Source organism: Tardiphaga sp. (assembly GCF_028290785.1).
GTDB lineage: Bacteria > Pseudomonadota > Alphaproteobacteria > Rhizobiales > Xanthobacteraceae > Tardiphaga.
In genome coordinates, this window is record NZ_JAQGJD010000209.1 from 1 (window position 1) to 55,050 (window position 55,050).

The 55,050-nt window shown below is 64.4% G+C and carries 57 protein-coding genes and 2 tRNA genes; 34 read left to right on the forward strand and 25 right to left on the reverse strand.

Annotated features, from left to right (window positions below):
- The 5 genes from JWR89_RS12200 to JWR89_RS12220 all read right to left on the reverse strand — a co-directional run bounded on the left by JWR89_RS12200 (position 1) and on the right by JWR89_RS12220 (position 2,627).
- Positions 1 to 489 carry an ATP F0F1 synthase subunit B gene (locus JWR89_RS12200; RefSeq protein ID WP_299716258.1) on the reverse strand — a complete coding sequence of 163 codons (489 nt, stop codon included), beginning with the start codon at positions 487 to 489 and terminating at the stop codon, positions 1 to 3.
- A 3-nt stretch (positions 490 to 492) separates the two neighbouring features.
- A complete protein-coding gene (locus JWR89_RS12205; protein WP_299716261.1) occupies positions 493 to 1,062 on the reverse strand; it encodes a F0F1 ATP synthase subunit B' in 570 nt (189 codons plus the stop codon).
- Positions 1,063 to 1,126: 64 nt separating this feature from the next.
- Entirely contained in the window at positions 1,127 to 1,354 is a 228-nt protein-coding gene (locus JWR89_RS12210; protein ID WP_143571636.1) for a F0F1 ATP synthase subunit C, read from the reverse strand.
- A gap of 63 nt (positions 1,355 to 1,417) precedes the next feature.
- Entirely contained in the window at positions 1,418 to 2,167 is a 750-nt protein-coding gene (locus tag JWR89_RS12215) for a F0F1 ATP synthase subunit A (RefSeq protein WP_299716265.1), read from the reverse strand.
- A gap of 88 nt (positions 2,168 to 2,255) precedes the next feature.
- Positions 2,256 to 2,627 (reverse strand): AtpZ/AtpI family protein, encoded by a 372-nt coding sequence (locus tag JWR89_RS12220; protein WP_299716268.1) that lies wholly within the window; start codon positions 2,625 to 2,627, stop codon positions 2,256 to 2,258.
- A gap of 275 nt (positions 2,628 to 2,902) precedes the next feature.
- Here JWR89_RS12220 and JWR89_RS12225 point away from each other — a divergent pair, with 275 nt between their 5' ends.
- Positions 2,903 to 3,526 carry a 2-hydroxychromene-2-carboxylate isomerase gene (locus tag JWR89_RS12225; RefSeq protein ID WP_299716421.1) on the forward strand — a complete coding sequence of 208 codons (624 nt, stop codon included), beginning with the start codon at positions 2,903 to 2,905 and terminating at the stop codon, positions 3,524 to 3,526.
- Between the two features lie 32 nt (positions 3,527 to 3,558).
- Entirely contained in the window at positions 3,559 to 4,047 is a 489-nt protein-coding gene (locus JWR89_RS12230) for a hypothetical protein (RefSeq protein ID WP_299716271.1), read from the forward strand.
- A 14-nt stretch (positions 4,048 to 4,061) separates the two neighbouring features.
- Here the strand turns inward: JWR89_RS12230 and JWR89_RS12235 are convergent, their stop codons facing one another.
- The gene (locus JWR89_RS12235) at positions 4,062 to 4,223 is read right to left on the reverse strand and encodes a hypothetical protein (protein ID WP_299716274.1); all 162 of its coding nucleotides are present in this window, start codon (positions 4,221 to 4,223) and stop codon (positions 4,062 to 4,064) included.
- A gap of 73 nt (positions 4,224 to 4,296) precedes the next feature.
- Here JWR89_RS12235 and JWR89_RS12240 point away from each other — a divergent pair, with 73 nt between their 5' ends.
- Positions 4,297 to 4,767 carry a secondary thiamine-phosphate synthase enzyme YjbQ gene (locus JWR89_RS12240; protein ID WP_299716276.1) on the forward strand — a complete coding sequence of 157 codons (471 nt, stop codon included), beginning with the start codon at positions 4,297 to 4,299 and terminating at the stop codon, positions 4,765 to 4,767.
- 273 nt (positions 4,768 to 5,040) lie between these two features.
- Here JWR89_RS12240 and JWR89_RS12245 read toward each other — a convergent pair whose 3' ends face one another.
- Positions 5,041 to 6,729 (reverse strand): MFS transporter, encoded by a 1,689-nt coding sequence (locus JWR89_RS12245; RefSeq protein ID WP_299716279.1) that lies wholly within the window; start codon positions 6,727 to 6,729, stop codon positions 5,041 to 5,043.
- A 378-nt stretch (positions 6,730 to 7,107) separates the two neighbouring features.
- On the opposite strand from JWR89_RS12245, the gene JWR89_RS12250 reads away from it, so the two are divergent.
- On the forward strand, positions 7,108 to 7,785 hold the full coding sequence (locus JWR89_RS12250; protein ID WP_299716282.1) for a response regulator transcription factor: 678 nt from the start codon (positions 7,108 to 7,110) through the stop codon (positions 7,783 to 7,785).
- A 142-nt stretch (positions 7,786 to 7,927) separates the two neighbouring features.
- Here JWR89_RS12250 and JWR89_RS12255 read toward each other — a convergent pair whose 3' ends face one another.
- From JWR89_RS12255 to JWR89_RS12280, 6 genes are all read right to left on the reverse strand, one after another.
- The gene (locus JWR89_RS12255) at positions 7,928 to 11,446 is read right to left on the reverse strand and encodes a hybrid sensor histidine kinase/response regulator (RefSeq protein ID WP_299716284.1); all 3,519 of its coding nucleotides are present in this window, start codon (positions 11,444 to 11,446) and stop codon (positions 7,928 to 7,930) included.
- A gap of 144 nt (positions 11,447 to 11,590) precedes the next feature.
- Complete coding sequence (hemA, locus tag JWR89_RS12260) at positions 11,591 to 12,820, reverse strand: 5-aminolevulinate synthase (RefSeq protein ID WP_299716286.1); 1,230 nt, start codon at positions 12,818 to 12,820, stop codon at positions 11,591 to 11,593.
- Between the two features lie 190 nt (positions 12,821 to 13,010).
- Positions 13,011 to 14,075 (reverse strand): MBL fold metallo-hydrolase, encoded by a 1,065-nt coding sequence (locus tag JWR89_RS12265; RefSeq protein WP_299716288.1) that lies wholly within the window; start codon positions 14,073 to 14,075, stop codon positions 13,011 to 13,013.
- Between the two features lie 89 nt (positions 14,076 to 14,164).
- Positions 14,165 to 15,217: a biotin synthase BioB gene (gene bioB, locus JWR89_RS12270; RefSeq protein ID WP_299716290.1), complete on the reverse strand. Its 1,053-nt coding sequence runs from the start codon at positions 15,215 to 15,217 to the stop codon at positions 14,165 to 14,167.
- A gap of 125 nt (positions 15,218 to 15,342) precedes the next feature.
- Entirely contained in the window at positions 15,343 to 17,487 is a 2,145-nt protein-coding gene (locus tag JWR89_RS12275) for a methyl-accepting chemotaxis protein (protein ID WP_299716293.1), read from the reverse strand.
- Between the two features lie 186 nt (positions 17,488 to 17,673).
- Positions 17,674 to 18,387: an outer membrane protein gene (locus JWR89_RS12280; RefSeq protein WP_299716296.1), complete on the reverse strand. Its 714-nt coding sequence runs from the start codon at positions 18,385 to 18,387 to the stop codon at positions 17,674 to 17,676.
- A gap of 386 nt (positions 18,388 to 18,773) precedes the next feature.
- Here JWR89_RS12280 and JWR89_RS12285 point away from each other — a divergent pair, with 386 nt between their 5' ends.
- The 3 genes from JWR89_RS12285 to JWR89_RS12295 all read left to right on the forward strand — a co-directional run bounded on the left by JWR89_RS12285 (position 18,774) and on the right by JWR89_RS12295 (position 21,707).
- On the forward strand, positions 18,774 to 19,118 hold the full coding sequence (locus JWR89_RS12285; protein WP_299716300.1) for a hypothetical protein: 345 nt from the start codon (positions 18,774 to 18,776) through the stop codon (positions 19,116 to 19,118).
- A 147-nt stretch (positions 19,119 to 19,265) separates the two neighbouring features.
- Positions 19,266 to 20,330, forward strand: a complete 1,065-nt coding sequence (locus JWR89_RS12290) for a phosphotransferase (RefSeq protein ID WP_299716303.1) — start codon at positions 19,266 to 19,268, stop codon at positions 20,328 to 20,330.
- Between the two features lie 66 nt (positions 20,331 to 20,396).
- Entirely contained in the window at positions 20,397 to 21,707 is a 1,311-nt protein-coding gene (locus JWR89_RS12295; RefSeq protein WP_299716424.1) for an aspartate aminotransferase family protein, read from the forward strand.
- 130 nt (positions 21,708 to 21,837) lie between these two features.
- Here the strand turns inward: JWR89_RS12295 and JWR89_RS12300 are convergent, their stop codons facing one another.
- Positions 21,838 to 23,352 carry a CoA-acylating methylmalonate-semialdehyde dehydrogenase gene (locus tag JWR89_RS12300; RefSeq protein WP_299716306.1) on the reverse strand — a complete coding sequence of 505 codons (1,515 nt, stop codon included), beginning with the start codon at positions 23,350 to 23,352 and terminating at the stop codon, positions 21,838 to 21,840.
- 102 nt (positions 23,353 to 23,454) lie between these two features.
- On the opposite strand from JWR89_RS12300, the gene JWR89_RS12305 reads away from it, so the two are divergent.
- A complete protein-coding gene (locus tag JWR89_RS12305; RefSeq protein WP_299716309.1) occupies positions 23,455 to 24,402 on the forward strand; it encodes a LysR family transcriptional regulator in 948 nt (315 codons plus the stop codon).
- A 43-nt stretch (positions 24,403 to 24,445) separates the two neighbouring features.
- Here JWR89_RS12305 and JWR89_RS12310 read toward each other — a convergent pair.
- A tRNA-Thr gene (locus tag JWR89_RS12310) sits at positions 24,446 to 24,520 on the reverse strand.
- A 303-nt stretch (positions 24,521 to 24,823) separates the two neighbouring features.
- Between JWR89_RS12310 and JWR89_RS12315 the strand changes: the two genes are divergently transcribed.
- From JWR89_RS12315 to JWR89_RS12340, 6 genes are all read left to right on the forward strand, one after another.
- Positions 24,824 to 25,027 carry a hypothetical protein gene (locus tag JWR89_RS12315; protein ID WP_299716312.1) on the forward strand — a complete coding sequence of 68 codons (204 nt, stop codon included), beginning with the start codon at positions 24,824 to 24,826 and terminating at the stop codon, positions 25,025 to 25,027.
- A 34-nt stretch (positions 25,028 to 25,061) separates the two neighbouring features.
- Positions 25,062 to 26,759: an FAD-dependent oxidoreductase gene (locus JWR89_RS12320; RefSeq protein ID WP_299716315.1), complete on the forward strand. Its 1,698-nt coding sequence runs from the start codon at positions 25,062 to 25,064 to the stop codon at positions 26,757 to 26,759.
- Between the two features lie 44 nt (positions 26,760 to 26,803).
- A complete protein-coding gene (locus JWR89_RS12325; protein ID WP_299716318.1) occupies positions 26,804 to 27,112 on the forward strand; it encodes an EthD family reductase in 309 nt (102 codons plus the stop codon).
- Between the two features lie 29 nt (positions 27,113 to 27,141).
- Complete coding sequence (locus JWR89_RS12330) at positions 27,142 to 27,450, forward strand: UBP-type zinc finger domain-containing protein (protein ID WP_299716321.1); 309 nt, start codon at positions 27,142 to 27,144, stop codon at positions 27,448 to 27,450.
- 261 nt (positions 27,451 to 27,711) lie between these two features.
- The gene (locus JWR89_RS12335) at positions 27,712 to 28,218 is read left to right on the forward strand and encodes a hypothetical protein (protein ID WP_299716324.1); all 507 of its coding nucleotides are present in this window, start codon (positions 27,712 to 27,714) and stop codon (positions 28,216 to 28,218) included.
- A gap of 81 nt (positions 28,219 to 28,299) precedes the next feature.
- A complete protein-coding gene (locus tag JWR89_RS12340) occupies positions 28,300 to 29,124 on the forward strand; it encodes an alpha/beta hydrolase (RefSeq protein WP_299716327.1) in 825 nt (274 codons plus the stop codon).
- A gap of 76 nt (positions 29,125 to 29,200) precedes the next feature.
- Here the strand turns inward: JWR89_RS12340 and JWR89_RS12345 are convergent, their stop codons facing one another.
- A complete protein-coding gene (locus JWR89_RS12345) occupies positions 29,201 to 29,863 on the reverse strand; it encodes a TetR/AcrR family transcriptional regulator (protein WP_299716427.1) in 663 nt (220 codons plus the stop codon).
- Between the two features lie 100 nt (positions 29,864 to 29,963).
- Between JWR89_RS12345 and JWR89_RS12350 the strand changes: the two genes are divergently transcribed.
- From JWR89_RS12350 to JWR89_RS12395, 10 genes are all read left to right on the forward strand, one after another.
- A complete protein-coding gene (locus tag JWR89_RS12350; protein WP_299716330.1) occupies positions 29,964 to 30,914 on the forward strand; it encodes an SDR family oxidoreductase in 951 nt (316 codons plus the stop codon).
- 8 nt (positions 30,915 to 30,922) lie between these two features.
- On the forward strand, positions 30,923 to 31,582 hold the full coding sequence (locus JWR89_RS12355) for an epimerase (RefSeq protein WP_299716332.1): 660 nt from the start codon (positions 30,923 to 30,925) through the stop codon (positions 31,580 to 31,582).
- An 86-nt stretch (positions 31,583 to 31,668) separates the two neighbouring features.
- Positions 31,669 to 32,289 (forward strand): TetR/AcrR family transcriptional regulator, encoded by a 621-nt coding sequence (locus tag JWR89_RS12360; RefSeq protein WP_299716430.1) that lies wholly within the window; start codon positions 31,669 to 31,671, stop codon positions 32,287 to 32,289.
- 53 nt (positions 32,290 to 32,342) lie between these two features.
- Positions 32,343 to 33,578: an MFS transporter gene (locus tag JWR89_RS12365; RefSeq protein WP_299716334.1), complete on the forward strand. Its 1,236-nt coding sequence runs from the start codon at positions 32,343 to 32,345 to the stop codon at positions 33,576 to 33,578.
- 49 nt (positions 33,579 to 33,627) lie between these two features.
- Positions 33,628 to 34,509 (forward strand): alpha/beta fold hydrolase, encoded by an 882-nt coding sequence (locus JWR89_RS12370; protein WP_299716336.1) that lies wholly within the window; start codon positions 33,628 to 33,630, stop codon positions 34,507 to 34,509.
- A gap of 134 nt (positions 34,510 to 34,643) precedes the next feature.
- Positions 34,644 to 35,933, forward strand: coding sequence for a UDP-N-acetylglucosamine 1-carboxyvinyltransferase (gene murA, locus JWR89_RS12375; protein WP_299716338.1), 1,290 nt, complete (start codon positions 34,644 to 34,646; stop codon positions 35,931 to 35,933).
- 33 nt (positions 35,934 to 35,966) lie between these two features.
- On the forward strand, positions 35,967 to 36,413 hold the full coding sequence (locus JWR89_RS12380) for a DUF2948 family protein (RefSeq protein ID WP_299716341.1): 447 nt from the start codon (positions 35,967 to 35,969) through the stop codon (positions 36,411 to 36,413).
- 203 nt (positions 36,414 to 36,616) lie between these two features.
- Complete coding sequence (gene hisD / locus JWR89_RS12385) at positions 36,617 to 37,912, forward strand: histidinol dehydrogenase (protein ID WP_299716344.1); 1,296 nt, start codon at positions 36,617 to 36,619, stop codon at positions 37,910 to 37,912.
- Positions 37,909 to 38,403 (forward strand): UPF0262 family protein, encoded by a 495-nt coding sequence (locus JWR89_RS12390; protein ID WP_299716347.1) that lies wholly within the window; start codon positions 37,909 to 37,911, stop codon positions 38,401 to 38,403. Before hisD ends, JWR89_RS12390 begins: the two co-directional genes overlap by 4 nt.
- A gap of 123 nt (positions 38,404 to 38,526) precedes the next feature.
- Positions 38,527 to 38,994 carry a low molecular weight phosphatase family protein gene (locus tag JWR89_RS12395; RefSeq protein WP_299716350.1) on the forward strand — a complete coding sequence of 156 codons (468 nt, stop codon included), beginning with the start codon at positions 38,527 to 38,529 and terminating at the stop codon, positions 38,992 to 38,994.
- Positions 38,995 to 39,301: 307 nt separating this feature from the next.
- On the opposite strand, the gene JWR89_RS12400 is transcribed toward JWR89_RS12395, so the two are convergent.
- Both JWR89_RS12400 and JWR89_RS12405 read right to left on the reverse strand, forming a co-directional pair.
- A complete protein-coding gene (locus JWR89_RS12400) occupies positions 39,302 to 39,787 on the reverse strand; it encodes a lysozyme inhibitor LprI family protein (RefSeq protein WP_299716353.1) in 486 nt (161 codons plus the stop codon).
- Positions 39,784 to 39,942: a hypothetical protein gene (locus JWR89_RS12405; RefSeq protein ID WP_299716356.1), complete on the reverse strand. Its 159-nt coding sequence runs from the start codon at positions 39,940 to 39,942 to the stop codon at positions 39,784 to 39,786. The genes JWR89_RS12400 and JWR89_RS12405 overlap by 4 nt, the downstream gene beginning before the upstream one ends.
- Positions 39,943 to 40,872: 930 nt before the next feature.
- Between JWR89_RS12405 and JWR89_RS12410 the strand changes: the two genes are divergently transcribed.
- The 4 genes from JWR89_RS12410 to JWR89_RS12425 all read left to right on the forward strand — a co-directional run bounded on the left by JWR89_RS12410 (position 40,873) and on the right by JWR89_RS12425 (position 43,407).
- Entirely contained in the window at positions 40,873 to 41,496 is a 624-nt protein-coding gene (locus JWR89_RS12410; protein WP_299716359.1) for a Maf-like protein, read from the forward strand.
- The gene (gene yacG, locus JWR89_RS12415) at positions 41,486 to 41,680 is read left to right on the forward strand and encodes a DNA gyrase inhibitor YacG (RefSeq protein WP_299716361.1); all 195 of its coding nucleotides are present in this window, start codon (positions 41,486 to 41,488) and stop codon (positions 41,678 to 41,680) included. The genes JWR89_RS12410 and yacG overlap by 11 nt, the downstream gene beginning before the upstream one ends.
- 150 nt (positions 41,681 to 41,830) lie before the next feature.
- Positions 41,831 to 41,906 (forward strand) — tRNA-Phe (locus JWR89_RS12420).
- A gap of 316 nt (positions 41,907 to 42,222) precedes the next feature.
- Positions 42,223 to 43,407, forward strand: coding sequence for a S8 family serine peptidase (locus JWR89_RS12425; protein ID WP_299716364.1), 1,185 nt, complete (start codon positions 42,223 to 42,225; stop codon positions 43,405 to 43,407).
- Between the two features lie 58 nt (positions 43,408 to 43,465).
- Here the strand turns inward: JWR89_RS12425 and JWR89_RS12430 are convergent, their stop codons facing one another.
- The 6 genes from JWR89_RS12430 to hutI form a co-directional block, all read right to left on the reverse strand.
- Positions 43,466 to 43,699 (reverse strand): hypothetical protein, encoded by a 234-nt coding sequence (locus JWR89_RS12430; protein WP_299716367.1) that lies wholly within the window; start codon positions 43,697 to 43,699, stop codon positions 43,466 to 43,468.
- Between the two features lies 1 nt (position 43,700).
- The gene (locus JWR89_RS12435; RefSeq protein ID WP_299716370.1) at positions 43,701 to 44,315 is read right to left on the reverse strand and encodes an acyl-homoserine-lactone synthase; all 615 of its coding nucleotides are present in this window, start codon (positions 44,313 to 44,315) and stop codon (positions 43,701 to 43,703) included.
- 82 nt (positions 44,316 to 44,397) lie between these two features.
- On the reverse strand, positions 44,398 to 45,132 hold the full coding sequence (locus JWR89_RS12440; RefSeq protein WP_299716373.1) for a LuxR family transcriptional regulator: 735 nt from the start codon (positions 45,130 to 45,132) through the stop codon (positions 44,398 to 44,400).
- Positions 45,133 to 45,310: 178 nt separating this feature from the next.
- Positions 45,311 to 45,898: a HutD family protein gene (locus tag JWR89_RS12445; protein ID WP_299716377.1), complete on the reverse strand. Its 588-nt coding sequence runs from the start codon at positions 45,896 to 45,898 to the stop codon at positions 45,311 to 45,313.
- A gap of 7 nt (positions 45,899 to 45,905) precedes the next feature.
- Positions 45,906 to 47,570 (reverse strand): urocanate hydratase, encoded by a 1,665-nt coding sequence (gene hutU / locus JWR89_RS12450; RefSeq protein WP_299716380.1) that lies wholly within the window; start codon positions 47,568 to 47,570, stop codon positions 45,906 to 45,908.
- Positions 47,571 to 47,581: 11 nt separating this feature from the next.
- Complete coding sequence (hutI, locus tag JWR89_RS12455) at positions 47,582 to 48,811, reverse strand: imidazolonepropionase (protein WP_299716383.1); 1,230 nt, start codon at positions 48,809 to 48,811, stop codon at positions 47,582 to 47,584.
- A gap of 86 nt (positions 48,812 to 48,897) precedes the next feature.
- On the opposite strand from hutI, the gene JWR89_RS12460 reads away from it, so the two are divergent.
- The 5 genes from JWR89_RS12460 to JWR89_RS12480 all read left to right on the forward strand — a co-directional run bounded on the left by JWR89_RS12460 (position 48,898) and on the right by JWR89_RS12480 (position 53,772).
- On the forward strand, positions 48,898 to 50,286 hold the full coding sequence (locus JWR89_RS12460) for a formimidoylglutamate deiminase (protein WP_299716386.1): 1,389 nt from the start codon (positions 48,898 to 48,900) through the stop codon (positions 50,284 to 50,286).
- Entirely contained in the window at positions 50,286 to 51,038 is a 753-nt protein-coding gene (gene hutC / locus JWR89_RS12465; RefSeq protein ID WP_299716389.1) for a histidine utilization repressor, read from the forward strand. Before JWR89_RS12460 ends, hutC begins: the two co-directional genes overlap by 1 nt.
- A gap of 105 nt (positions 51,039 to 51,143) precedes the next feature.
- A complete protein-coding gene (locus JWR89_RS12470) occupies positions 51,144 to 52,088 on the forward strand; it encodes an ABC transporter substrate-binding protein (RefSeq protein ID WP_299716392.1) in 945 nt (314 codons plus the stop codon).
- 128 nt (positions 52,089 to 52,216) lie between these two features.
- Positions 52,217 to 52,990 carry an ABC transporter permease gene (locus JWR89_RS12475; RefSeq protein ID WP_299716395.1) on the forward strand — a complete coding sequence of 258 codons (774 nt, stop codon included), beginning with the start codon at positions 52,217 to 52,219 and terminating at the stop codon, positions 52,988 to 52,990.
- The gene (locus JWR89_RS12480) at positions 52,987 to 53,772 is read left to right on the forward strand and encodes an ABC transporter ATP-binding protein (RefSeq protein ID WP_299716398.1); all 786 of its coding nucleotides are present in this window, start codon (positions 52,987 to 52,989) and stop codon (positions 53,770 to 53,772) included. The genes JWR89_RS12475 and JWR89_RS12480 overlap by 4 nt, the downstream gene beginning before the upstream one ends.
- Before the next feature lie 70 nt (positions 53,773 to 53,842).
- On the opposite strand, the gene JWR89_RS12485 is transcribed toward JWR89_RS12480, so the two are convergent.
- The gene (locus tag JWR89_RS12485; protein ID WP_299716401.1) at positions 53,843 to 54,289 is read right to left on the reverse strand and encodes a PaaI family thioesterase; all 447 of its coding nucleotides are present in this window, start codon (positions 54,287 to 54,289) and stop codon (positions 53,843 to 53,845) included.
- Positions 54,290 to 54,386: 97 nt separating this feature from the next.
- Between JWR89_RS12485 and JWR89_RS12490 the strand changes: the two genes are divergently transcribed.
- Positions 54,387 to 55,016 carry a CoA pyrophosphatase gene (locus JWR89_RS12490; protein WP_299716404.1) on the forward strand — a complete coding sequence of 210 codons (630 nt, stop codon included), beginning with the start codon at positions 54,387 to 54,389 and terminating at the stop codon, positions 55,014 to 55,016.
- The last annotated feature ends 34 nt before the right edge of the window (positions 55,017 to 55,050 follow it).

Consider the following 55,050-nt stretch of genomic DNA (forward strand, 5'->3'; position numbering starts at 1 on the left):
TCAGTTCAGCTTGGCGCGGACCTCGCCGATGCCCTGGTTGATCAGGTCGTCGGCTACCGAGCCCTTGACCGACTGCGACAGGATCGTGGTCGCCGCGGTGACGGCAGCGTCGGCTGCGGCGGCGCGGACGTCGGCGACGGCCTGGGCTTCGGCCAGCGCGATCTTGCTTTCCGCTGTCTTGGTGCGGCGGGCGACGAAATCTTCCATCTTGGTCTTGGCTTCGGCGGCGATGCGCTCGGCCTCTTCCTTGGCGGAGGTGATGATGTCGGCGGCTTCACGTTCGGCCGAGGCATGACGCGCCTTGTAGTCTGCGAGCAAAGCCGCGGCTTCGTCGCGCAGGCGGCGGGCGTCGTCGAGTTCCTGCTTGATGCGCTCGCTGCGGTGGTCGAGCGCCTTCAGAATGGTGCGGTGAATGCCGAAATAGGCAAACACGCCCATCAGAATCACGAAGGCAACGGCGACCCAGAATTCAGCCTGAAGTCCGAACATCCGTTATCCTTTCAGCGAAGCGTCGAGCGCGGCATTGACGACGGCCGGAGCCGGGTTGGTGCCCGTCAACCGTTCGACGATCGCCGCGGCGGTGTCGGCGGCGATACCGCGGACATTACCCATCGCGGCAGCGCGGGTGGAAGCGATGGTCGCTTCGGCGGCGGTGAGCCGCGTGGCGAGGTTCTCTTCCAGCTGCGCCTTGGCCTGTTCCTGCTGCGCATTGAGCTTTTCGCGAACCTCTGCCGCCATCGCCTGCGCCTTGGCGCGAGCATTGGCGAGTTCGGTTTCGTAGGCCTTCAGCGCCGCATCGGAATCGGCCTTCAGCTTCGCGGCTTCGTTGAGGTCGGTATCGATGACCTGCTGCCGCGACGCCAGAACGCCGCCGACGCGGGGCAGCGCCAGACGCGAGACGATCAGATAGAGCAGCCCGAACGCGATCGCGAACGACACCAGCTGCGAAGCAAAGGTGTTGCTCTCGAACGGCGGGAACGACGCCTTGTGCCCACCGTCAGCCGCGGTATGCGCGGCTGCGCCGTGTTCCGCAGCTTTGGATTTGCCCTGACCTTCAGCCACAGCAGTCTCCTTATCGATCGGAAGCGCGCTCCGGGTGGAGCGGCAACCGGATCAGTTGTCAGGCTTAGACGGCGAACAGCAGCAGCAGCGCGATCAGCAGCGAGAAGATGCCGAGCGCTTCAGTCACGGCGAAACCGAAGATCAGGTTCGCGAACTGGCCCTGGGAAGCCGAGGGATTGCGCAGCGCGCCGGCGAGGAACTGGCTGAAGATCATGCCGACGCCGATGCCGGCGCCGCCCATGCCGAGACAAGCAATGCCCGCGCCGATGTACTTAGCTGCGATGGGATCCATGGTAAAACTCCTTCTTGGATAGGGATAGGTAAGAGAGGTGAGGGGTGATCGTCCCCGGGACGCTTAGTGTCCCGGATGAAGCGCGTCGTTGAGATAGATGCAGGTCAGGATCGTGAACACGTAGGCCTGCAGGAAAGCGACCAGCAATTCCAGCGCTGTCAGCGCCGTGGTCATGGCCAGCGGCAGCACGGCGCCGAAAATGCCGATGGCGCCGAGCGCGCTCAGCGAGGTCACGAAGCCCGCGAAAACCTTCAGCGTGATGTGGCCGGCCAGCATGTTGGCGAACAGACGCACCGAATGCGACACCGGGCGCGACAGGAACGAGATCACTTCGATCACCGTCACCAGCGGCAGGATGTAGATCGGAATGCCGTGCGGCACGAACAGCTTGAAGAAGCTGAGGCCGTTCTTGTAGAGCCCGTAGAGGAACACCGTGAGAAACACCATTAGTGCCAGCGCAACTGCGACGATCAGATGGCTGGTGACCGTGAAGGTGTAAGGAATAATGCCGATCAGGTTCGCGGTCAGGATGAACATGAAAAGCGAAAACACGAACGGGAAGAACTTCATTCCCTCTTCGCCGATGCTGCTGCGCACGGTGCCCGACACGAATTCGTAGGACAGTTCCGCGACCGACTGGAAGCGGCTCGGGATCAGCGCGCGACCGGCGCTGCCGCCGATCATCAGCACCGACACCAGCGCGACCGCGCCGAACATGTAGGCGGACGAATTGGTGAAGGCGATTTCCTGGTTGCCGATGTGGCCCAGGCTGAAGATCTTGTGGATCTCAAATTGATGGATCGGATCGGCCATCCACGTCGGTCTTTCATCTCTGCCGGAACGTCCGGCATTTCTGCCGGACAACCCGGCAATTTAAACGCTGCGCAGGTGCGCGCGAAATCTATGGCGTTCGTCCGACGCCGGCCGAGCGCATCACGTTGATCACGCCGGCGACAAAGCCGAGCAGCATGAGCACGATCAGCCCCCAGGGCGATGTCGACAGCAAACGATCGAAGCCCCAGCCCAGAATCGTTCCGACGACAACGCCCGCAACCAGTTCCGAAGAAAGCCGGAGACCCACCGCCATGGCCGAAGCCCTGGACTGCGCGTTTCCGCTTCCAGTTTCGGATTGGTCAGTCTGGAATTTGCGATCATCCTGAATCTTGGACAATCGCTGGTTCAGACTTCCGAGCCTTGCGGAAAGCGCAGCTTCATCGGGCGGCGGTTTTCCACTTCCGCTCTTGTCATCATCGCCCCGTGTGCCGTCGGTCATGCTCTCGACACCCGAAATAACGCTGCAATTGCTGGAAATAACGCCCCGTCACCCTTAAAAGCCGGGCGGACCATACTTAGCGCATGTTGCCAAGTCAAGATTAGCTGATCGCCTGTTAGCACGTTGATTCACTTGATTTTATTGGCAAAAATCGAATTGCGCTGCGCGCGATCGCCGCAGCGCAATAGCGGGTTTTGAATGGATCCGGCTTGCATGGCGCCGGACGCTCTGTTGAGGTGCCGCGCCTGCCTGAACTGTCCGCTGCCGGAGTCCGTATGTCGCAACAGATCGACTATTATTTTTCGCTGCCTTCGCCATGGGCCTATATCGGCCATAAGCCCTTCCGGGATCTCGTAAGTGCTTACGATCTCAAAGTGAATCACAAGCCGGTATTCCTCGGCGAGCTGTTCGCGGAAACCGGCGGATTGCCGCTCGGCAGGCGCCACCCGGTGCGGCAGCGCTACCGGATGCTGGAATTGCAGCGCTGGCGCGACAAACGTGGCCTCGATTTCCACCTGCAGCCGAAGCATTGGCCGTTCGATGCGAGGCTGCCCGACGGCGTCGTCGTGGCCGCCATCGAGGCCGGCTTCGATCCCGATGCCTTGCTGCGCCGGGTTTTTCCGGCGGTCTGGGAAGACCAGGCCGACCTCGCGGATCCCGCCGTGCTGACGAAGCTCGCCGACGACGCGGGCCTGCCCGGCACGCAACTGCTGGCGCGCGCCGCGTCCGCAGAGATCGGCGTCATCTACGAGCAGAACCGTCAGGACGCGCTGGCTGCGGATGTGTTCGGCTCGCCGGCCTACGTGTTTCAAGGTGAGGTCTTCTGGGGCCAGGACCGGATCGAATTGCTCGCTGACGCGTTGAAATCGAAGCGTACGCCCTACACATCTCAGGTCTAGCGAGGCGGATTTCGAGCCAGCGGAGCATCTCGATGAAAATGGCCATCGCGCTCATTGTCGTTGCGTTCGCCAGCATCTCGGGCGCGACCGGTGCCTCGGCGCAGGCGCCCGACACCGACAAAGGCCGCTACACCCTGTCGCCGATTGCCGACGGGGTGATCCGGCTCGATACGCGCAGCGGGGCCGTATCGATCTGCACCGACAGGGGGTCTGGTTGGGCCTGCTACGTCATTCCGGACGAACGTGCGGCGCTTGATTCGGAAATCGGCCGGCTGCAGGCCGACAACGAGTCGCTCAAGGCGCAACTGGCGCAACGCGAACCGACCGTGGCCGGCAAGACCGGCGATGCGTTGCCTAAGCAGGATTCGCTGAAGCCCAAAGTCGAAGGCGAGCGCAAAATCGAAATCCCGCTTCCCAGTGACCGCGATGTCGATCGGATGATGGCCTTTGTCGAAAACGCCTGGCGCAAGTTGATAGACCTTGCCAACCGCTTGCAGCGCGACGTCAGCGGGAAGATCTGATCGCTTTGCTGGCTCTACTTCTTGTCCAGTCCGATTTCGTGGCCGTCACCGTGAACGCGATCCCAATCGGCCTGCTCGGTCTTGTCGGCATCCTTGACGACCGCTTGCTGCTGCTCGCGCTCTTCGTCTTTGCGCGGCTCCGTGCCAGGCAGGTCTCTTGATGTTTTCGGCGGCATGGCGTTCTCCGTTTACAGGGGAACGCGAATACCGTGGTTTGGTTCATCCTCCATCCATTCGGTCAGGTGCGTCATGACGTCGAAATTGATCTCCCGAACCGCGCCATCGTCGGTTAGCGCGGCCGCCGTCGTGTCGTCGTTGCTGACCGTGCAAACCGCCGGCGCGGGCTTTGTCGATCTGACCCGCGAGGTCGCCAAATTCATTGCGGAGGCCGGTGCGCGCGAGGGCGCGCTGACGCTGTTCATCCGCCACACCTCGGCGTCACTGACGATCCAGGAGAACGCCGATCCCTCGGTGCTGGTCGACCTGATGGGTGTGCTCGATCGGCTGGCGCCGCAGGATTTTGCCTGGACCCATGACACCGAAGGTCCTGACGACATGCCGGCCCATGTCCGCACCATGCTGACCGCGACGTCATTGCAGGTGCCGGTGCTATTCGGCGAACTGGCGCTCGGCACCTGGCAGGCGATCTACCTCATCGAACACCGCCGCCGCCCGCATGTTCGCGAGGTGGTGATGCAGTTTTTGGGGGCAACGGGATAGCGCCCGCTCTTTCCCTCCCCCCGCGTCTTCGCGGTGGGGAGGGTGGCCGGCCGACAGGCCGGTCGGGTGGGGGGCGGCGCAACACCGACGCTCTGTGTGTGGGGCGCCCCCCCACCCCGGCCTCCACTGCGGCGATGCGATGCATCGCCTTCGTTCGGCCGACCCTCCCCACCGCAAGGGCGGGGGGAGGGATACCGCCGGCATATTGCAACACAACCCCACAAAAAAACCGGCCGCGGATTGCTCCGCGGCCGGTTATTGCAATCCGCGAGATCAGTACTTGCTGATATCGACGTCCTTGGTTTCCGGCAGGAAGAAGAAGCCGACCACCGCGGTAATCGATGCGAAGATGATCGGGTACCACAGGCCGGCATAGATATCGCCGGTCGATGCCACGATGGCGAAGGAGGTCGCCGGCAGCAGGCCGCCGAACCAGCCGTTACCGAGGTGGTAGGGCAGCGACATCGAGGTGTAGCGAATGCGGGTCGGGAACAGTTCGACCAGCAGCGCCGCGATCGGGCCGTACACCATGGTGACGAACATCACCAGGATGAACAGCAGCCCGATCACCGCCGCGACCTGCGGGCGGAAGATGTCGAACGGATGCGCCATCTTGACGATCTGCGCGTCGCCCGCCTTCGGATAGCCTGCCGCCTGCGCCGCCGCCAGCACGGCCGGATTGGAGGCCGCCGCCGTGTAAGGCACCGCCGTGCCGTTGACGACGACCTTCACGCCGGAGCCTGCAGGGCCGTTGCTCGTCGCATATTTGATTGACGACTGGGCGAGGTAGGCGCGTGCCGTGTCGCACGGCGTGGTGAACACGCGGGTGCCGACCGGGTTGAACAGATCGCCGCACAGAGCGGGATCCGAAACCACTTCGACCTTGACGGTCTCGATGGCCTTTTCCAGTACCGGGTTGGCGTTGGTGGTGATCATCCGGAAGATCGGGAAGAACGTCAGCGCCGCAATCAGGCAGCCTGCGAGAATGATCGGCTTGCGACCGATCTTGTCCGACAGGGCGCCCCAGAAGATGAAGAAGCCGGTGCCCAGCAGCAGCGACCATGCGATCAGCAGGTTCGCGGTGTAGCCATCGACCTTGAGGATCGATTGCATGAAGAACAGCGCGTAGAACTGGCCGGTGTACCACACCACGCCCTGGCCCATGGTGCCGCCGATCAGGGCGATCAGCACGATCTTGGCGTTGGTCCAGTTACCGAACGATTCGGTGAGCGGCGACTTCGAGCTCTTGCCCTCGTCCTTCATCTTCTTGAAGACCGGAGACTCGTTCAGCCGCAGCCGGATCCAGACGGAGACGCCGAGCAGGACGACCGAGACCAGGAACGGAATGCGCCAGCCCCACGCCGCGAATTCGGGCTCGCCGAGAATCGTACGGGTGAACAGAATCACCAGCAGCGACAGGAACAGGCCAAGCGTCGCCGTGGTCTGAATGAACGAGGTGTAGTAGCCGCGCTTGCCGGGGGGAGAATGCTCCGCCACGTAGGTTGCCGCGCCGCCGTACTCGCCGCCGAGCGCAAGGCCCTGCAGCAGGCGCAGCGAGATCAGGATGATCGGCGCTGCAATGCCGATGGTCGCGGCATTGGGCAGCAGGCCGACGATGAAGGTCGACAGGCCCATGATCAGAATGGTGACGAGGAAGGTGTACTTGCGGCCGACGATGTCACCGACGCGACCGAACACGATGGCGCCGAACGGGCGGACGATGAAGCCGGCCGCGAAGGCCAGCAGCGCGAAGATGTCGCGCGTCGCCTGGTTGAACATCGGCGCTTTGGTGACGGGATCGATGACGCCGAAAAACTGCGCGCCGATGATGCCGGCGAGCGAGCCGAACAGGTAGAAGTCGTACCATTCGAAAACGGTGCCGAGCGACGATGCGAAGATGACGAAGCGTTCGTCCTTCGTCATTCCGGCGGCCTTTGGTGATGTGGCGGCTATCGTGGACATGTTGAATCGCTCCCCAACTTCGTTGCTTGAATTTTCGCTCGCTGCGCCGAACTCGCGTCGGTTGAATGCAGGGAGCTTCGCCATCACGGTAACATCGCTGCGAAAGTCGGCCCAATACGACTTTAGGCCCTGTGCAAGGGGGCTGCGCGCACTCGTCGCAGCCGCGGCGGCTGCGCGCACTCGTCGCAGCCGCGGCGATGGTCGCGGATCGAGCCGTATTGCGATGCACCATCGGTGGCGTTCACCAATTTACCGCGTGGCAGCATTGCGTGCTTGCCAGACGCGAGGTGGCAGACGACACTTATTGCGAAAAGCGCGGTTTTGCGTTGCATAACAAGCTGTCGCCGGGTTCCGCGTCAGCCTTTCGTATGGATTTCAATGTCGGTTATTTCCACCACGCGTCTCATCATCGCCGACGATCATCCGTTGTTCCGCGGTGCGCTGCGTCAGGCGGTCGCGAGCGTGCTTCCCTTGGCCGTCATCGACGAGACCGGTACGTTCGAAGACCTTACCGCGCTGCTGGAACAGGACTCCGAGGTCGATCTGATCCTGCTTGACTTGTCGATGCCCGGCATATCGGGCTTCTCCGGGCTGATTTACCTGCGCGCCCAGTATCCCGCGACGCCGGTGGTGATCGTTTCCGCGAGCGATGACGTCGGCACGATCCGGCAGTCGCTGGATTTCGGCGCCTCCGGGTTCATTCCGAAACGTTTCGGCGTCGATACGCTGCGCGACGCCATTCTGAAGGTCATGGAGGGCGACATCTGGGTTCCCCCGGATGTCGATATGGCCGCCGCCGCCGATCCGGAAATGACCAAGCTGCGCGACAGGCTGGTGACGCTGACGCCGCAGCAGGTGCGCGTGCTGATGATGCTGTCGCAGGGGCTGCTCAACAAGCAGATCGCCTATGAGCTGACGGTTTCCGAAGCGACCATCAAGGCGCACGTCTCCGCGATCCTGCAGAAGCTGGGCGTCGAGAGCCGCACCCAGGCGGTGATCGCCGCCGCCAAGATCGCCGGCGGCCAGTGGCGCCAGAGCGAGCAGGCGCCGCAGTAATCGAAGCAACTGGCTGTAATTCCGGGGCGCGAGGGCAAAGCCCGGGCGAACCCGGAATCTTGAGATGTTCGTCGTCCCATGCTGAGATTCCGGGTTCGCTCGCGCTGGCGCGCTCACGCCCCGGAATGACAGCGGCTGAAGCTCACTCCGCCGCGATCATCTGCTGCGTTCGCCACTGCCCGAGCAGTGCGCGCAATGAGGCCGGCTTCACCGGCTTGTTCAGCACCGCTATGTTGTCCTGCCGCGCTGCCGCCCGCACATGCGGGCTCCGGTCGGCGGTGATCAGGATCGCCGGAATGCTCTCCCCGAAGCGGCCGCGGATCTCGCGGATCGCGGCGACGCCGTTGCCGCGGTCGAGGTGATAATCGACCAGCAGGCCGGTCAGCCGCCGGCCGGAGGCTTCGATCTCAGCAATCGCCGCTACCGCGGCTTCCGGGTCGGAGACGGCGACGACCTCCGCGCCCCAGGCCGTGAGCAGGGTCTTCATGCCATCGAGGATCGCAGGGTCGTTCTCGATGCAGACGATCAGCGTACCGGACATCGGCGACTTTGACAGCGGCGTCGAGCTGGTCACTGCGGTGGTGTGGTTGATCGCCTTGGCGACCGGTACCGTCACCGAGAAAAATGAACCGCCGCCGCGGTTGGAATCCAGCGCGATGCCGTGGTTGAGCACCGAGGCCAGTCGCTTCACGATCGATAGCCCGAGGCCAAGGCCGCGGGCGATTCGCGCGCCCTGCTCGAGGCGGTGGAATTCCTTGAAGATTTCGCCGCGCTTCAGAATGGGGATGCCGACGCCGGTATCGTAGATGCCGATCTGCAGCGACGTGCCGCGGCGCCGGCAGCCGACCAGCACGCGGCCGTGCGGCGTGTACTTGATGGCGTTGGAGATCAGGTTCTGCAGCAGCCGGCGCAGCATCAGGCGGTCGGACTCCACCGGCAGCGAGCACGGCACGAAGGCCAACGCCACGCCGCGGGCGCGCGCGATCGGCGCGTATTCGATTTCCAGCGAGCGCATCAGGTCGCCGATCCGGAAACTGGAGATCGACGGATTCATTGCGCCGGCGTCGAGCCTGGAAATGTCGAGCAGGGCGCCGAGGATTTCCTCGATGGCTTCCAGGGAGTCGTCGATGTTCTCCACCAGCCGCGCGTCTTCGCCGCCGCTCTGCCGCTCCACGAGGCTGGTGACATACAGCCGCGCCGCGTTCAGCGGCTGCAGGATGTCGTGGCTGGCGGCGGCGAGAAACCGCGTCTTCGAGATGTTGGCGTCTTCCGCAGTGCTCTTGGCCTGCGCCAGTTCGGAGTTCAGCCGGGTCAGTTCCTCGGTGCGGTCGCGCACGCGCTTTTCCAGCGTCGCATTGGCGCGCTCCAGCGCTTCGGCGGCCTCGAAACTCGGCGTCACGTCGGAGAAGGTCAGCACCAGGCCGCCGTCCGGCATCCGGTTGGCGCGAACCTCGATGACGATCTGACGGTCCGGCAGGCGCTCCAGATAGGGCTCGCCTTCGGTGGTGTAGGCGGTCAGCCGCGCCTGGGTCAGGGTTTCGTTGTGGCCCTGGGTTGCGGCGTTCTGCAGACCGATGAACTCCAGGATCTCGCGCAGCGGAATGCCGATCTGCACGATCTGCGGCGGCAGGCCGAGAATGTCGCCGAAATGCCGGTTGGACACGATCAACTGCAGGTCGGGATTGAACACCGCAATGCCCTGGCGGACGTGATTGAGCGCGGTCTGCAGGATCTCGCGGTTGAAGTGCAGCGCGGCGTGGGAATCGTCGAGCAGTTTCAGCGCGACCTTGGCGGAGACGGTGCGCTTGCGCAGCAGCAGCGACATCACCATGCGCGAGGAGGCGGCGCCGATCGACGACGCGATCAGATGCTCGGCGTGCTGCAGCAGTTCGAAATCCGCGGGGGCTGCCGGATCGAGATCGACGCGGCGACGGGTGGCGAAGGTGTCGAAGGATTCACGTGCGTGGTCGGGACCGAGATATTGCGTCACGGTGGCCAAGATGTCCTGGACCGTCACCGTGGTACGCCAGCGCCGGAACGCCGGCGTGATCGGCGCCAGCGTGTTCGGCACGAACACGTCTGCCTGCAGCCGCTCGATCGAGGACGGCGCGCGCATCAGCGATAGCACGATGTAGGTGAGGATATTGAGCGACAGGCTCCATAGCGTGCCGTGCATCAGCGGTGGCAGGTCGGCGCCGAACAGATCCTGCGGCCGCAGCGCCTCGATGCCGAACGGGCCATGCTGCAGCAGCATCATGCCGGCGGTGTTGCCTTCGAGAAAACTCGGAATGAACAGCGTATAGGCCCAGACGATGAAGCCGACCACCATGCCGCCCATCGCACCGCGGGCAGTGGCGCGGCGCCAGATCAGGCCGCCGAAGAACGCGGGCGCGAATTGCGCGATGGCTGCGAACGACAGCAGGCCGATAGCGGCAAGCTGGGTGTTGCCGAGCGCGCGGAAGTAAAAATACGCCATCACCATGATGGCGAAGATCGCGAAGCGGCGCACCCGGAGCAGCAGGTTGCCGAAGTCCGTCTGCGCCGTCTGGTTGTGCGGGCTGCGCCGCAGCACGAGCGGCAGCACGAGGTCGTTCGACACCATGATCGCCAGCGCCACGCATTCCACGATCACCATCGCGGTTGCGGCCGACAGGCCGCCGATGAAGACCACCATGCTGAGGAAGGTCGAGCCGGCCTCGATCGGCAGCGCCAGCACATACATGTCGCTGTCGACGGCGCCGAACGGGAAGGTGACGAGTCCGGCCAGCGCAATCGGGATCACGAACAGGTTGATGGCGACGAGATAGAGCGGAAACAGCCAGCGAGCGCGGCCGACTTCGGCGTCGCTGGAATTCTCCACTACGCTGACGTGGAACTGGCGCGGCAGCAGCATGATGGCGCAGAACGACAGCAGCACCATGGTGAGGAAGTTGCCGAGCGACGGCGAATAGTTGATCGCCCGTATCGCCTCGGGCGTCTTCATCGCGCGCTCGATCAGTTCCGTGGGGCCGAACATCCAGAACGTCACGAAGGCACCGGCCGCGAGGAACACGAACAGCTTGACGATCGACTCAGTGGCAACCGCCAGCATCAGGCCGTGCTGATGCTCCGTCGCATTGGTCTGCCGGGTGCCAAACAGCACGGCGAATACGGCCATGGCGACCGTCACCAGCAGCGCCATGTCGCCGACCACGGGCACGCCCGCAATCGCCTTATCCTCGCCGAGGATGGTTTCCAGCGATGACGCCACCGCCTTCAATTGCAGCGCGATGTAGGGCACCGAACCGATAATGGCGATCACGGCCACGGTGGCGGCCACCGCCTGGCTCTTGCCGTAACGGGCGGCGATGAAGTCGGCGATCGAGGTGATATTCTGCGTCTTGGCCAGATGGATCACCCGGCGCAGGATCGGCGTGGCGCACCCGATCATCAGGATCGGCCCGACATAGATCGCGAGGAACTCGACGCTGGTGCGGCTGGCGAAACCGACCGAGCCGAAGAATGTCCAGGAGGTGCAGTAGATCGCCAGCGACAGCGGGTAGATCAGCGCGCCGGCGCGGTCACGCTGAAACAGCGCAATGCGGTCGCCGTAGCTGGCGACGCAAAACAGAAACCCGATGTAGCCGAGGGCGGCAACGATCACGCCCCAGTCATGCAGCATCGCGCAGGCTCCGTGCGGCGGGCGCAGGCCCGTCCGTCAGGGAAAACCTAGCGTGTTGCGAGGATGCAAGCGACAGGGAATCTACGCTGTCATTCCGGGGCGAGAGCGGCGAAGCCCGCTGATGCATCCCGGAGTGACCAAGGACTACTCCGCGGCCAGCGCCTTGGCGCGCAACGGCAGGCCGAGTTGCTCCCACACATGAACCAACGCTTCGGCCAAATGGTCGATCAGCGCGTCGTCGTGGTACGGCGACGGCGTGATGCGCAGCCGCTCGGCGCCCTTGGCGACGGTGGGGTAGTTGATCGGCTGGATGTAGATGCCGTGATCCTCCAGCAGCAGGTCGCAGGCCTTCTTGCAATGCTCGGGATCGCCGACGAACACGGGTACGATATGGGTGTCGCTCGACATCACCGGCAGGCCGGCGGCATTGAGGATCGCCTTGACGCGTGCGGCGCGGTCCTGGTGACGGTCCCGCTCCCAGCTCGAGGTCTTGAGATGGCGGATCGCCGCGGTCGCGGCCGAGCAGATCGCCGGCGGCAACGCGGTGGTGAAGATGAACCCCGGCGCGTAGGAGCGCACCGCATCGACGATGTCCTTGCTCGCCGCGATATAGCCGCCGAGGCAGCCGAACGCTTTCGCCAGCGTGCCTTCGAGAATATCGATGCGGTGCATGACGCCGTCGCGCTCGGCGATGCCGCCGCCGCGCGGGCCGTACATGCCGACGGCGTGGACTTCATCCACGTAGGTCATGGCGCCGTAGCGCTCGGCGAGATCGCAGATCCTGGCCAGCGGCGCGACGTCGCCGTCCATCGAATACAGGCTCTCGCAAGCGATCAGTTTCGGCCGCGCCGGATCCGCGGCAGCCAGTAGCTCCTCAAGGTGCGCGACATCGTTATGGCGAAACACCTGGCGTTCGCAGCCGGACTGCCGGATGCCTTCGATTATCGAATTATGGTTGAGCGCGTCCGACAGGATCAGGCAATTGGGCATCAGCTTGGCCAGCGTCGAGATGCCGGTCTGGTTCGAGACGTAGCCCGAGGTGAACAGTAGCGCCGCTTCCTTGCCATGCAAATCGGCAAGTTCTTCTTCCAGCTGCACCAGCGGATGATGGGTGCCGGCGATGTTGCGGGTGCCGCCGGCACCGGTGCCGACGCGCGTCGCCGTTTCCACCATGGCGCCGACCACCTTCGGGTGCTGGCCCATGCCGAGGTAATCGTTGGAGCACCAGATCACGACGTTACGGGGGCCCTTCGGCGTGTGCCAGACCGCGTGCGGAAAGCGGCCGGCGATGCGCTCGAGATCGGCGAACACGCGGTAGCGTCGCTCGTCATGCAGGCGATCGAGGGCGTCACTGAAGAACTTGCTGTAATCCATTACAAAAACCCTGAAACGGCTCAAGCGGACCTTGCTTGCCTGCTTTTTAGAGCCTTTCCAGCTTCGATGTCGAGCCGGAATACGACTTCGGCTGCCCGCTCCGCGGAGGACCGGGTTGCTTCAGGCGCGTGCCAAAAGTTGATTTTGATCAATGCGCTAGCGCCGGAAATCGGTAGGTAGTCGCGTGCTGTCAGGCCGCGCTGAAACGCAATATGCCATCTGGTCCCAGGGCCTGGGTCAACCGGTTCTGCGCCAGCATGTGGTTGACGTGGGCGATCAACTCGCCGGCGGCGAAGCCGGTCTGGTGAGCATCGAGCTTGTGCTTGAAGAATACCACCGGAACCAGCTCGGCCGAGGTTTTCGCCGTGTCCTTGCAGGCCGCCGCGATCATCTGGCAGCGCTCTTCATGGTGGTCGGAGAGCTCGGTGATTCGAGTCTTGAGGCCATAAAAAGGCACGCCATGGCCGGGCAGCACCAGCACGTCGTCGGGCAGCGTATTCGTGAGATTTTTCAGCGATTTGAGATAGGAGCCGAGCGCGTTCTCGTCGGGCTCGTGTGCCCAGACGCTGACATTGGGCGAAATCTTGCTCAACACCTGATCGGCCGACAGGAAGAGGCCGTCCTGGGCGCAATACAGCATCACCTGGTCCGGCGAATGTCCGGCGCCGGTGATGACGCGGAAGCTGCGCGTGCCGATCGCGATGTCATCGCCGTTCGAAAGCCGGACATAGGCGGCCGGCAACGGTACGGTCTTCTTCAAATAGTCCTGGCCGCGGCCGAGCAGTTGTTCGGTGATTGCCTCGTCCATGCCGTGGCGGCGAAAAAACTGTCGCGAATTCACCAGCCGCTCTTCGCTGCGGCGAACCTGGTGATAGACGCCCTGCAGGTATTCGATCTGCGACATGTAGAACGGGCACTTGAAGCGCTGCACCATCCAGCCGGCCTGGCCGACATGGTCGGGATGGGCGTGGGTGACGATGACGCGGCTGATGGTCATGCCCTTGAGTGGGCCGTCGAACAGCTTGGTCCACGCCGCGATGGTGGCATCGTTGCCGATGCCGGTATCGACCATCGCCCAGCCGTCGCCGTCGGCGAGCAGGTAGATGTTCACATGGTTGAGGCGGAACGGCAGGTCGAGCCGGATCCACAGCACGCCCGGCGCGATCTCGACCACCTGGTCGGCGCCCGGATGGCTTTCCCAGGGATACCGCAGCTCGCCGGCGGGGCTCGAATTGGCGTCTGTCTTTGAATGCATGGTTCGGATCGCAATCTGTTTCATCCGGCTTACCGGGACAAAAGCCGCGGCGCCAGCCGAAACTGGGCTGCCGCCGGCGGTCGGATCGGTCAGCCGATCGCGCTGTTCCGCGGATGAGCGGCCTCGGGCGCGGGGTATGGCTGGACATCGTCCAGCGCCGAAGTGATGCCGAGACGATCCAGAAGGACCGCGTCGCGATTGGTCTGCGGATTCCCGGTGGTCAGCAGGACGTCGCCGATGAAGATCGAATTGGCGCCGGCGACAAAGCACAGCGCCTGCAACTCGTCGGTCATGTATTGCCGGCCTGCCGACAGTCGCACCACGCTCTGCGGCATCATGATCCGCGCCACCGCGATCATCCGGACCAACGCGATAGGGTCGGGGCGCTCGGCGGTGGCGTTGACCGGCACGCCCTTGACCTCGTTCCACATATTGATTGGCACGCTTTCCGGATGATGCGGCAGGTTGGCGAGCAGCATCAGCATGCCCAGCCGGTCCTCGACCTGCTCGCCCATGCCGACGATGCCGCCGCAGCAGACTTTCAGTCCGGCGTGGCGCGCGTGCGCCAGCGTCTCGATGCGGTCTTCCATAGTGCGGGTGGAAATGATGTTGCCGTAGAATTCGCGCGAGGTATCGACGTTGTGATTATAGAAATCCAGCCCGGCATCCTGCAGCCGCTTGGCCTGGTCTCCGGTCAACATGCCCAACGTCGCGCAGGTCTCGAGGCCAAGATCCTTCACGGCGCTGACCATCTCGCAGACCCGATCGAGGTCCTTGTCTTTTGGATTACGCCACGCTGCGGCCATGCAGAAACGGCTGGCGCCGGCTTCCTTGGCGCGCTGCGCGGTGGCGACCACGGTCTCGCGGTCCATCAGCTTGGTCGCCTTGACGTTGGTCTCGTATTTCGCGCTCTGCGAACAGTAGCCGCAATCTTCGGGGCAGCCGCCGGTCTTGATGCTCAGCAGGCTCGCGGTTTCGACGTGGTTGGGATCGAAGTTGCTGCGATGAACGCTCTGTGCCTGGAAGATCAGGTCGGCGAACGGCAAATCATACAATGCTTGAGCTTCGTGACGCTGCCAATCGTGGCGAGGCTGGTTTGCCGGAACATCGCGGCCCGTCGGGGCGACAAACATCTTGTTCATGGTGCGATCCTCTCACGACCAGCCGCAGATACTCACGGGCTGTTGGCAGACCTGTCCATGATTTCAGCTGCTCGAGCAAGGATCGCCGGCCGAACGCAGCCATGCGCTGCGGGCGGCGCTGGATATTACGCCGCGCGAATGTTCGACAGGAAGACGTCGATTTCACCGCGCAGAATATCGGCTTCGCGACGCAGGTCGCCGGAGGCGCCAAGCACGTCGTTGGCAGCAATGCCGGCCTCGATCGAGGCTTCGCTGACCCCCACAATGTTGCTCGATACTTCGCTGGTGCCGCCTGCGGCGTGCTGGATGTTGCGGGCGATCTCGCGCGTTGCCGCGCCCTGCTGCTCGACCGCCGCGGCGATCGCGGAACTGACGTCGTTGATCTCGCCAATGGTCTGGCCAATGTTGCGAATGGCGCCGACCGCGGTGGTCGTGACCTGCTGCATCGAGACGATCTGCGCGCGGATCTCGTCGGTCGCCTTGGCAGTCTGGTTGGCGAGGCTCTTGACCTCGGAGGCGACGACGGCAAAGCCGCGTCCGGCATCGCCGGCGCGGGCGGCCTCGATGGTCGCATTCAGCGCCAGCAGGTTGGTCTGCGAGGCGATGGTCTGAATCAGGTCGATCACCGTGCTGATGCGGTTGGCGTTCTCGGCCAGCCCCTGCATGGTGGCGTCGGTCTGGCCGGCTTCGCCGACCGCCTTGGCGGCGATTCCGGCCGAACTGGCGACCTGGCGGCTGATCTCGGAGATCGACGATGACAGTTGTTCGGTTCCGGCGGACACGGTCTGTACGTTGACCGAGGTTTCCTCAGCGGCGGAGGCCACCGCGCTCACCAGCGCACTGGAGCGGTCGGCGGTCGCCGACATGCTCTGGGCCGTGGTCTGCATCGAATCGGCCGAGTTCTGCAGTTTTTCCAGCGCGGCGCGGACCGTGGCTTCGAAATCGACAATGCGCGCTTCGATTCGTGTCGCGCGTTCGGCCTTGGCGATGCGGTCCTGATCCTGGTCGGCGCTGAGGGCGCGGGCGTTGATCATGTTTTCGCGGAAGATTTCCAGCGAATTCGCCATCACGGCGATTTCGTCCTGCTGGCGGCTGCGGGCGATCTCGGTTTCGAGGTCGCCACTCGACAAGCGTTGCATGGCGCGCTGCAGCTGCGCGATCCGGCGCAGGATGCTGCGGCCGACATACAGCCAGACGAACAGCGCCGACCCGATCAGGGTCAGGGCGCCCAGTCCGAGCATCATCTGAGTCGCGACCGAGATGGTCTGCCGCGCCTGCGAGGTCGAAGCTTCGGTCTCGACGCGCACTCGGTTGACGAGTTGCTTGACGCTGCTGCCGAGGCCGAGATTGAGCTTGCGGGTTTCCTCCAAGATTAGCTCGCCGTAATCAGCGGCATCAAGTTCGTTTTGGCGAACCTTGAAAACATTGATCTTGCCATCCCCCAAGGCCAGCAACTTGAGCGCGGAATCCTTCAGGTCATCGGCGCCGCCGACACCGGCGACCGCACCCAGCATGGACTTGATACGTCGTTGCCCGGCCTGGAACGTGCGTTCGATCGGGTTCAGCGCGGCGGCGTTGTTCACCGAAAGCGCGGACATCAGGTCGGCAGCGATCAGGTTGGTGCTAGCGACGATATCGCCGACCTGGTCGATCGTCTTGGCGACCGCCGACGCGCTGTCCCGAGAAAAGTTCGGGGACAATAATGTGGAGGTCATATTGCCCTGGGCATCCATCAACGCTGGTGCCGACATCGACACGAACAGCGTCTCGGCCTCGCGCAGATCGTCGTAGAGTTTCTGATGCTGGGCCGCGGCGTCGATCCGCTCCTGGGCCGCCGCGCCGAGGCTGCGAATCGTGTCTTCGATATTCTTGACGGTGTCGCCCAGCGCTGCAACGACGGCCTTGTCAGCGCCGAGCCGGGCAATGGCATCGAGTTTCTCAACGGCAATCTTGTGGGTCTCCCGCATTTTCTGCGAGCGTTCCTTCAGGATGTCCGTGCTGCCTGAGGCCAGCAGGGTCGGGCCCTGGCTAGCCAGGTTCTCGCTGGCCGTCGCCAGTTCCAGGCTGGCTGTCAGCTTCGGGATGTCGCGTCCGCTGAGGTCGCTCATCATCTGGCCGAGCTGGCCCAGAATCATGCCGGCACCCACCGAGATGACGATGGCCATGCCCGCGATCACGGCAAAGGCGGCGAAAAGGCTGCCCCGGATGCCCCAGCGCGGCCGTGAAATACGAAGCCGCGCAAATTTCCCGATGATCGACGTCAATGCCATGATGACCGTTCCCGCGTGTCCACTAAATCCGTGGATCGAATGCGGCGGCAGTATCACGGTACCCGGTTAAGAAATCGGGAAGGCGGGCCAAAATTCGATTCGCGGCCGGCGGATCGACGCCGCGCAAACAAAAAGGCCGGCGCAAGCGCCGACCTTTTCTCATCAGATCGTTAGATCAGACGAAGATCAATACTTCGCGAGGATCGGGCCACCGAGGTTGAAGCGGTAGTTCAGGCCAGCCTTGACGGTGTGCTCGTCGTTGCGGGTCGAACCGTAAGCAACCAGCGGAGCGGTGCCGAAGGAGGTCTTGCCGAAGTCGTAGTACTGGTACTCAACCTTGCCCGACCAATTCTGGGTGAACAGGTATTCCAGGCCGGCGCCGACGGTGTAGCCGTCCTTGTTGCCGTTGATGGCAATCGCGGTCGGACCGACAACCGAACGGTTCAGGTCGGCGTAAGCGTAACCGCCCTTAACGTACAGCAGTGCGGGACCCCAGGTGTAACCGACGCGGCCGGTGACCGAGCCAATGCCCTTCAGGTTGCTGGTGAAGCTGTAAGCCGCGTTCGGAGCGGGGAACACGATGGCGTTGTTGTTGTTGCCGGTCCAGCTGTAGTTCGCTTCAACACCGAACACCCAGTTCGGAGCGAACTGATAGTCGTAGCCGCCCTGAACGCCGCCCATGAACTGGCCATCGTTGTTGCTGCTGGAAACGCCGGCGAAGCCGTTGTTGCCCGAGAACGCGCCGCCGACGTGGCCGCCGATGTAGAAACCGGTCCAGTTGTAGATCGGGGCAGCGACGTAGGCCGGAGCCTTCGTGTAGGGGCGAGCGGCGAGATCGGCGGCCGAGGCGGTCGCGGTCAAGGCGATCAGGGCAACGGTGCCGAGAAGGAAGTTCTTCATTGTTGTATTCTCCAGAAAACGTTTTAGAGCAGCCGCGCTTCGGCTCCGTCCATGGCGTGGATGTAGACAGCTTTTGCGTAAAATACTGTCACCCATTCGCCACAGCGACGGAGAACTGAACCATCTGACAAAACTGGGTTTTCTGTGCTTAATGCAGCCTTAATGAAATCTTAAAGTAGCCTTAATTGGCCGCGGGTTAGCGCAGCTCTGTCCCTTTTATGCGCACTGTGGCTGCGCATTGGCTTAGCTCTAAACCGCAGGTGGCATCGGACACGCAACGGCGATTAAACTTGCGCCGCAGTTCGACCGGAAACAAAAAGCACGAGCCAAGTTAATCTCCGCGCGGGTGCCCTGTCGGCGCCTCTCCGCAAATGGAAGCGCGTTGCATGCAGGTTGAGCGGATTTTACGGGAATACGGCCAGTGGTTGCGGCCGATGAGTGAAGCGCCACGGGACGGACAGCGAATTCTGGCCCACGCGGCCCATGCGAGGCATCTCGTCGTGTGTTTCTGGGAGACTCGGCCCGCCATGCTCGTCGGGCCGAGCTGGGTCGAGGAGAAAGACAGCCCCGCCGGCTATCTCGACCGCTATTTCGATGGCTGGATCCATCCCCGTGAATTCAGGGTGCTCGATCCCACCGCGCTCAACCGCCTGCTGGTGGCTTATATCGACGATGCCCGCGCCGCCGATAATCGCGAGGCCTTGAAGGTGCTGGAGCACAGCGACGCCTGACCGCACCTCGATGCCGCGGTCGGCACGGTAATCGCAAGGGGCCGACCGTGCCGGCCTGGAAAGTCATTGCGAGCGATTTCCGATCATGCAATGCCGGATCACACCCCGCGTACCGTGCCGAGATCGTAACAGGTTCAGGATTATCTGGTGAAACACGATGCACCCGCTCCCTCGATCGCCTTGCAGGGCGGTCTTGCGGCGACTTACATCAATATGTCCGAGGCCGAGGCCGCAGATTTGGCGCTGCATCGCTTCGGGATCGAAGGGCGCGCGGTCCGGCTCGCCACGGAAAAGGACGATACCTTCCGGATTTCGCCAGTATCCGGGTCGCGCTTCATTCTGAAAGTGGCGAACCCTTCGGAAAATGTCCCGGAGATCGACCTTCAGGTCCAGCTGCTCGATCATATCGCCGCGAAGGCGCCTGAACTGCCAGTGCCGCGCGTGATCGGCAATGATGCGGGCGATCGACACTTTCTGCACCAGGACAGGGCCGGGCAGCGCCGCCAGGTGCGGATGATGACGTATCTGGAGGGGAAGCCTCTCAGCGAGGTGCCGTCCACGGTGTCCGGGCGGCAGGCGATCGGCAAATTGCTGGCCCGGCTTCGCCTGGCGGTCGCCGACTTCAGCCATCCCGCGGATAACCGCGTGCTGGCCTGGGACATCCAGCACCTGCTCAGCCTGCAAGGCCTGCTCGGCGAGGTCAAGGATCCCGCGCAGCGCCGCCATCTAGAGGCGGGCCTCGCCCGTTTCGCCACCATCGACAGCCGTATCGCCGGCACCCGGATGCAGGTGCTGCACAACGATTTCAGCCAGTCCAACATCGTGGTCGATCCGGCGCTGCCGGACTTCGTCAGCGGCGTGATCGATTTCGGCGACGCGGTGCGGACCTCGGTGGCGATCGACGTCTCCACCGCACTGCTCGGCCAGCGGCCGGGGCAGAGCGACGGCGAGTTCTTCGGCCATGGCCGCGATCTGCTCGAAGGCTATCTCGGCGTCGCCGATCTGACCGCGGAAGAGCTCAGCCTGCTTCCCCATCTGGTGATGGGGCGGGTGGTGGCGCGGGCGCTGCTGTCGATCGCGCTGGCCAATGCGGTACCGGCCAACGCGGCCTATGTGACGCGCTTCACCGCCCATTGCTGGCCGCAGCTCGACTGGTTCCTGAGCCGATCCGCAGACGAGGTGTCCAGCCAGTTTGCCAACTATGCCGCCTGAACAGGCCGGTCCCTTGAAGCGATAGAGGATGCGATCATGACTGCAGCCACCGCCCCGCGCGGCAAGATGAACAATGCGTTCGATCCCGCCAGCGCGGCCGGCTTGAGCGAGCGCAGCCGCAAGCTTGTCGAGCGCCGCACCGCCTTGCTCGGCCCGGCCTACCGGCTGTTTTACAACGATCCCGTCGAGGTCGCGCGCGCCAAGGGCGTGCTGCTGTACGATTCCGAGGGCCACGAATATCTCGACGCCTACAACAATGTCGTGTCGGTCGGGCACTGCCATCCGCGCGTCGTCGCCGCCATCAGCGAGCAACTCGGCACGCTGTGCACGCACACGCGCTATATCCAGGAAGGCATTCTGAACTATGCCGAGGACCTGCTCGGCACCCACGCCGACAACCTCAAGCACGTGATGTTCACCTGCACCGGATCGGAAGCCAACGATCTCGCGCTGCGCATAGCCAGGCATTACACCGGCAAGCGCGGCATCATCGTCACCGACGAGGCCTATCACGGCAATTCCGATCTCACCGCGAGCTTCTCGCCGTCGCTGGGCGCGCAATCGCCTTTGGGGACGTGGGTGCGCCGCGTGCCAGCGCCGGACTCCTATCGCGTGGCGCCAGACCAGATGGGTCCGATGATGGCCGCGCACGTCGCGAAGGAGATTGAGGATCTGGAGCGCCGCGGCGAGGGCCTGGCTGCCTTCATCGCCGACTCGATGTTCTCCTCCGACGGCATCTTCTCGCATCCGACCGACGTGCTCGGCCCGGTGCGGGATGTCGTCCACAAGGCCGGCGGCCTGTTCGTCGCCGACGAAGTGCAATCCGGTTTCGGCCGCAGCGGCGAGAGACTGTGGGGCTACCAGCGCCATGGCATCGCACCGGACATCGTCACCATGGGCAAGCCGATGGGCAATGGATATCCGGTGGCCGCCGTCGCGCTGTCCCCGGACATCGTCAAGAATTTCGGCCGCGACAACCGCTACTTCAACACGTTCGGCGGCAACAGCGTGGCCATGGCCGCAGCGCAGGCCGTGCTGAACGTGATCCGCGACGAGAAGCTGCAGGAGAATTCATTGCGCGTCGGCAAGATGTTGCGTGATGGCTTTGCCGAATTGGCGAAGCGCTACGAGCAGATCGGCGATATCAGAGGCTCCGGCCTCTATGTCGGTCTCGAGCTGGTCAAGGACCGCGCGTCGAAACAGCCCGATGCCGCCGCGGCCGCGGCCGTGGTCAACGGCCTGCGCGCCCGCCGCGTGCTGATCTCGGCCACCGGCGCCAATGCCAACACGCTGAAAATCCGGCCGCCGCTGGTGTTCTCGGAAGCCAATGCCGACCGGCTGCTGAGCGAGACGGAAAAGGTGTTCGCCGCGCTTTGAGCACTAGATCTGTAGGGTGGGCAAAGGCGCCCTTGCGCCGTGCCCACCACCTTGCATCAAACTCAGGTCGGTGGGCACGCTTCGCTTTGCCCACCCTACGACGACAGACTCCGCGTCCGGGACAAGGGTATTACTTCGAAACCGGCATCGCAAATTCGGCACCTTGGGCGGTGCTTTCTGGCCAGCGCTGCATGATCGACTTCTGCTTGGTGTAGAATCGCACGCCTTCCTCGCCATAGGCATGCATGTCGCCGAACAGGCTGCGCTTCCAGCCGCCGAAGCCGTGCCAGGCCATCGGGACGGGGATCGGCACGTTGATGCCGACCATGCCGACCTGCACGCGGCGCGAGAATTCGCGGGCGACATTGCCGTCGCGGGTGTAGCAGGACACGCCGTTGCCGAACTCGTGATCGTTGATGATCTGCAGAGCTTCGGCAAAATCAGCGACGCGAACGCAGGACAGCACCGGCCCGAAGATCTCTTCCTTATAAATCTTCATCTCGGTCGTGACGTTGTCGAACAGCGTGCCGCCGGTGAAGAATCCATCCTCATGGCCGGCGATCTTCACGCCGCGGCCATCGACCACCAGCTTCGCGCCTTCCTCGACGCCGATCCCGATATAGCCTTCGATGCGCTCCAGCGCCTGTTTGGTCACCACCGGGCCCATTTCGGCCGCGGATTCCATGCCGTTCAGAATCTTCAGCTTCTTGACGCGCTCGGCCAGCATCGGGACGATCTTGTCGCCGACATCGCCAACGAGCACCGCGACTGAGATCGCCATGCAGCGCTCACCGGCCGAGCCGTAGCCGGCGCCGATCAGCGCATCGACGGCCTGGTCGAGGTCGGCGTCGGGCATCACCACCATGTGGTTCTTGGCACCGCCCAGCGCCTGCACGCGCTTGCCGTATTGCGAGCCCTGCTGGTGCACGTAATGCGCGATAGGGGTCGAGCCGACGAAACTCACGGCGGAGACGCCGGGATGCTGCAGCAGCGTATCAACGGCGAGCTTGTCGCCCTGCACCACGTTGAACACGCCCTTCGGCAGGCCGGCCTGCATCAGGAGATCGGCCATGAACAGCGACGGCGAGGGATCGCGCTCGCTCGGCTTCAGGATGAAGCAGTTGCCGGCGGCGATCGCGACCGGGAACATCCAGCACGGCACCATCACCGGGAAGTTGAACGGCGTGATGCCGGCGACGACGCCGAGCGGCTGGCGCATCGTCCAGTTGTCGATGCCGGTGGAGACCTGGTCGGTGTAGTCGCCCTTCAACAGTTGCGGAATGCCGCAGGCGAATTCGATGATGTCGATGCCGCGGGCGACTTCGCCCTGCGCATCGGAGAACACCTTGCCGTGCTCGGCGGTGATCATCGCCGCCAGGGCGTCGGTGTGCTCGTTCATCAGCGCCAGAAACTTGTTCATGATGCGGGCGCGGCGGATCGGCGGCATGTCGGCCCAAGTCGGAAAGGCGCGGCGGGCGCTCTTCACGGCGTCGTTCACCTCCTCGGCGGACGACAGCACCACCTGGCGCGCCACGGCGCCGGTTGCGGGGTTGTAGACCGCCTGCTTGCGGTTGGCTGCGAGGCTGATGGGCGCGCCGTCGATGAAATTGCCGACGTCCTGGGTGGCGGTGAAGGCTGCGGTCATGGTCCGTCCTCGGTTATGGGTGCCGCCTGTGTAGCGGCCCGGTCCGGGCGACCACAGGTCAAATCATTGGACTAACTGTTCAGAAAACTGAACAATGGCTTGATGAAAACCAAGAAGGTGGAATCGCTGTGGTCGCATCTGCACTGGCTCGGCGTGCTCGCCGAGACCGGCAGCTTCACGGCGGCGGCTGGCCGGCTCGGCGTCAGCAAGGCGGCCATGAGCCATCGCGTCAGCGAGCTCGAACAGGCCACCGGCGTGCCGCTGGTCCGGCGCACCACGCGCAGCGTGCGGCTGACCGAAGCCGGCCAACACCTGGTGGATTCGACGCGGTCGTCCTTCGCCGAGATTGAGCGGCATTTTGCCGGCGTGAAGGACATGGCCGGCGCGCCGCGCGGGATTTTGCGGGTCACCATGCCGGTGGCGTTGGGGCGGCAGCGCATCGTGCCGCTGCTGCCTGAATTCCTGCGCCTTTATCCGGAAGTCCGCATCGAGCTCGAATTGTCCGACCGGCTGAGTTCGCTGGCCAAAGAGGGTTTCGATCTCGCCGTCCGTCATGTCGCCACCGTGCCGGATACGCATGTGGCGTGGAAGCTGTGCGACACCCGCTCGTTGCTGGTCGCCAGCCGCGGCTATCTGCAACGGCGCGGCACGCCGGCGCGGCCGGAGGATCTCGGCGAACACGATTGTCTGCACTACCTGCGCGACAGCGTGGCGCCGACCTGGGCGTTCGAGCCGCGCAAGGGCAGGGGCAAGAGCGGGCGCATCACCGTGAAAATTTCCGGCGTGTTCGCCGCCAACAACAGCGAGGCGCTGCGCGAGACGGCGTTGGCCGGACTGGGCATCGCCCTGGTGCCGGATTTCAGCGCCCAGCAGGAGATCGAGGCCGGCCGGCTGCGCCCGGTGCTGTCCGACTGGCGGGTGGTCGGCGCATTCGGCGAGCAACTGTTCGCCATCCGCCCCTATGCGCCCCAGGTTCCACGCACGGTCCAGGCGCTGGTGGCATTTTTGCGCGAACGGCTGGCCGACGGATTTTCGGGGGCGTCGTCGTAGTCACGGCGAAATGGAAAATAGCGTTTGCGATCAATAAGATGGCTGGTGCTGCCACACAGGGTCGAACTGTGGACCTCTCCATTACCAATGGAGTGCTCTACCACTGAGCTACGGCAGCATGCTGGGGACGGGAATCAACCCCGCAGGGCCCGTCAAGCGGGGCGATCCTTGCCACATGGTTTCGGGCGGCGCAAGCGCGGCGGTCGCCGTGGCGGCATCATTGTGAATGAATCGCACGGCGCGCGGGCGATTCGCGGCCGATGCCCGGGTTCCGTAGGGGCAAACCGCCCGCGTTGCGCTCCCGGCGAGCGTGCTTATGTGCGGGGCGTTGGCGGTATTGCTGATAGAGCATTGAACCGACGATGTCGGGCAGCATCACCGATACCGCCCGTATTCAGCACCGTGACCGAGCCGGCGAGCCATGACCGACGAACCGACCGAACGCCCCAACCAGCAGGAAATCGCCCGGCAGAACCGGTTGCGCGCCGCGCTGCGTGAAAACCTGAAGCGGCGCAAATCGCAGTCCCGCGGCCGCGCCGACCAACCGGCCGAGGCGTCCGCCGCCGGCGCGGGCACCGTGCCGGACATATGTGCAAGACAGACCGATCCCGATGACCCTTCATAGCGTGCCGATTCAACGCGTAGCGATGTGAGTTTAGATGTCTTCAGAGCCCACTGCCCCCGCGTCTGCGGAATCCTCCGCGCTATTGCTGCCGCGCCACGACCAGACCTTCCCGGTGCTGACCGCTGCCGAAATCGAGCGGATGCGCCGGTTCGGCGAGATCCGGCGTTATCAGGACGGCGAGCGCCTGTTCGAGACCGGCAAGCCCGGCCCAGGCATGTTTGTGGTGCTGTCGGGCCATGTGGCCATCACCCAGCGCGATGGCCTTGGCCACATCACGCCGGTGGCGGATCAGGGCGTCGGGCAGTTCCTGGCCGAGATCGGCCAGTTGTCCGGCCGCGTGGCGCTGGTCGATGGCCACGCCGAAGGCGATGTCGAAACCCTGATGATTCCACCGGAGCGGCTGCGCGCGCTGCTGGTGGCGGAGGCGGACCTCGGCGAGCGCATCATGCGGGCGTTGATCCTGCGCCGGGTCAACCTGATCCAGGGCGGCGTCGGCGGCCCGGTGCTGATCGGCGCGCCCGATACCGCTGATGTCATCCGCCTGCAGGGTTTCCTCACCCGCAACGGCTATCCGCACCATCTGCTGGACCCGGCATCCGACAAGGACGCCGCCGACCTGATCGCGCGCTACACGCCTTCGCCGGCGGATCTGCCGCTGGTGGTGTCGGCCGACGGCAGCGTGCTGCGCAATCCGTCGGTGACCGATCTCGCCCGCGCCATCGGCATGACCAGCCACATCACCCGCGGCAAGGTTTACGACGTCGCGATCGTCGGTAGCGGACCCGCGGGCCTGTCGACGGCGGTGTATGCGGCGTCCGAGGGGCTGTCGGTGGCGGTGTGCGACGCCCGCGCCTTCGGCGGCCAGGCCGGCGCCAGCGCCCGCATCGAGAACTATCTCGGCTTTCCCACCGGGATCTCCGGCATGGCGCTGACCGCGCGGGCGTTCAACCAGGCGCAGAAGTTCGGCGCCGACATCATGATCCCCGTCACCGTGAAATCGCTCGATTGCGCGCGTGACGACGGCGCCTTTGCGTTGGCGCTGGATGACGACGACGTGCTGCGTGCCAAAGCCGTGGTAGTGGCGAGTGGCGCGCGCTATCGCCGCCCCGACATCGAGCATTTGTCCGACTTCGAGGGCCGCGGCGTCTGGTACTGGGCTTCGCCGATCGAGGCGCGGCTGTGCAAGGCGCAGGAGGTGATCCTGGTCGGTGGCGGCAACTCGGCCGGACAGGCCGCGGTGTTTCTCGCGGCGCACGCCGCCCGGGTCCACATGGTGATCCGCGGCGGCGGGCTCGGCGCCAGCATGTCGCGCTATCTGATCGAGCGCATCGAGGCGACGCCGAACATCGAGCTGGTGTTCAATACCGAAGTGGTCGGGCTCGCCGGCACCGGGGATTCCGGGCTCGATCGCGTGACGCTGCGCAGCCGGCTGTCCGGCGAAACGTCCGCCACGGAGATCCGCAACCTGTTCCTGTTCGTCGGCGCTGATCCCGCCACCAACTGGCTCGACGGTTGCGGCGTTAATCTCGACCGCGATGGTTTCGTCATGACCGGCGCGCCGTTCGCCGGTCGCAGCGTGCAGGCGCTGGAAACTTCGGTGCCCGGCGTCTACGCCGTCGGCGACGTGCGGTCAGGCTCGGTCAAACGCGTCGGCGGCGCCATCGGCGAGGGCGCCCAGGTGGTGGCGGCGCTGCATGGATTTCTGGGCGACACCGCAAAACCGGGGCTCTAGGATAGCGAGGTTTGCTACCAAACAGAAAAATCAGGGAGGACTTCATGGCCGAGCTTGTCGTCATCTACAAGACCCCGAACGATCCCGCTGCCTTCGACAAATACTATGCCGCGACCCATATTCCGCTGGCGAAGAAATTGCCCGGTCTGAAGAAGTATCAGGTGAGCAACGGCGGCGTCGCCGGGCCCGGCGGTCCGAGTGGCGTGCATCTGGTGGCGACGCTGACGTTCGAGAGCGCCGCCGCGATCGAGGCCGCCTTTGCCAGCCCCGAGGGGCAGGCCGCGGCGGGCGATCTGCCGAACTTCGCGACCGGCGGCGCGGATATCGTTTTCTTTGACACGCGTGACGTCTGATCCCTGATCGAGATCTACTGGAGACGATGATGGCCAAACCCTGCACGCATATTTCGGGCATCCGCGATGTCACGCCGAGCGCGCTCGGCTGCGAGGAGTGCCTGAAGAGCGGCAGCGTTTGGCTTCATCTCCGGATCTGCCGCACCTGTGGCCATGTCGGGTGCTGCGACGATTCCCCGAACAAGCATGCCACCAAGCATTTCCATGCGACGAAGCATCCGATCATCGAGGGCTACGATCCGCCGGAAGGCTGGGGCTGGTGCTACGTCGACGAGGTGATGTTTGACCTGTCCGATCGCAAGACGCCGCACAACGGTCCGATCCCGCGTTACTACTGAAGGCTCACTGGCCTCCGATTTTGCGGCGTCCGGATTCGAGGCTTTCACGTCCTTCGCGCGACGAGGCGGGTAAAGCCGGTTGAATTGCTCGACCGCCATCACTCATCCGGTTGGCGCATCGTACTTTTCGACAAGATTCGGGCGGCGATCCGCAATATGGATGGCGCGAGATCGCCGATCACGTACTCGGGAAACAATCCGTCTAGCAAGTTGCTGCGGTGCGTCGTAACCTTCGCGCGGGTCTAACACGAGGGGCGTATCATGGTTTTAGGAATGAGCCTGGCGACGTTTACGTTGCTTCACGTGGTGATCAGCCTGGTCGGGATTGTCGCCGGACTGATTGCGATGATCGGCCTGCTGACGTCGAATCCGTTGCGCAACTGGACCGCGCTGTTTCTGGCGACGACGATCTTGACCAGCGTGACCGGATTCTTCTTTCCGGTCGAAAAACTGCTGCCGTCGCACGTCATCGGCATCCTTTCGCTGGTGCTGCTGGCGGTCGCCTGTCTGGCGCTGTACGGCAAGAAACTGTCCGGCTCCTGGCGCTGGATCTATGTCCTGACTGCCATGCTGTCGTTGTATCTCAACGTCTTCGTCCTGATCATCCAGAGCTTCTTGAAGATTGCGCCGCTGCATGCGCTGGCGCCCAGCGTACCGCCGAGCGAGCCGCCGTTCGCGATCGTACAGGGCATCGTGCTGGTGTTCTTCATCGTCGTGATCGCGGCCGCGGTGAAGAAGTTTCGCCCCGCGCCGCTCAGCCTCGGTTGATCGCCCGTTGCGCGACGTCGTCATGGCGTCGCGCAAAAGTCCTACGCTTCCAACTCTGTTGAACTGAGTGAGAGAAAAACTATGCCAACGATTACAGTCAAGGACGGCACAGAAATTTTCTACAAGGACTGGGGCACCGGCCAGCCGATCGTATTCAGCCACGGCTGGCCGTTGTCGGCGGACGACTGGGATCCGCAGATGATGTTCTTCCTCAGCAAGGGGTTTCGCGTCATCGCCCATGACCGGCGCGGCCACGGCCGCTCCAGCCAGACCGGCGAGGGCCATGACATGGACCACTATGCCGACGACCTGGCGGCGCTGACGGCGCATCTCGATCTGAAGAATGCGATCCATATCGGCCACTCCACCGGCGGCGGCGAAGTCGCCCATTACATCGGACGCCACGGCGAGAGCCGGGTCGCCAAGGCCGCGCTGCTCTGCGCGGTGCCGCCGATCATGGTCAAGACCGCCAGCAACCCCGGCGGCCTACCAAAGGAAGTATTCGACGGGCTGCAGGCGTCGCTCGCCGCCAACCGCGCGCAGTTCTATCGCGACCTGCCGGAAGGGCCGTTCTACGGCTTTAACCGGCCCGGCGCCAAAGCGCAGGAAGGCGTCATCGCGAACTGGTGGCGGCAGGGCATGATGGGCGGCGCCAAGGCACACTACGACGGCATCGTCGCCTTCTCGCAGACCGACTTCACCGAGGATCTCAAGAAGATCACCGTGCCGGTGCTGGTGATGCACAGCGAGGACGACCAGATCGTGCCTTACGCCGATGCGGGTCCGCTGTCCGCCAAGCTGCTGCAGAACGGCACGCTGAAGACCTACAAGGACTATCCGCACGGCATGATCACGACCCACGCCGACGTCATCAATGCGGAGCTGCTGGCCTTCATCCAGGGCTGAGGTGAGATCTTGCCCCGGACGCGGCGGCATGCGTCCGGGACACGGTACACTGAGGTGAACGGGACTTTGGCCTGCTCTAAATCTTCAAGTTGCGTCCGGGCGGTTCATCGAGAATCGCCCGGATATCGTTGAAGGTGCGTCTGACCAGCACTTCGGGCCCCTCTTCGGCGCCTTCTGCCATCCACTTCTCGCTGGCGAGCCGGATTGCGCCTGTGGTGATCATCGCCACCAGCCGGGCTCGCAATTGCTCGGCGGGATCGCTGGTGCGCGCGGCCAGCGCAGCCGCCATCGCTCGCTCCATCTTCTCGTATTTGGCCGGCTCACGTGCCCGCAACGCGGGCGTCTCGCGCTTCAGCCGCGCCATTGCGAGGGCCTCATCGGGCTTGAATTGCCGGGCCATCGCCAGAATCGCATTCTCCGCGGCGGTGAGCATCGGTTCGTCGGCGGGCCGCGCCGCAATCGCGGCGATCATCGCGTCGGTGCTGCCATCCTGCCAGGCCAGCACAAGGTCTTCCTTCGACGCGAAATAGTGGAAGAAGCTGCGGCGCGAGATGTCGGCCGCCGCGGCGATATCGTCGAGCGTCGTAGCCTCGAAGCCCCGCGCCAGAAACAGCTCCATGGCGACCCTGGTCAGCCGCTCCCGCGTCTGCTGGCGCTTGCGCTCGCGCAGACCGGCCCCGGGCGGCGCGCTCGTCGGTTCCGCTTTAGCGGGTGATTTCAGGGGCTTGGCTGCGCTCATGAGCAGCAAGATAATGCCTGCTTGCACCTATTGCAAATTTGCACCGAGTGCACATTTACCCATTCGCCGCTGTGTGGCGGTAGCGAATGTGGAGAGCGACATGACGGACTGGACCATCGATGACATGCCGCCGCTGAGCGGCCGGCTGGCGGTGGTGACGGGCGCCTCCGGCGGTCTCGGCTTTGAGACGGCCCTGGCGCTCGCCGGCGCGGGTGCTGAGGTCGTTTTGACCGGCCGTAACGATGCCAAGGGAGCGCGCGCGCTGGAAGGCATCTGCGCGCGCCACCCCGATGCCCTCATCAGCTACGAGAATCTGGATCTCGCCAGCCTCGCGTCGGTGGCCGCCTTCGCCACCCGCTTTGCCGCCCTCCATGGCTCGCTCGATCTGCTGATCAACAATGCCGGCGTGATGTCGCTGCCCGTGCGGCAGGTCACCGCCGATGGTTTCGAGATGCAGTTCGGCATCAATTATCTCGGCCACTACGCGCTGACGGCGCATCTGCTGCCGATGCTTCGCCGCGGCAGAGCGCCACGCGTAGTCAACCTCAGCAGCCTCGCGCATCGCACCGGGATGATCGATTTCGACGACCTGCAGGGCGCCACATTCTACAAGCCGTGGAAGGCCTACACTCAGTCGAAGCTGGCGATGCTGATGTTCGCGCTTGAACTACAGCGCCGCAGCGGTGCCGCGGGATGGGGTCTGATGAGCAATGCCGCCCATCCCGGCTACGCACGCACCGACCTCATTTCGAACGGACCCGGCGGAGGCGGCTTGATGGGCGTGTTCAGTTGGCTGATGCGTCCGCTCAGCCACTCCGCTGCCGCTGGTGCGCTGCCGACCTTGTTCGCGGCTACGTCCCGCAATGCAGAAGCCGCGGCATATTACGGGCCGAACGGGTTCTACGAAATGAAGGGCCCACCTGCGCAAGCCAAGATCATGCCGCAGGCAAACGATGCCGGAGTTGCCGCAAAGCTGTGGGATGCCTCCGCGACGCTCACCGGCGTATCTTTCGATCAGGGCGTATCGACCGCCACACGCGCATTCGCTTGAGGATTGAGATGAAGGTCATTTTATTCGGCGCCACCGGCATGGTCGGGCAGGGCGTGTTGCGTGAATGCCTGCTGGATCCGAGCGTCGAGGCCGTGCTCGCAATCGGGCGCAGCCCGACCGGCCAGCACCATGCGAAGCTGCGCGAGATCATTCATGCGGACTTCTTCGATTGGTCGGAAATCGAGTCGCAGCTAACCGGCTTCGATGGCTGTTTTTTCTGCCTCGGCGTCAGTTCGATCGGCATGGCCGAAGACAAGTACCGTCACCTCACTTACGACCTCACCATGGCTGCGGCGACCACGCTGGCGCGGCTCAATCCCGGCATGACGTTTACTTATGTCACCGGGCAGGGCACCGACTCCACCGAGCAGGGTCGCGTGATGTGGGCGCGGATCAAGGGCAAGACCGAAAACGACCTGCGCAAGCTTCCGTTCAAGGCGGCGTATATGTTCAGGCCCGGCGGTATCCAGCCGTTGCATGGCGTGCGGTCGAAGACCGCGTGGGTCCAGGCGATCTACACCGCAACCGGCCCGCTGTGGTCGCTGCTGCACCGGATCGCGCCGAACTATGTCACCACCACCGAACAGCTCGGCCGCGCCATGATCAAGGTCGCCCGCAACGGCTTTCCGAAACCGGTGCTGGAAACCGCGGATATCAACCGGATCTAACAAGCCCGGGCAGCCGAATGCCGGAACTCCACCGTACCGGGGCTCCCGGGCTTGATTAGGAAATGATCGTATTCTATATATCGACCATGAAGACGCAAACCCGACCCAGTATTAAGCCCCGCGGCCCCGGCCGTCCGCGCGAATTCGATATGGATGCGGCGCTGGATGCGGCGTTGATCGTGTTCCGGGAGCGCGGCTATCATGCCGCGTCCCTTGGCGAGCTGGGTTCGGCAATGAAGCTCACGGCGGGCAGTATCTACAAGGCGTTCGCCGACAAGCGCGCGATTTTTCTCGACGCCTTCGCCCGCTATATCGCGCTTCGCGAGTCGCGACTGGCCACGCTGCTCGGCGACCAACGTAGCGGCTTCGGCAAGCTGCAGGCGCTGCTGGACGACTATGTCGAGCAGTCCTGCGGTGTCGAAGGCCGGCGCGGCTGCCTTGTGGTCGGCAGCGCCACCGAACTCGCCACCTTCGATGCCGAGATGGCCGGCCGGGTCACCGCGGCGCTGGACCGCAACGAGGCCAGGCTGCTTGAACTCATTCGTCTGGGCCAAGCGGACGGCTCGATTTCTGCCGGGTTGGACGCAGATGCGACCGCGCTGACCTTGCTGTGCCTGCTGCAGGGTCTCCGCGTGGTCGGCAAGACCAGACGCAGCCGCGCCGAGATGAAAGCCGCCGCGGGCCAGGCGCTACGTCTTCTCACCTAAGGAACGGCGTCGCTGCTCCCCGGTCCGCCAAAATAGGAAGTGAATGTTTCCAAATGAGAGCACTTGAATCGCCCGAAGATCCCGAGACCGCGGCGGCCCGCATGTCGTCATGGCTAACGGTGCTGCTGGCGATCGCCAGCGGCGTAATCGCCGCGAATGTTTATTACGTCCAGCCGCTGGCCGGGCCGATCAGCCAATCGCTCGGATTGTCACCGCAGGCCGCCGGGTTGATCGTGACCATGACGCAACTCGGCTACGGCGCCGGCCTGCTGCTGGTGGTGCCGCTTGGCGACCTGTTCGAGAATCGCCGCCTCGTGCTGTCCATGATCTCGCTGGCCGCGCTGGCGCTGATCGCTGCGGCGATGTCGACGAATGCGGCGAGCTTTCTGGCCTCTGCCCTGCTGATCGGCGTCGGCTCCGTGGCGGTGCAGGTACTCGTGCCCTATGCCGCCCACCTCTCACCCGACGCGTTGCGCGGGCGCGCCGTCGGCAACGTCATGAGCGGCCTGATGGTCGGCATCATGCTGGCCCGTCCCGCGGCCAGCTTCATCACCCATGCGCTGTCGTGGCAGGCCGTATTCGAAATCTCGGCCGCATTGATGGTCGGCCTCGGCATTGCGTTGCGCCTGATGCTGCCACGCCGCCGGCCGGCCGCGGGGCAGGGCTATGGCGCGCTGTTGCACTCGATGGGACGGCTGGCGCGCGACACCCCGGTGCTGCAGCGGCGCGCGCTGTATCATTCCTGCCTGTTTGCGGCGTTCAGCCTGTTCTGGACGACGGTGCCACTGCTGCTGGCGGACCGCTTCGGGCTATCGCAGAACGGCATTGCCTGGTTCGCCCTGGCCGGCGTCGGCGGCGCGATTGCCGCGCCGCTTGCCGGTCGCGCGGCGGATCGCGGCTGGAGCGATATTGCGACCCGGCTTGCGATGCTGGCGGTGGCCGTTTCGGTGCTGCTCGGATGGTTCGGCTCGTCGGGCTCAGCCGCCAGCCTCATCACTCTCGTCGTCGCGGCCATCGTGCTGGATTTCGGCGTTATCGCGCATTTCGCGGTGGGTCAGCGTGCGATTTTTTCGCTCGGCGCTGAAATTCGCGGACGGCTCAACGGCCTTTACATGGCGACGTTCTTCACTGCCGGCGCGTTCGGATCGGCGCTGGGCGGCTGGACCTACGCGCATGGCGGATGGTCCCTGTCGATGGGCGCCGCGCTCACGATGCCCATGGTGGCTCTGACGCTCGCGCTGATGGAGCGATCGCCGCCTGTCTCGGCCCCGCCGCGCCGACAGAGCTGATGCGCTCCGCGCCGTCCAGATACTCTTCTCCACCTCAAGGAAATGAAGCATGACGCCAATTCAAGACGAAGCCCTCTCCGCCGCTTTCAAGCACCGCCGGATCGCCGCATCTGGCATCTCGCTGCATGCCGTCGAGGCCGGCTCCGGACCGTTGATGGTTCTGCTGTCCGGCTGGCCGCAGACCTGGCATTCCTGGCGCAAGATCATGCCGGAACTGGCGAAGCACTTTCGCGTGGTGGCGGTCGATCTTCCCGGGCTTGGCGACAGCGACTTTCCTGAGGCCGGGTACGACACCGGTTCGATTTCGCTGCATCTCGATGCCGTGCTCGACGCCTTCGATGCCATCGACTGTACCTTGGTCACGCATGATATCGGCGCCTGGGTCGGTTACGCCTATGCGGCCCGACGTCCGGAGCGCGTCAAACGCCTGGCGCTGATGGACGCGGCGATTCCCGGATTGGTGCCGCCGGAACTGTTCCGTTTCTCGCCTGAAACCGCGGGGAGGGTGTGGCACTTCTACTTCAATTATATCGCGGGGCTTCCCGAGCTTCTGATCGCCGGCCGCGAACGCGAATTCCTCGAATGGATGTTCGAAGCCAAATCGGCCGACTGGAAAACTTCTTTCGACCCCGCAACGCTCGACATTTACGCGGAAGCCTACTCCGCGCCGGGGCGTTGGAGCGGCGGGATGGGCTATTACCGGTCGATCTTCGTCTCGATCGCGCAGAACCAGGCCACCGCTTTGACGCCGTTACCAATGCCGGTGCTGGCGATCGGCGGGTCGCTCGGGCTCGCCGGAGCGATGGCGAGGTCGATCGCTCACGCTGCGACCAACGTTCAGGGGGCCGTGATCGAGCAGTGCGGGCACTACATAGCGGAGGAGCGGCCAAAACAGCTGCTCGCCATCTTGCTGCCCTTCAGCCTTGCCTAAGACTGCGTCGGGGTCCCAAATGGCGCGTTTTTAGGCAAAGCGCTATTCCCATCGAAAAGCCGCAAATTTCGAACCTTTTGCTTTAAAGAGGCCATCCGCCCTATAGTTCGGGCACACAATCAACGGGAATCGGTATGGATCGCATTCGCATCGTCGGCGGCAGCCAACTCAATGGCACCATTCCGATCTCTGGCGCGAAAAACGCCGCTTTGCCGCTGATGATCGCCGGTCTTTTGACCGACGAGACGCTGATCCTCGACAACGTGCCGCGGCTGGCCGACGTGGCGCAGCTACAGCGCATCCTAGGCAACCACGGCGTTGACATCATGTCGGTCGGCAAGCGCCCGGGCGATCACGAATATCAGGGCCAGACCCTGCACATTTCGGCGGCCAATATCATCGACACCACCGCACCTTACGAGCTGGTCTCGAAGATGCGCGCCTCGTTCTGGGTGATCGCGCCGCTGCTGGCGCGCATGCATGAAGCCAAGGTGTCGCTGCCCGGCGGTTGCGCCATCGGCACCCGTCCGGTGGATTTGCTGATCATGGCGTTGGAGAAGCTCGGCGCCGAGCTGACCATCGACGGCGGCTACGTGATCGCCAAGGCGCCCGGCGGCCTGAAGGGCGCCACCATCGATTTCCCCAAGGTAACCGTATCCGGCACCCATGTGGCGCTGATGGCCGCGACTTTGGCCAAGGGCACCACCACCATCAATAACGCCGCGTGCGAGCCCGAGATCGTCGATGTCGCGGATTGCCTGAACAAGATGGGCGCCCGCGTCAGCGGCGCCGGCACGCCGCGCATTGTGATCGAAGGCGTGGCGAAGCTGCATGGCGCTCGCCACCCGGTGCTGCCGGATCGCATCGAGACTGGCACCTATGCCATGGCGGTGGCGATGACCGGCGGCGACGTGCAGCTGTCGGGAGCGCGCCCCGAGCTGCTGCAGTCCGCGCTGGACGTGCTGACTCAGGCCGGCGCCACCATCACCGTCAACAATGATGGCATCCGCGTCGTCAGAAACGGTGCCGGCATCAAGCCGGTCACCGTCTCGACCGCGCCATTCCCGGGCTTTCCGACGGATTTGCAGGCGCAGTTGATGGCGCTGATGGCGTGCGCCAAGGGCACTTCGCAGATCACCGAGACGATCTTCGAGAACCGCTTCATGCATGTGCAGGAACTGGCTCGGTTCGGCGCCCAGATCCACCTCGACGGCGAAACCGCCACCATCGACGGCATCGCCAAGCTGCGCGGCGCGCCGGTGATGGCCACCGACCTGCGCGCCTCGGTATCGCTGGTGATCGCCGGCCTCGCCGCCGAAGGCGAGACCATGGTCAATCGCATCTATCACCTCGACCGCGGCTTCGAGCGGCTCGAGGAAAAACTGTCCGGCTGCGGTGCCACGATCGAGCGCATCAGCGGATAGGCTCCCCGTCATTCTCGAAAATCTGAGGCTGTCATGCCCGGTCAACGCAAGCTGATTGCTCTGGACGCCGACGATCTTGCGGTAATCTCGGCCCATGTCCAGGACGCTGTCGTCCACGTCAGCGACATCATCTGGCGGCAGAGCGAGAAGCGGCTGGTGGTCGGCATGAACCGGCTCGACTGGGGCCAGGCCATTGCCGGCGGGGTCACCCCGCAGCGCCTGCTGGCGGCGCTACGGTTCGACCGGGTGCTGGCCTGCAAATCGCGCGACATCGACCTGGAGGGCCCTGCGGTGGCCCTTGAGCTACTCGGCATCGAGTTCCACCCGAGCGAGGCGCCCGGCGGCAGCGCGGTGCTGATATTCGCCAACGGCGGCGCGTTGCGGCTCGACGTCGAATGCCTCGAAGTCGAACTGGCCGACCTCGGGCCGGAGGATCTCGGCGCCAGCGGCGTGGACGAGGCGTCGGGGCTGGAGGCGTAAGTCTTCGTAGGGTGGGCAAAGGCGCTCTTGCGCCGTGCCCACCATCCACGCCCCGTGGTGGGCACGCCGAGGCGCGCGGAGCGCGCGCCAGCTTTGCCCACCCTACGAATCTGGCCGCGCGTATGGCCCGGGGTTGACGGCCCCCAACTGCCGCGCCATTGAGCAGGGGGCTCTGGCCGGCAGGGCCCCGCCGGGACACTTTTATGCCAATTCGCCTGACCACCCACAGCGCCGATTTCCCGTCGGCGTTTAACGCTTTCCTCAATGCCAAGCGCGAGGTCGCGGCCGATATCGAGACCGCCACCCGGGCCATCGTCGACGACGTCGCGCTGCGTGGCGACGCGGCGCTGCTCGAGGCCACCGAAAAGTTCGACCGTTTGAAGCTGGATGCTGCCGGCCTGCGCATCACCGCGGCCGAGATCGATGCCGCCGTTGCGGCCTGTGACCAAGAAACTCTCGACGCGCTGAAATTCGCCCGCGACCGCATCGAGCTGTTTCATGTCAGGCAGTTGCCGAAGGACGATCGCTTCACCGACGCGCTTGGCGTCGAGCTGGGCTGGCGCTGGAGCGCGATCGAAGCCGTCGGCCTTTATGTCCCCGGCGGCACCGCGGCCTATCCGTCGTCGGTGCTGATGAACGCGGTGCCGGCCAAGGTCGCCGGGGTGGACCGCGTGGTGATGGTGGTGCCGTCGCCGGACGGCCGGCTCAATCCGCTGGTGCTCGCCGCCGCGCATCTCGGCGGCGTCACCGAGATTTACCGCGTCGGCGGCGCGCAGGCGGTGGCCGCTTTGGCCTACGGCACCGAAACCATCGCGCCGGTGGCGAAAATCGTCGGCCCGGGCAACGCCTATGTGGCCGCCGCCAAGCGCCAGGTGTTCGGCAAGGTAGGCATCGACATGATTGCCGGCCCCTCCGAAGTGCTTGTTATCGCCGACCACACCGGCAATGCCGACTGGATCGCCGCCGACCTGCTTGCGCAGGCCGAGCACGACGCCAATGCGCAGTCGATCCTGATCACCGACAATGCGGCGCTCGCCGACGATGTGGAGCGTGCCGTGGAAGCCCAGCTCACCACGCTGCCGCGCGCGGACATCGCGCGCAAATCCTGGATCGACTACGGCGCCATCATCCTGGTGCAGACGCTGGACGAGGCCGTGACGCTGGCCAATGCGATTGCCGCCGAGCATCTGGAAATCATGACCGCCGACCCGGATGCGCTGTCGCTGCGGATTCGCAATGCCGGCGCGATTTTCCTGGGTCCGCATACGCCGGAGGCGATCGGCGACTATGTCGGCGGTTCCAACCACGTCTTGCCGACGGCGCGGTCCGCCCGTTTCTCCTCCGGGCTCGGGGTGCTTGACTTCATGAAGCGAACGTCGATCCTGAAATGCGGGCCGGACCAGCTACGGGCGCTGGGATCGGCTGCGATGACGCTGGGCAAGGCCGAAGGCCTCGATGCCCACGCCCGTTCCGTTGGATTGCGCCTTAACCTGCGATGAAGACAGCACCACCAGGGGATGACACCGACAACCGCATCGTGGCGGTGACGCTCGATGAGGAATCGATTGGCCGTTCCGGGCCGGATATCGAGCACGAGCGCGCGATCGCGATCTACGACCTCGTCGAGAAGAACCTGTTCGCGCCGGATGGCGCCGAGGCAGGTCCCTTTACGCTGCATATCGGCATCACCGGCAACCGGCTGATGTTCGACATTCGTCGTGAGGACGCCACGCCCGTGGTCGTGCACCTGCTGTCGCTGACGCCGTTCCGCCGCATCGTGAAGGACTACTTCATGATCTGCGACAGCTACTACCAGGCGATTCGCACCGCGACCCCGGACAAGATCGAGGCCATCGACATGGGTCGCCGCGGCATCCATGACGAGGGCTCGCACACGCTGATGGAGCGGCTCAAAGGCAAGGTCCGGATCGACTTCGAGACCGCGCGGCGGCTGTTCACGCTGATCTCCGTCCTTCACTGGAAGGGTTGACGACGCATGAGAGCGTTGACCGTCACCACAAGCTCGTCATTGCGAGGAGCGAAGCGACGCGGCAATCCAGAAGGCCGCACGCGCGGTCGGGGTTGCTTTGCCGCCAGCGGGAACGGCTAGGCGATGGCCGAGCCTCCGCGCGCACGCACGCCGCAGGCCGTGCTGTTCGCCTGCGGCCAGAACAGCATCCGCTCGGTGATGGCCGCCAGCCTTTTGCAGCAGATGTTTCCCCACGCGCTGTATGTGAAATCCGCCGGCGTGAAGAAGGGCGAGGTCGATCCGTTCGTCACCGCGGTGATGGCCGAACTCGGCCAGGACGTCTCCAAACACAAGCCGACCACCTTCGAGGAACTCGACGACTGGGAAGGCCTCAACTTCGATCTGATCATCACGCTGTCGCCGGAGGCGCACCACAAGGCGCTGGACCTGACCCGCACCGACGCGGCCGAGGTGGAATACTGGCCGACCCAGGACCCCTCCGGCGTCGAAGGCAACCGCGAGCAGAAACTCGCCGCGTATCGCGAAGTGCTGGACGGCCTGCTGCTGCGGATCAGGAAGCGGTTTTCGAAGGGTGGCGCGGCAAGCGGGTGAGATTGCGTTCCCCGGACGCAGAGCACCGCGCCGCGCCTTCGCGGCGTGGTGCTCCGCAGAGCCGGTGTCCCGGTTGCTGGTTAACCACCGGGATCCCGGATCTGCGCAGCGGCACAAGAGCGCCGCAGCGCGTCCGGGAAACCGACACCGAGATCGTAGGGTGGGTTAGCGCGAAGCGCGTAGCCCACCGCCTCTCCGCATCGCTGGGTGGTGGGTTACGGCGCAAGAGCGCCTAACCCACCCTACGCGCTCAGTCGATTTGCTCCGCGGGTGTTGCCCATCATCGAGCAGGGTGGGATAAGAGGTCTCAGTGCTCGTTGACCGCAGCACCGAGCTTGATCAGGCTCAGCGAGCGGTTCGCGGTCTCGCGCAGGCGGCAGTAGCTCGCGTCGCCCCGGTACATGCCGGGCTCGACTTTGTCGAAGACTGCGCAAAAGCGATCACGCGACGCGGCGAAAGTTATCTGCGAGTCCTTGACCGCCTTGATCACGTCGGCGAACCCGCCGGCCTGGACCTTCTTTAGCGCCTCATTGGTTTTTTGGGTCCAAATGGCGAGTTCGCGCGCCGCGCAGGCTCTCCATTTGGCGACGTCGTCTTTCACGCCCTCTGCCGCTTTGATGCAGGGGTCGGCGACGAGCCCGACGCACGCGCCGCCGAAACCGCCGGTTTTCTCCGCGGTCTTCAGGCAGGCATCGATTACTGTAACGTCGGCGGGCGCGGTGTCGTGGGCAAAAGCCATCGATGCGAGCGGGAGGTTTGCGGCGAGCATCGCGGCGGCAAGTATGAGCTTCATTGGAGATCCGCCTTTTTGGGTAATGGCAGAATGACATCTGGCTTAGCAAATCTGTTGTTCCCTCCGGGCTTATCGATCCACCAGTCGTAGAATTCGATGGAAGCATCGATCCAATCGGCAACTCTATTCCAGAGCTTGTAGATAGCTTTCTTCATGCGGATAGGTCGCTGATGCGGCTCTACTGGTTCAAGGCTGCGCGCTCTGTCACGTTCCTCGCTCAGGAGCGCGGGCTATGAGCATTCAATTCGCTCTCTCTTGACTATATTCCCATAGGGCCATATACCTACACCCGTCCCGCCCCACGAGAGGGGCGTTTCGCGATCGTCACGATCCGCGGGGCGGGATGCGGTGGACGCGGCAGCGTCGCGCCGCGGAGCGTGGCCAGGGCGCGAGCCCGGCGGAGGGATGCGCGCCTTGTACAAAGGGCGTGTCCGGAGGCCGGAGGAGGGTGAGGCCAGGCGCTGCGGCGGACGACGACGCTGTGCGGTACGGACCGGGGCGGAGATGCGCCCCATTCGTATCGCCTTGCGCGGCGGCCCAAGTCGTGTGGTCGCGACCGCAATCCGGCCGGCCCCCCAGCGCTGTCCAAATCCGGACGCCCCGGGGCCCCAAGGAGACGACGGCATCAGGTGATACGTCACCGCCGGGGAGAGCACGAAGCAAGCCGACAGCCCATCGCGTGCGGAACGCCGGACGAACCGGTGCTTTCGTGGTGACTCGCTCGTGTGCTTTTTACACTTTCGCACACGAGGCTGCGGACGCATCGGGCGTCCGGCGTTCCGCGCGCCCTCTTTCCGGAGAGGGTGCCAGGAAATAGGCAAAACTCGGGCGCTCCGGCGCCGCGAGATCGCGGGAGTCTGGCTGTGACCCAAGCTGTCATTCCGGGGCGCAGGCGGCGCCAGCCGCATGCGAACCCGGAATCCCGAGATGTTCAGCGCTGCGAGACTCCCATGTCGGGATTCCGGGTTCGCGACCGCCTGGCGGCGTTCGCGCCCCGGAATGACGGCCCCGGGGCCGGTTGCCGCGGCATGGCCCTTCCGATACGTTCCGCGCGCATTCCCGCCCTCGGATTGATCAAAACCCGCATGCTCGGCCGTCCCAAATTCGTTCTCGCTTCCGGCTCGCCCCGCCGCCTCAGCCTGCTCAACCAGGCCGGCATCGAGCCCGATGCGCTGCGTCCCGCCGATGTCGACGAGACCCCGAAGCGTGGCGAGCTGCCGCGCGCCTGCGCCAATCGGCTGGCGCGCGCCAAGGCCGAGGCCGCGCTGAAATCGGTGCAACTCGACGACGAATTGCGTGGCTCGTTCATCCTGGCCGCCGACACCGTGGTTGCGGTCGGCCGCCGTATCCTGCCCAAGGCGGAACTGGTCGATGAGGCCTCGCAGTGCCTGCGGCTGCTGTCCGGGCGCAATCACCGCGTCTACACCGCGGTGTGCATCGTGACCCCCAAGGAAAGCTTCCGGCAGCGCCTGATCGAAACCAAGGTGCGCTTCAAGCGGCTCAGCGAGGAAGACATCCAGACCTACATCGGCTCCGGCGAATGGCGCGGCAAAGCCGGCGGCTACGCCGTGCAGGGCATCGCTGGCTCGTTCGTGGTCAAGATGGTCGGCTCCTACACCAATATCGTCGGCCTGCCGCTGTACGAGACCGTGTCGCTGCTGGGAGGCGAGGGCTTCCCGATTCGATTCGGGTGGCTGAATGCCAGTTAAGCCCCCGGAACCCGCCCGGGCCGCGGAAAAACCCACTAGGCCGTGCCCGATCTGCGGCAAGCCGTCGGTCGTGGACGCCCGGCCGTTCTGCTCGGAACGCTGCCGCGACGTCGACCTGAACCGCTGGTTGTCGAATTCCTATGCGATTCCCGGCAAACCGGAAGACGACGACGACGCCGAATAGGCCGGCGCGGCCGCGCCGGCCTTCGCAGAACCGGCAATTTACCCTTGTTTTGACGACGGAATCCGCAATCGCTGCAATCGTCATCGAGCGGGTGGACAGGGCCCGTCAGCCTGCCTATAAACCGGCGCTCCCGGACTTGATCCGGAAGGCGCCCGGGTAGCTCAGTTGGTAGAGCATGCGACTGAAAATCGCAGTGTCGGTGGTTCGAACCCGCCCCCGGGCACCATTCAGCATTCAGCGCTGTCGTCGCATTCCCACCAGGTTTGAACGCCGTCGGTTGTCGTCACAGCCACAGCGCGGTGGCCCGCACACCCAGTTCTGGCAAAATAGTGCTGGAAAGCAACCCTAGATTGCTCGATATTTCGTAGCGCGAGAATGATTTTGGGAACGGATCGAGGCGGCAGGCCTCTCCATCTGGTTGGACTAAGATTTAAATCCAGAGTCGATTTGTTCCGATGTCAGGAGCGGACATGGGTCAGGACGAATATATCATCCTGCGCCGGGGAGGCTCGGCGAGGGCCAGGGGCAATCTGGATTGGCAGATGCGGGGCCTCGATAGCCTGGCGATGCGGGATGGGGGGCCGATCCGGGATCACCAGCATGAGGCGCCGCCCCAGCCCAACCTCACGGTTGCCTCCCTCAACGAAAATGAGGCTGCAGATCTGCAGCGCGACGATGACGTTCTTGCCTCCGCGCTCTCGATCCCGATTTCGCTGATCCGGCCCATGGCGGTCGGCGCCGGTGAAGATGCCCAAGCGGAGCAATCGGCCCGCGCCGCGGGCATCTCGTGGGGCGTGCAGGAAGTCGCTCCCCATGCCGGACCCGACGCCGGAGCCGCGACCACCGTGGCCGTGCTCGACACCGGCATCGATCCGACCCATCCGGCCTTCAACGGCGTCAACCTGACGCGGAAGAATTTTTCAAAGTCTCCCAACGAGGACGACGTGTTCGGCCACGGCACGCACTGCGCCGGGACGATCTTCGGTCGCGACGTGGACGGTGTGCGGATCGGCATTGCGCGCGGGGTGCGCAACGCGCTGATCGGAAAAATTCTCGACGACCGCGGCAGCGGCGGCACCGCCGATGTCGCCAGGGCGATGCAGTGGGCGAGCGATCAGGGCGCCCGCGTGATCTCGATGTCGCTTGGCATCGAATTCGGCAACCTCGTCAAATGGCTGGAGGAATCCGGCAAGCCGCCCGCCGAAGTATTGTCGCGGGCGCTGTCGGCGTATCGCGATTCCGTTCGTCTGTTCGATACCACGGTCCAGTCGCTCGGCGCCCAGGGCGTGATGGTGCGCGGAGGGGCGATCGTCGTCGCCGCCGCCGGAAATGAAAGCGCCAGGACGGCCGCCAGCCCGTACATCATCGATGTCAGCCTCCCCGCTGCGGCGGTGGGCATGATATCGGTGGGCGCCGTGGGCAAGGGTGCGGGCGGCTACAACATCGCATCGTTCTCGAATACCAATCCAATGCTTTGCGCCCCAGGCGTCGGGATCGTCTCTGCGAAATGCGGTGGTGGCCTTGCCGCCATGGACGGCACAAGCATGGCCGCTCCGCACGTGTCGGGCGCGGCGATCCTGTGGTCCGAACGGGTGGTTCAGGACAACCCACGCGCCAGTATAGAAATCGTGAAAGCCAAATTGATCGCGGGATGCAAGGCGACGGGATTTTCGCCGGCTGTGGCGGCAGGGGATCGAGGGGCCGGTCTGGTTCAGGCTCCGGCTTGATCGGCACTCCGGCCTTTCGCAACAGGACACCGTCCCCATTCAATCCGGCCGTCAGGTTCTACTCAGCGGCGCCCCGCTTGGCAGCCTGCGATCCGCTGCCGCGAGCATCGACGGGGTCGTTGGAGAGATAGGCCGCCAGCCGGATGCCTTCGTTCAGCAACGCCATTTTCAGGAGTTCGACGGTGGTGTCGGACCGGCACGCCTCCGCCACCTTGATCGCATGGAGGATAGTGGTCACCAGGCTGTCCTCGGTCGCCCTGCCTTCGATGACCCGAAGATGTATCAACGACATCTCACGCGCTCCGGCGTTGAGCGACCGTCTCGTCGAGCACCGAACTTTCGATGTTGACGGACTTGCGGACGCGCGACAGGCAATTCTCGCTGACGCTGAAAAACACGGCGATGACTGCTTCACCCGCGATCATCTGCGACAGCCCGAGCGGCTCGATCTCGAAGCCGAACCCCTGCAGGATCGGCAGTCGCAGCGGGCTGATCACCGACGTATAGCCGGAAAGGCCCTCCTCCAGGCCGTATTCCTGAATGGCGACCAACAGCTCGAAATAGTGTCGGCTGCGGCGTTCAGATTTGCGCATCGCAAAGCGCGTCAGTTCGAGTACGTCGCTGCGCTGCGGGATTGCGCCATCGACCAGCGTCGGGAATTGCTCGGTCAGCATATGCGGCAACACCGTCGGGCACAGCCGGAAACCGCCGGCCACGACATGGTGATCGTTTGCAGCAATCAGATAGGTGGCTGAAGCGTTGTCGTACTGGTCTTTTTCGTAGATGCCGTCCACCTCCAGGTCGGTCCAGCCGCGTTCCTGGACAAACACCTCATGCCGTAACCGGAATTGCCGCTCCATGAGATCGGCAAACTGGCGGCTGTTGCCGTTGTGAACGACCCTGATCATGAAAACACTCCTCACCTGCAATGGTGGGAGCATTCATGTCCGCCGGGCGGTCAACCATTCCGTGGGCAGGGTATTGACAAACTCAAAGAGCGATCTCGCCGTTGCGGATGGCCTCGGCGACCGCCTGGGCGCGGGTGTGGACGTTCAGTTTGTGCATGGCCATCGAGACCGTCTTGTTCACGGTGTCTTCCGAGATCTTGAGAATGGCGCTGGTGTCCCAAGCCGTCTTGCCGGCCGCGACCCAGCTCATCACCTCGCGCTCGCGTTGCGTCAGGATCGGGCGCCGGGCCGGCTGCCGCGACCGGATCACGACCAGGCGGTTCACCGCATACATCGTCACCAGTTCGATGGCCGCGCGCGCCTCGCTGGTATCATCGACGTCGCGCCCGGCCAGCGACACGCCGGCCTGATAGCCGTTGAGCCCGTGAACGGGCGTGCAGAGGCCGTGTTTGAGTCCATAGTCGGTGGCGGCGATCCGCATGATCTCATTGGCGATCGGCTCGGTCGCACTGGGCTGGATGTCGGACCATGCAAAGGATTCCGGACTCTGCCGAATCCGCGGTGCGACCGGATCGAAGGCATAGAAATTCGACTCCGCATATTGCTCGGCCCAGGACTTTGGCCAGGCCTTTAGCAACACCTTGTCGTCGAACGACTGTTTCGCGCCGGCCGAGGCCAGGAAGCAGATGTGGTCGTAGCCGAAGCTGCCGACCAGAGCGGAAATAACCGCACAAACGCCCGGGGTCGATTGGGCATCGCGGATTGCTTCGATAGCATCGAGAGCCGATCGAAAATGCATTCCTTTGAATGATGCCATCGACGCAGTCCTTTGCGGGAATAGTGCTGGCCCGGCTCTTCGGTCCTGGCCACCATAGTCGCTGGTATAATCTGGACAACCGTTTCCAGCCATGCAGCTGGATGGCGGACGTCGATTTGTGTGATGCGAGCAGAGTGCCGCGTGGTGGTCGAAGGCAGCTTCTCGCCCGGGGATAAGGTCAGGTCAGTGGCAATGCCCGAAGCTCGACGAGGACGAGTCTGGCCGACGTCGTAGATTCGACGCGAATGGCAGGCGATTGAGCGTCCAGCAACAAAGTATCGCGATACGCCAGGACTTCAAGGGTGGCGGCCACCTGTACGGATACGACGCCTTCCTCGACAAAAACCACGGTCGGCCCCAAAGGCGCCGGCAGCGTTCGAGCCCCGGCAAGATCGAAACGGCTGACGCTGTGCCGAAATGCCGTACGACGGGTCATGACGTTGAGGTCGACGATAGGGCCGCCGAGCAGGGTCGCGGCGGTGGGCACATCGCCGGCAAAGCCATGCGGTGCAGAACGGCGGTCCAGCCGGGCGACGGTAGAGCCCTGCACCGCAAGCTCGATGCCGTCACCGTCCAGCACCAGCAGAGTCCGGTCGATGCCGGGAAAGCGCGAGAATGGTCCATCGGCGGCGACGCGCGCCATGCTGATGCGCCAGTCGAAGCCATCGAGGCCTTCCGCGCCGGGCGACACCGCGATTTCCGTGGTCGATCCCAAGCCGTTCTTCCACGGCATGATTCGGTAGTCGGCTACGCGCAGGACCTGCATGGTGCGACTAGCCCAGGCTGGGCAGGTTGAGTCCATGCTCCCCAGCACAAGCGATCGCCGATTCATATCCGGCGTCGGCATGGCGCATCACGCCGGAGGCCGGGTCGTTCCACAGCACGCGTTCGATGCGCTTCGCCGCTTCCGGCGTGCCGTCGGCGACGATCACCATGCCGGCGTGTTGGGAAAAGCCCATGCCGACGCCGCCGCCGTGGTGCAGCGATACCCAGGTGGCGCCGGAGGCGCAGTTCAGCAGCGCGTTGAGCAGCGGCCAGTCGGAGACGGCATCGGAGCCGTCGCGCATCGCCTCGGTCTCGCGGTTGGGGCTGGCGACCGAGCCGGAATCCAGATGGTCGCGGCCGATCACGATCGGCCCCTTCAATTCGCCTGACGCCACCATCTCGTTGAAGGCGAGCCCGAGCCGGTGCCTGTCGCCGAGGCCGACCCAGCAGATCCGCGCCGGCAGGCCCTGGAACTGGATGCGCTCGCGCGCCATATCGAGCCAGTTCACCAGCGCCTTGTTGTCGGACAGGATCTCCTTCACCTTGGCGTCGGTCTTGTAGATGTCCTCGGGGTCGCCCGACAGCGCCACCCAGCGGAACGGGCCGATGCCGCGGCAGAACAGCGGGCGGATATAGGCCGGCACGAAGCCCGGGAAATCGAACGCGTTCTCGACGCCTTCTTCCTTGGCCATCTGCCGGATGTTGTTGCCGTAATCGACGGTCGGCACGCCCATCTTCTGGAAATCCAGCATGGCGCGGACATGCTCGCCCATCGATTTGCGCGACGCCTGTTCGACCGACTTCGGATCGGTCGTGCGCTTGTCTTCCCACTTGCTCAGGCTCCAGCCCTTCGGCAGGTAGCCGTTGATCGGGTCGTGCGCTGATGTCTGGTCGGTGACGACGTCCGGCCGCACGCCGCGGCGTACCAGTTCAGGGAAGATGTCGGCGGCGTTGCCGAGCACGCCGACCGAGATCGGCTTCCTGTCGGCCTTGGCGCGTTCGATGATGTCCAGCGCCTCGTCGAGGTCTTTCGCCTGCACATCGAGATAGCCGCTCTTCAGGCGCATCTCGATCCGGCTCGGCTGGCACTCCACCGCGAGGCACGACGCACCCGCCATGGTCGCCGCCAGCGGCTGCGCGCCGCCCATGCCGCCGAGGCCCGCGGTGAGGATCCAGCGCCCGGCGAGGTCACCATTGTAGTGCTGGCGGCCGATTTCGACGAAGGTCTCGTAAGTGCCCTGTACGATGCCTTGCGAGCCGATGTAGATCCACGAGCCCGCGGTCATCTGGCCGTACATCATCAGCCCCTTGCGATCGAGCTCGTTGAAGTGCACCCAGGTCGCCCAGCGCGGCACCAGATTGGAATTGGCGATCAGCACGCGCGGCGCATCCGCATGGGTACGAAACACGCCGACCGGCTTGCCCGACTGCACCAGCAACGTCTCGTCGCTTTCGAGCTTCTGCAACGACGCCACGATCTGGTCGAAACTTTCCCAGCTGCGCGCGGCGCGGCCGATGCCGCCATACACAACCAGCTCGTTGGGGTTCTCCGCCACCTCGGGATCGAGGTTGTTCATCAGCATGCGCAGCGGCGCTTCGGTGAGCCAGCTCTTGGCGGAGATTTCCATACCGCGCGGGCTGCGCACGATCCGGGCGTTCTTGCTGCGATCCATGATGGAAATCCCTAGTTCGAAAAATGCGTTGGCGACCGGCCGTGCCAGACGCGCGCGTGAAGCGGGTTGAAGCCGATCCGGTAGGCCAGTTCGGCGGGCTGCTCGATGTCCCAGATCGCGAGATCGCAGAATTTGCCGGCTTCGAGCGTGCCGATCTCATGGAGCTTGCCAAGGGCGCGGGCGGCTTCGCGCGTCACGCCGAGCAGGCATTCATCGACGGTGAGACGAAACAGGGTCGCGCCCATGTTCATGGCGAGCAGCAGCGAGGTCAGCGGCGAGGTGCCGGGATTGGAATCGGTGGCCAGCGCCAGATGGGTGCCGTGCTTGCGGAACAGCGCGATCGGCGGCGCCTGGGTTTCGCGCAGCGCATAGAAGGCGCCAGGCAGCACGACGGCGACGGTGCTGGCCCGGGTCAGCGCGATGACGCCGTCCTCGTCGGTGTGTTCGAGATGATCCGCCGACAGCGCGCCATGCTCGGCGGCGAGCCGCGCGCCGTGCAGGTTGGAAAGCTGGTCGGCATGCAGCTTGACCGGCAGGCCATGCGCCTTGGCTGCCGCAAAAACGCGAGCGGTTTGCGCCGGTGAAAACGCGATGCCTTCGCAGAACGCATCGACGGCATCGGCGAGGTTCAGCTTCGCGATGGCCGGCAGCATCTCGTTGCAGACGCGGTCGATATAGGCATCCTTGTCGCCATCCGCCTCCGGCGGCATCGCATGCGCACCGAGAAACGACGTGACCACGGATACCGCGCGCTCGCGGCCGAGTTGCCGCGCGGCGCGCAGGCAGCGGATCTCGGTGTCCTGATCGAGGCCATAGCCGGACTTGATCTCGATGGTGGTGACGCCTTCGGAGATCAGGTGATCGAGCCGCTTCAACCCGCTGGCCACGAGCTCCGCTTCGCTCGCCGCGCGTGTCGCCCTCATGCTGGAGGCAATGCCGCCACCGGCATGCGATATTTCCTCGTAGGTCGCACCATCCAGCCGCATCGCGAATTCGTTGGCGCGGTGGCCGCCGAAGATCAGATGCGTGTGGCAATCCACCAGGCCCGGCGTGATCCATCGACCGCCGCAGTTGATAGTCTCGGTTGCACGGGCATCGCCTGGAAGATCCGCCGCGGCGCCGGCGAACACGATGCGGCCATCCCTGGCCGCGACGCAGCCGTCCTCGACGATACCAAGGCCGGGTCGATCCGGCGCCATGGTGGTGAGGTGCGCATGGGTCCAGATGGTATCGAAGGGCATCGTGGCCTGCCGTTTTTTCGGGACGTCGTATGTCTATACATAACCAGCGGCGTATCTTATTGTCGAGCGTCTTTTGATCGCATCGAATGAGTGCCATGGGCGCGGAATCTTCTGCAAAACGGCTGTTCTTCCCCCATGCGCTGCTGCGCGGCGGCTGGGCGCGCGACGTCGTTCTGTCTATCGACAACGGCGTCATTACGGCGATTGCCGACAATGCGAGCAGCGCTGGCGCTGAAATCATCAGCGGCGTGGCGCTGCCCGGAATGCCCAATCTGCACAGCCACGCATTCCAGCGCGGCATGGCCGGCCTCACCGAAATCCGCGGTGCCACCGAAGACACTTTCTGGACCTGGCGGCAGCTAATGTACCGCTTTCTCGATGCGTTGACGCCCGACGACGTCGAAGCCATCGCGGCGCTTGCCTATGCGGAAATGCTCGAGTCCGGCTTTACATCCGTGGCGGAATTTCACTATCTGCATCACGACGAGAACGGCCGGCCCTATGCCAATCTCGGCGAGATGGCCGGGCGCATCGCCGCGGCGGCCGGCGAAACCGGTATCGGACTGACGTTGCTGCCGTCGTTCTACAATTTCAGCTCGTTCGGCGGCGAGGCCACGCTGCATGGCCAGCGCCGCTTCGCCAATGATCCGGCCCGATTTCTGTCGCTGCTGGAGAAATCCCGCGAGGCCATCAAGTCTCTGGAGGATGCCGCCGTCGGCATTGCGCCGCATTCGCTGCGCGCGATTACGCCGGAGACCTTGAATGAGGTGCTGGCTGCGTTCCCGCAGGGGCCGGTGCACATTCACGTCGCCGAGCAGGTCAAGGAAGTCAGCGACTGCGTCGCGTGGTCCGGCCAGGCGCCGGTGGCTTGGCTGCTCGATCACATGCCAGTGGACCGCCGCTGGGTGCTGATCCACGCCACCCATATGACGCCGCAGGAAGCCGCCGGGACGGCGGCGTCGGGCGCTGTCATCGGGCTGTGCCCGCTCACCGAAGCCAGCCTCGGTGACGGCATTTTCGAAGGCCCGCAATTTCTTCAAGCCGGCGGAAGCTTCGGCATCGGCACGGATTCCAATATCGAAATCACGGCGCCGGGCGAATTGAAGCAGCTCGAATACAGCCAGCGCCTGCATTATCGCATCCGCAACGCGGTGGCACGCCGCGAGGGCGAGTCCACCGGTCGCGCGCTCTACGAGCACGCGCTGGCCGGCGGCGCGCAAGCCATGGGCCGTGCGGTGGGGTTATTGGCCGTGGGCCAGCGCGCCGATATCGTGGTGCTCGACGCCGCGCACCCCGATCTGGCGGCCGTCAGCGGTGATCGCTGGCTCGATGCCTACACCTTCGTCGTTGGAAAGTCGGCGATATCGGGCGTCTGGGTCGGCGGCAGGCAGGTCGTCGAAGCGGGGCGCCACCTGCAGCGTCCGTCCATCGTGGCGCGCTATCAGCGCACCATGCAGCGACTGGTCGGCCTGTGATGGCGACGGCGCGTGCAAGCAAAGCCGCAGCACCGCCGCAGGCGCTTTATCAGCGCATCCGCGCCGATCTCGAAGAGGAGATCATGTCCGGCCGCTGGCCGCCCGGTCATCGCATTCCGTTCGAGCACGAACTGGTCGATACCTACAATTGTTCGCGCATGACCGTAAACAAGGTGCTGTCGGGCCTCGCCGATGCCGGTGTCATCGAGCGCAAGCGCCGCGTCGGCAGTTTTGTCGCGCGGCCGCTGGTGCAATCGGCGGTGCTGCACATTCCCGACATCCAGGCCGAGATCGCCAAGCGCGGCGAGAGCTACGCTTACGAATTGCTGGCGCGCAAGCGCCGCGCGGCAACCAAGGACGATCTGGATCGCCTCGGTCTCAAGGCGGGGTGCAACGTGCTGGCGCTGCGTTGCCGGCATATCGCGAAAGGGCTCCCGTTCGCACTGGAAGAGCGGTTGATCAATCTCGACGTCGTGCCGGATGCTTCGGACATCGACTTCAAGCGGGTGCCGCCCGGGACATGGCTGCTCGGCCATGTGCCATGGAACGAGGCCGAACACCAGATCACCGCCTGCCTCGCTGACGATTCCGTGCTGAAAGCCCTGGCGCTGAGGCCGCCGGCGGCGTGTCTGGTGGTCGAACGGCGCACCTGGCGCAAGCGCAAGATCATCACTTCAGTTCGCGTCAGCTATCCGAGCGAGCTGTATCAACTCACCGCACGTTTCACGCCGGCGGCGCGATCATGGCGATGAGCAGGCCCCGATACGACCTGCGACTACCAAGTCGCAGAATTGACTCTGGCAATCCGCCATGCTGCCATGCAGTATAATTTCACACTCTGCTGAGGAGAGCGCGTCATGAAGTTACTCGGAATTCCCGCCGTTGCGATGCTCGCGGCGCTGGTCGCGACGCCCGCTGCGGCGCAGACCAAGGTGACCATCGCGATCTCCGGATGGACCGGCTTCGCGCCACTGACCCTCGCCAAGGAAGCCGGCATCTTCGCGAAGAACGGCCTCGACGTCACCATCAAGAAAGTCCCGCAGGCCAGCCGCCATCTCGCGATCGCTTCCGGCGACGTGCAGTGCGCCGCCACGACGGTGGAAACCTGGATCGTCTGGAACGCCAATGGCGTCGCCACCACGCAGTTATTCCAGCTCGACAAGTCCTACGGCGCCGACGGCATGGTGGTTCGTTCCGGCACCGCGGCGATCAAGGATCTCAAGGGCAAGACCGTCGCCGCCTCGGCGCCCGGCACCGCGCCGTATTTCACCCTCGCCTGGTTTCTGAAGAAGAACGGCATGTCGGTGAAGGACGTCACCGTGGTCAACATGGATCCCGGCCCCGCCGCGCAGGCCTTCATCGCCGGGCAGAACGATGCCGCGATGACCTATGAGCCCTATCTCTCCGCGGTGCGCGAGAAGCCGGAAGCCGGCAAAATCATCGCGACCACGCTGGACTATCCGATGATCATGGATACCTTCGGCTGCACGCCGAAGTTCATCGCGGACAATGAAGCCGCGGTGAAGGCGCTGACCAAGAGCTACTTCGAAGCCGTCGATATGATCAAGGCCGACCAGGCCAAGTCTTACGAGATCATGGGCGCCGACGTGAAGCAGACCGGCGAAGCGTTCGGCAAGTCCGCCGCCTATCTGCGTTGGCAGGGTCAGGAAGAGAACAAGAAGTTCTTCGCCGGCGACTTCCAGGCGTTCTCCAAGGAAGCCGCCGCGCTGCTGCTGGAAATCGGCATCATCAAGGAAATCCCCGATCTGACCAAGATCGTCGATACCCGCTTCATTCAGTAACGCCTCACTGTCGCTTCCGTCATTGCGACGAGCGAAGCGACGCGGAAATCCAGAGGGCCACACGCGCAGTCTGGATTGCTTCGTCGCAAAGGCCTCCTCGCAATGACGACCATGGGCATCAATAATTCATGAAACCGCTCGCCCCAATTTCGTCTTCCGCGCGCGTCGTGCTCGGCATTTCGTTTTTCATCCTGTTCGTCGCGGCCTGGTCCTATGCGACGTTCGGCGGCTTCGTCTCGAAGACCTTCCTCGCCAATCCCCTGACCATGCTGCGCGACGGCTGGTGGCTGCTGACGACGCAGGGCTTTCTGTTCGATATCGGCATGACGATCTGGCGGGTGATTGGCGGCTTCGTGCTGGCGGCGCTGCTGGCGGTGCCGATCGGCATCCTGATGGGGGCCTACAAGCCGATCGAGGCGTTCCTCGAACCCTTCGTCTCGTTCGCGCGCTATCTGCCGGCATCCGCCTTCATTCCGCTGCTGATCCTGTGGGCCGGCATCGGCGAGTTGCAGAAGCTGCTGGTGATCTTCATCGGTTCGGTATTTCAGTTGATTCTGATGGTCGCCGTGACCGTCGGCAGCGTGCGCCGCGATCTGGTCGAGGCATCGCTGACGCTGGGCGCGCGCGATGCCGGCGTGCTGAAGCGGGTGCTGATCCCGTCGGCGGCGCCGGGTATCGCGGAAATTCTGCGTCTGGTGCTCGGTTGGGCCTGGACCTACGTCATCGTCGCCGAGCTGATCGGCTCATCGTCGGGCATCGGCCACATGATCATCGACAGTCAGGCGCTGCTGGCCACCGGCCAGATCATCTTCGGCATCATCGTGATCGGCATCATCGGTCTGATCTCCGACTACGCTTTCAAGGCGGCGAACCGTGCGATGTTCCCGTGGAGTCTGATTTGAGCAAGCTGGTCATTGAGAACGTCTCGCGCATTTTTCCCGCGGTGGGCGGCGGCACGCCGACGCGCGCGCTTGAGCCGACCAACCTCTGCGTGGCCGACAACGACTTCGTCACCATCCTCGGCCCGTCCGGCTGCGGCAAATCGACCTTGCTGCGCATGGTCGCCGGGCTGGACAGGCCGACCACCGGCCGCATCCTGCTCGACGGACGCGCGATCACCGGCCCCGGTGCGGATCGCGGCATGGTGTTCCAGTCCTACACGCTGTTTCCCTGGCTCACGGTCTCGGAAAATATCTCCTTCGGCCTGCGCGAACGCGGCATCAGCCCGCGCGAGCGCAACGCCATCGCCGGCGAGTGGCTCGACAAGGTCGGCCTCACCAGCTTCGCCAATCATTTCCCGAAGCAATTGTCCGGCGGCATGCAGCAGCGCACGGCGATCGCGCGCGCGCTGGCTAACAGCCCGGAAATCCTGCTGCTCGACGAGCCCTTTGGCGCGCTTGATAACCAGACCCGGGCCTTGATGCAGGAGTTGTTGCTCGGCATCTGGGAGCGCGAGCGCAAGACGGTGATCTTCGTCACCCACGACATCGAGGAAGCAGTGTTCCTCGCCTCCCGTGTGGTGGTGATGTCGGCGCGTCCCGGCCGTATCAAGGCCGACGTCGCGGTCGATCTGCCGCATCCGCGGCACTACACGATCAAGACCAGCCCGGAGTTTTCGGCGCTCAAGGCAAGGCTGACCGAAGAGATCCGCGTCGAGGCCGTACTGGCGGCGGAAGTGCACTAGGGCGGCTTCGTTCTCGTGCCGCAAAGGCCGGACTAAGCCGTACAGCAATCTGTCGATACCGCCCGGACGGTCAGTCTGCCTTGCGGCCGCCGTCGGTCCGATCGCGCACGATCTTGAACACGCCGTGGGCGGTAGCGACGATACGATCGTCCACCTTCACCTCGGTGCTCATGAAGATCAGGCTCCTGGTGGTCCGCAGTGCCTTCGGTCGCGAGATCATCAGTTCGCCGATCCGTGCCGCATCGACGAAGTAGGTATCCATCTGCACGGTGGCCAATGCGTCCGCGCCGGAGATCGCGCGTGCGGTCATGCCACAACTGCGGTCCGCCAGCGTCATCAACACGCCGCCCTGCACGACGCCACGGCGGTTGCGATGCTTGTCCTGGCCGTGGATGGCGAATTCGTGCGTATCTTCCACCACGCGGTGCCAGACCGGCCCGACCAGGTGGATGAAGCCGTCGTCGTCCATGATCGACCAGCCGGCGGCTTCGAGTTCGGCGCGTGCCGCGTCAGTCATGCAGTGTCCTTCAGAGATCGGTATGAGCGGCCCGTCATACAAAAGCAGCGGGCGGGTGCCTAGTGCAGCCACCGCGCGGCTCGTATACTCGGCGTCGATGAAGCACCCGTTCAATGCCGCCACGCGGCAAATGATCGCCGCGCGCGGCGCGACCTTTGCGCGGCTCGGCGCCGGTGCGGCCGTGCCCGGATTGAAGCGTGCGGCGGTGGCGATCGTGCTGGCCGAGGCATCCGATGCGCGGGATACCGCTCTGTTGCTGACGTTGCGCGCCTCGGGCCTGCGCGCCCACAGCAGCCAGTGGGCGTTGCCCGGCGGGCGCTGCGATCCCGGCGAGACCCCGGTCGAGGCCGCGTTGCGCGAGTTGCACGAAGAACTCGGGCTGCATCTCGCATCGGCCGACGTGATCGGCATCCTCGACGACTATCCGACGCGCTCGGGGTATCTGATCACGCCGGTGATGATGTGGGCGCCGCCCGGCACTCGGCCGGTCCCCAATCCCGACGAGGTCGCCTCAGTGCACCGCATAGCGCTGTCGGAGATCGCACGCGTCGGCGCCTTCGACTTCGTGGCGATCCCCGAAAGCCATCGCCGCGTGGTCCGCTATGACCATCTCGGCCAGTTCATCCATGCGCCCACGGCGGCGCTGATCTACCAGTTCAGCGAACTGCTCGCCGGCCGCGAAACCCGGGTCGCGGACCTGGAACAGCCGGTATTCGCCTGGAAATGACGGGTGCGCGGGCCGCGGCCTGGCGCGGCGGCGC

Coding starts and splice junctions, on each gene's coding strand:
- JWR89_RS12200 (WP_299716258.1), bottom strand. CDS start 489: ATGTTCGGACTTCAGGCTGAATTCTGGGTCGCCGTTGCCTTCGTGATT.
- JWR89_RS12210 (WP_143571636.1), bottom strand. CDS start 1,354: ATGGATCCCATCGCAGCTAAGTACATCGGCGCGGGCATTGCTTGTCTC.
- JWR89_RS12215 (WP_299716265.1), bottom strand. CDS start 2,167: ATGGCCGATCCGATCCATCAATTTGAGATCCACAAGATCTTCAGCCTG.
- JWR89_RS12220 (WP_299716268.1), bottom strand. CDS start 2,627: ATGACCGACGGCACACGGGGCGATGATGACAAGAGCGGAAGTGGAAAA.
- JWR89_RS12225 (WP_299716421.1), top strand. CDS start 2,903: ATGTCGCAACAGATCGACTATTATTTTTCGCTGCCTTCGCCATGGGCC.
- JWR89_RS12230 (WP_299716271.1), top strand. CDS start 3,559: ATGAAAATGGCCATCGCGCTCATTGTCGTTGCGTTCGCCAGCATCTCG.
- JWR89_RS12235 (WP_299716274.1), bottom strand. CDS start 4,223: ATGCCGCCGAAAACATCAAGAGACCTGCCTGGCACGGAGCCGCGCAAA.
- JWR89_RS12240 (WP_299716276.1), top strand. CDS start 4,297: ATGACGTCGAAATTGATCTCCCGAACCGCGCCATCGTCGGTTAGCGCG.
- JWR89_RS12245 (WP_299716279.1), bottom strand. CDS start 6,729: ATGTCCACGATAGCCGCCACATCACCAAAGGCCGCCGGAATGACGAAG.
- JWR89_RS12250 (WP_299716282.1), top strand. CDS start 7,108: ATGTCGGTTATTTCCACCACGCGTCTCATCATCGCCGACGATCATCCG.
- JWR89_RS12255 (WP_299716284.1), bottom strand. CDS start 11,446: ATGCTGCATGACTGGGGCGTGATCGTTGCCGCCCTCGGCTACATCGGG.
- hemA (WP_299716286.1), bottom strand. CDS start 12,820: ATGGATTACAGCAAGTTCTTCAGTGACGCCCTCGATCGCCTGCATGAC.
- JWR89_RS12265 (WP_299716288.1), bottom strand. CDS start 14,075: ATGCATTCAAAGACAGACGCCAATTCGAGCCCCGCCGGCGAGCTGCGG.
- bioB (WP_299716290.1), bottom strand. CDS start 15,217: ATGAACAAGATGTTTGTCGCCCCGACGGGCCGCGATGTTCCGGCAAAC.
- JWR89_RS12275 (WP_299716293.1), bottom strand. CDS start 17,487: ATGGCATTGACGTCGATCATCGGGAAATTTGCGCGGCTTCGTATTTCA.
- JWR89_RS12280 (WP_299716296.1), bottom strand. CDS start 18,387: ATGAAGAACTTCCTTCTCGGCACCGTTGCCCTGATCGCCTTGACCGCG.
- JWR89_RS12285 (WP_299716300.1), top strand. CDS start 18,774: ATGCAGGTTGAGCGGATTTTACGGGAATACGGCCAGTGGTTGCGGCCG.
- JWR89_RS12295 (WP_299716424.1), top strand. CDS start 20,397: ATGAACAATGCGTTCGATCCCGCCAGCGCGGCCGGCTTGAGCGAGCGC.
- JWR89_RS12300 (WP_299716306.1), bottom strand. CDS start 23,352: ATGACCGCAGCCTTCACCGCCACCCAGGACGTCGGCAATTTCATCGAC.
- JWR89_RS12305 (WP_299716309.1), top strand. CDS start 23,455: ATGAAAACCAAGAAGGTGGAATCGCTGTGGTCGCATCTGCACTGGCTC.
- JWR89_RS12315 (WP_299716312.1), top strand. CDS start 24,824: ATGACCGACGAACCGACCGAACGCCCCAACCAGCAGGAAATCGCCCGG.
- JWR89_RS12320 (WP_299716315.1), top strand. CDS start 25,062: ATGTCTTCAGAGCCCACTGCCCCCGCGTCTGCGGAATCCTCCGCGCTA.
- JWR89_RS12325 (WP_299716318.1), top strand. CDS start 26,804: ATGGCCGAGCTTGTCGTCATCTACAAGACCCCGAACGATCCCGCTGCC.
- JWR89_RS12330 (WP_299716321.1), top strand. CDS start 27,142: ATGGCCAAACCCTGCACGCATATTTCGGGCATCCGCGATGTCACGCCG.
- JWR89_RS12335 (WP_299716324.1), top strand. CDS start 27,712: ATGGTTTTAGGAATGAGCCTGGCGACGTTTACGTTGCTTCACGTGGTG.
- JWR89_RS12340 (WP_299716327.1), top strand. CDS start 28,300: ATGCCAACGATTACAGTCAAGGACGGCACAGAAATTTTCTACAAGGAC.
- JWR89_RS12345 (WP_299716427.1), bottom strand. CDS start 29,863: ATGAGCGCAGCCAAGCCCCTGAAATCACCCGCTAAAGCGGAACCGACG.
- JWR89_RS12350 (WP_299716330.1), top strand. CDS start 29,964: ATGACGGACTGGACCATCGATGACATGCCGCCGCTGAGCGGCCGGCTG.
- JWR89_RS12355 (WP_299716332.1), top strand. CDS start 30,923: ATGAAGGTCATTTTATTCGGCGCCACCGGCATGGTCGGGCAGGGCGTG.
- JWR89_RS12360 (WP_299716430.1), top strand. CDS start 31,669: ATGAAGACGCAAACCCGACCCAGTATTAAGCCCCGCGGCCCCGGCCGT.
- JWR89_RS12365 (WP_299716334.1), top strand. CDS start 32,343: ATGAGAGCACTTGAATCGCCCGAAGATCCCGAGACCGCGGCGGCCCGC.
- JWR89_RS12370 (WP_299716336.1), top strand. CDS start 33,628: ATGACGCCAATTCAAGACGAAGCCCTCTCCGCCGCTTTCAAGCACCGC.
- murA (WP_299716338.1), top strand. CDS start 34,644: ATGGATCGCATTCGCATCGTCGGCGGCAGCCAACTCAATGGCACCATT.
- JWR89_RS12380 (WP_299716341.1), top strand. CDS start 35,967: ATGCCCGGTCAACGCAAGCTGATTGCTCTGGACGCCGACGATCTTGCG.
- hisD (WP_299716344.1), top strand. CDS start 36,617: ATGCCAATTCGCCTGACCACCCACAGCGCCGATTTCCCGTCGGCGTTT.
- JWR89_RS12390 (WP_299716347.1), top strand. CDS start 37,909: ATGAAGACAGCACCACCAGGGGATGACACCGACAACCGCATCGTGGCG.
- JWR89_RS12395 (WP_299716350.1), top strand. CDS start 38,527: ATGGCCGAGCCTCCGCGCGCACGCACGCCGCAGGCCGTGCTGTTCGCC.
- JWR89_RS12400 (WP_299716353.1), bottom strand. CDS start 39,787: ATGAAGCTCATACTTGCCGCCGCGATGCTCGCCGCAAACCTCCCGCTC.
- JWR89_RS12405 (WP_299716356.1), bottom strand. CDS start 39,942: ATGAAGAAAGCTATCTACAAGCTCTGGAATAGAGTTGCCGATTGGATC.
- JWR89_RS12410 (WP_299716359.1), top strand. CDS start 40,873: ATGCTCGGCCGTCCCAAATTCGTTCTCGCTTCCGGCTCGCCCCGCCGC.
- yacG (WP_299716361.1), top strand. CDS start 41,486: ATGCCAGTTAAGCCCCCGGAACCCGCCCGGGCCGCGGAAAAACCCACT.
- JWR89_RS12425 (WP_299716364.1), top strand. CDS start 42,223: ATGCGGGGCCTCGATAGCCTGGCGATGCGGGATGGGGGGCCGATCCGG.
- JWR89_RS12430 (WP_299716367.1), bottom strand. CDS start 43,699: ATGTCGTTGATACATCTTCGGGTCATCGAAGGCAGGGCGACCGAGGAC.
- JWR89_RS12435 (WP_299716370.1), bottom strand. CDS start 44,315: ATGATCAGGGTCGTTCACAACGGCAACAGCCGCCAGTTTGCCGATCTC.
- JWR89_RS12440 (WP_299716373.1), bottom strand. CDS start 45,132: ATGGCATCATTCAAAGGAATGCATTTTCGATCGGCTCTCGATGCTATC.
- JWR89_RS12445 (WP_299716377.1), bottom strand. CDS start 45,898: ATGCAGGTCCTGCGCGTAGCCGACTACCGAATCATGCCGTGGAAGAAC.
- hutU (WP_299716380.1), bottom strand. CDS start 47,570: ATGGATCGCAGCAAGAACGCCCGGATCGTGCGCAGCCCGCGCGGTATG.
- hutI (WP_299716383.1), bottom strand. CDS start 48,811: ATGCCCTTCGATACCATCTGGACCCATGCGCACCTCACCACCATGGCG.
- JWR89_RS12460 (WP_299716386.1), top strand. CDS start 48,898: ATGAGTGCCATGGGCGCGGAATCTTCTGCAAAACGGCTGTTCTTCCCC.
- hutC (WP_299716389.1), top strand. CDS start 50,286: ATGGCGACGGCGCGTGCAAGCAAAGCCGCAGCACCGCCGCAGGCGCTT.
- JWR89_RS12470 (WP_299716392.1), top strand. CDS start 51,144: ATGAAGTTACTCGGAATTCCCGCCGTTGCGATGCTCGCGGCGCTGGTC.
- JWR89_RS12475 (WP_299716395.1), top strand. CDS start 52,217: ATGAAACCGCTCGCCCCAATTTCGTCTTCCGCGCGCGTCGTGCTCGGC.
- JWR89_RS12485 (WP_299716401.1), bottom strand. CDS start 54,289: ATGACTGACGCGGCACGCGCCGAACTCGAAGCCGCCGGCTGGTCGATC.
- JWR89_RS12490 (WP_299716404.1), top strand. CDS start 54,387: ATGAAGCACCCGTTCAATGCCGCCACGCGGCAAATGATCGCCGCGCGC.